This is a genomic window from Xanthomonas sp. WCS2018Noco2-27 (assembly GCF_031843525.1).
GTDB lineage: Bacteria > Pseudomonadota > Gammaproteobacteria > Xanthomonadales > Xanthomonadaceae > Xanthomonas.
In genome coordinates this window covers 1,095,760-1,152,606 of the sequence record NZ_JAVTIK010000001.1, presented here as the reverse complement: position 1 = coordinate 1,152,606, position 56,847 = coordinate 1,095,760, and the positions used below count along the sequence as shown (strand labels likewise).

50 protein-coding genes, 1 other RNA gene and 1 pseudogene (2 of these 52 cut by a window edge) are annotated in these 56,847 nt (G+C 63.5%); 6 read left to right on the top strand and 46 right to left on the bottom strand.

Annotation, left to right across the window (positions count from 1 at the left end; all coding sequences use genetic code 11):
• The 8 genes from RQH86_RS05035 to RQH86_RS05000 all read right to left on the bottom strand — a co-directional run.
• Window positions 1-1,025: the 5' portion of a flagellar hook-length control protein FliK gene (locus tag RQH86_RS05035; RefSeq protein WP_311240101.1), read on the bottom strand. 253 nt of this gene lie to the left of the window's left edge; the window shows 1,025 of its 1,278 coding nt (coding positions 1-1,025); the start codon lies at window positions 1,023-1,025; the stop codon falls past the left edge of the window.
• Window positions 1,022-1,477 carry a flagellar export protein FliJ gene (fliJ, locus tag RQH86_RS05030; RefSeq protein ID WP_115512919.1) on the bottom strand — a complete coding sequence of 152 codons (456 nt, stop codon included), beginning with the start codon at window positions 1,475-1,477 and terminating at the stop codon, window positions 1,022-1,024. The genes RQH86_RS05035 and fliJ overlap by 4 nt, the downstream gene beginning before the upstream one ends.
• 3 nt (window positions 1,478-1,480) lie before the next feature.
• Window positions 1,481-2,857 carry a flagellar protein export ATPase FliI gene (fliI, locus tag RQH86_RS05025; protein ID WP_005997126.1) on the bottom strand — a complete coding sequence of 459 codons (1,377 nt, stop codon included), beginning with the start codon at window positions 2,855-2,857 and terminating at the stop codon, window positions 1,481-1,483.
• On the bottom strand, window positions 2,854-3,474 hold the full coding sequence (locus RQH86_RS05020) for a FliH/SctL family protein (protein ID WP_055854509.1): 621 nt from the start codon (window positions 3,472-3,474) through the stop codon (window positions 2,854-2,856). Before RQH86_RS05020 ends, fliI begins: the two co-directional genes overlap by 4 nt.
• On the bottom strand, window positions 3,471-4,460 hold the full coding sequence (gene fliG / locus RQH86_RS05015; RefSeq protein ID WP_055854507.1) for a flagellar motor switch protein FliG: 990 nt from the start codon (window positions 4,458-4,460) through the stop codon (window positions 3,471-3,473). Before fliG ends, RQH86_RS05020 begins: the two co-directional genes overlap by 4 nt.
• A gap of 10 nt (window positions 4,461-4,470) precedes the next feature.
• Window positions 4,471-6,195, bottom strand: a complete 1,725-nt coding sequence (fliF, locus tag RQH86_RS05010; RefSeq protein ID WP_055854505.1) for a flagellar basal-body MS-ring/collar protein FliF — start codon at window positions 6,193-6,195, stop codon at window positions 4,471-4,473.
• Between the two features lie 13 nt (window positions 6,196-6,208).
• Window positions 6,209-6,580: a flagellar hook-basal body complex protein FliE gene (gene fliE, locus RQH86_RS05005; protein ID WP_055854604.1), complete on the bottom strand. Its 372-nt coding sequence runs from the start codon at window positions 6,578-6,580 to the stop codon at window positions 6,209-6,211.
• A gap of 644 nt (window positions 6,581-7,224) precedes the next feature.
• Window positions 7,225-10,722: a glycosyltransferase gene (locus RQH86_RS05000; RefSeq protein ID WP_311240116.1), complete on the bottom strand. Its 3,498-nt coding sequence runs from the start codon at window positions 10,720-10,722 to the stop codon at window positions 7,225-7,227.
• A 461-nt stretch (window positions 10,723-11,183) separates the two neighbouring features.
• Between RQH86_RS05000 and RQH86_RS04995 the strand changes: the two genes are divergently transcribed.
• Window positions 11,184-12,494 (top strand): FkbM family methyltransferase, encoded by a 1,311-nt coding sequence (locus RQH86_RS04995; RefSeq protein ID WP_311240102.1) that lies wholly within the window; start codon window positions 11,184-11,186, stop codon window positions 12,492-12,494.
• 182 nt (window positions 12,495-12,676) lie between these two features.
• On the opposite strand, the gene RQH86_RS04990 is transcribed toward RQH86_RS04995, so the two are convergent.
• The 32 genes and pseudogenes from RQH86_RS04990 to RQH86_RS04835 all read right to left on the bottom strand — a co-directional run bounded on the left by RQH86_RS04990 (window position 12,677) and on the right by RQH86_RS04835 (window position 43,681).
• Window positions 12,677-14,200 (bottom strand): FkbM family methyltransferase, encoded by a 1,524-nt coding sequence (locus tag RQH86_RS04990; protein ID WP_311240103.1) that lies wholly within the window; start codon window positions 14,198-14,200, stop codon window positions 12,677-12,679.
• Between the two features lie 81 nt (window positions 14,201-14,281).
• Window positions 14,282-14,347 (bottom strand): annotated as a pseudogene (locus RQH86_RS04985) (UDP-3-O-(3-hydroxymyristoyl)glucosamine N-acyltransferase); the annotation flags it as partial.
• A gap of 19 nt (window positions 14,348-14,366) precedes the next feature.
• Entirely contained in the window at window positions 14,367-15,308 is a 942-nt protein-coding gene (locus RQH86_RS04980) for a hypothetical protein (RefSeq protein ID WP_311240104.1), read from the bottom strand.
• 31 nt (window positions 15,309-15,339) lie between these two features.
• Window positions 15,340-15,963 (bottom strand): UDP-3-O-(3-hydroxymyristoyl)glucosamine N-acyltransferase, encoded by a 624-nt coding sequence (locus RQH86_RS04975; protein ID WP_311240105.1) that lies wholly within the window; start codon window positions 15,961-15,963, stop codon window positions 15,340-15,342.
• Window positions 15,953-17,098 carry a Rieske 2Fe-2S domain-containing protein gene (locus tag RQH86_RS04970; RefSeq protein ID WP_311240106.1) on the bottom strand — a complete coding sequence of 382 codons (1,146 nt, stop codon included), beginning with the start codon at window positions 17,096-17,098 and terminating at the stop codon, window positions 15,953-15,955. The genes RQH86_RS04975 and RQH86_RS04970 overlap by 11 nt, the downstream gene beginning before the upstream one ends.
• Window positions 17,099-17,101: 3 nt before the next feature.
• A complete protein-coding gene (locus tag RQH86_RS04965; RefSeq protein ID WP_311240107.1) occupies window positions 17,102-17,752 on the bottom strand; it encodes an acetyltransferase in 651 nt (216 codons plus the stop codon).
• Window positions 17,752-18,504 (bottom strand): SDR family oxidoreductase, encoded by a 753-nt coding sequence (locus tag RQH86_RS04960; protein ID WP_311240108.1) that lies wholly within the window; start codon window positions 18,502-18,504, stop codon window positions 17,752-17,754. Before RQH86_RS04960 ends, RQH86_RS04965 begins: the two co-directional genes overlap by 1 nt.
• Complete coding sequence (locus tag RQH86_RS04955) at window positions 18,501-19,274, bottom strand: SDR family oxidoreductase (protein WP_311240109.1); 774 nt, start codon at window positions 19,272-19,274, stop codon at window positions 18,501-18,503. Before RQH86_RS04955 ends, RQH86_RS04960 begins: the two co-directional genes overlap by 4 nt.
• On the bottom strand, window positions 19,271-20,311 hold the full coding sequence (locus RQH86_RS04950; RefSeq protein WP_311240110.1) for a ketoacyl-ACP synthase III: 1,041 nt from the start codon (window positions 20,309-20,311) through the stop codon (window positions 19,271-19,273). The genes RQH86_RS04955 and RQH86_RS04950 overlap by 4 nt, the downstream gene beginning before the upstream one ends.
• 5 nt (window positions 20,312-20,316) lie before the next feature.
• The gene (locus RQH86_RS04945) at window positions 20,317-20,541 is read right to left on the bottom strand and encodes an acyl carrier protein (protein ID WP_055854478.1); all 225 of its coding nucleotides are present in this window, start codon (window positions 20,539-20,541) and stop codon (window positions 20,317-20,319) included.
• 64 nt (window positions 20,542-20,605) lie between these two features.
• Window positions 20,606-21,715 carry a DegT/DnrJ/EryC1/StrS family aminotransferase gene (locus RQH86_RS04940; RefSeq protein WP_115561984.1) on the bottom strand — a complete coding sequence of 370 codons (1,110 nt, stop codon included), beginning with the start codon at window positions 21,713-21,715 and terminating at the stop codon, window positions 20,606-20,608.
• A 117-nt stretch (window positions 21,716-21,832) separates the two neighbouring features.
• The gene (locus tag RQH86_RS04935) at window positions 21,833-23,317 is read right to left on the bottom strand and encodes a sigma-54 dependent transcriptional regulator (protein ID WP_055854474.1); all 1,485 of its coding nucleotides are present in this window, start codon (window positions 23,315-23,317) and stop codon (window positions 21,833-21,835) included.
• A complete protein-coding gene (locus RQH86_RS04930; RefSeq protein ID WP_005997154.1) occupies window positions 23,310-23,693 on the bottom strand; it encodes a response regulator transcription factor in 384 nt (127 codons plus the stop codon). Before RQH86_RS04930 ends, RQH86_RS04935 begins: the two co-directional genes overlap by 8 nt.
• 8 nt (window positions 23,694-23,701) lie before the next feature.
• Window positions 23,702-25,105: an RNA polymerase factor sigma-54 gene (rpoN, locus tag RQH86_RS04925; RefSeq protein ID WP_311240111.1), complete on the bottom strand. Its 1,404-nt coding sequence runs from the start codon at window positions 25,103-25,105 to the stop codon at window positions 23,702-23,704.
• A 253-nt stretch (window positions 25,106-25,358) separates the two neighbouring features.
• Window positions 25,359-25,991: a response regulator transcription factor gene (locus tag RQH86_RS04920; protein WP_055854470.1), complete on the bottom strand. Its 633-nt coding sequence runs from the start codon at window positions 25,989-25,991 to the stop codon at window positions 25,359-25,361.
• A 70-nt stretch (window positions 25,992-26,061) separates the two neighbouring features.
• Window positions 26,062-26,628, bottom strand: a complete 567-nt coding sequence (locus tag RQH86_RS04915; protein WP_311240112.1) for a PilZ domain-containing protein — start codon at window positions 26,626-26,628, stop codon at window positions 26,062-26,064.
• The gene (locus tag RQH86_RS04910; protein ID WP_055854464.1) at window positions 26,628-26,921 is read right to left on the bottom strand and encodes a hypothetical protein; all 294 of its coding nucleotides are present in this window, start codon (window positions 26,919-26,921) and stop codon (window positions 26,628-26,630) included. Before RQH86_RS04910 ends, RQH86_RS04915 begins: the two co-directional genes overlap by 1 nt.
• 8 nt (window positions 26,922-26,929) lie before the next feature.
• The gene (fliS, locus tag RQH86_RS04905) at window positions 26,930-27,343 is read right to left on the bottom strand and encodes a flagellar export chaperone FliS (RefSeq protein ID WP_055854461.1); all 414 of its coding nucleotides are present in this window, start codon (window positions 27,341-27,343) and stop codon (window positions 26,930-26,932) included.
• 150 nt (window positions 27,344-27,493) lie between these two features.
• Window positions 27,494-28,819, bottom strand: a complete 1,326-nt coding sequence (fliD, locus tag RQH86_RS04900; protein ID WP_311240113.1) for a flagellar filament capping protein FliD — start codon at window positions 28,817-28,819, stop codon at window positions 27,494-27,496.
• Between the two features lie 236 nt (window positions 28,820-29,055).
• Window positions 29,056-30,255 carry a flagellin gene (locus RQH86_RS04895; RefSeq protein WP_311240114.1) on the bottom strand — a complete coding sequence of 400 codons (1,200 nt, stop codon included), beginning with the start codon at window positions 30,253-30,255 and terminating at the stop codon, window positions 29,056-29,058.
• A 318-nt stretch (window positions 30,256-30,573) separates the two neighbouring features.
• Window positions 30,574-31,779 carry a flagellar hook-associated protein FlgL gene (flgL, locus tag RQH86_RS04890; protein ID WP_055854455.1) on the bottom strand — a complete coding sequence of 402 codons (1,206 nt, stop codon included), beginning with the start codon at window positions 31,777-31,779 and terminating at the stop codon, window positions 30,574-30,576.
• Window positions 31,779-33,653 carry a flagellar hook-associated protein FlgK gene (flgK, locus tag RQH86_RS04885; protein ID WP_115512935.1) on the bottom strand — a complete coding sequence of 625 codons (1,875 nt, stop codon included), beginning with the start codon at window positions 33,651-33,653 and terminating at the stop codon, window positions 31,779-31,781. Before flgK ends, flgL begins: the two co-directional genes overlap by 1 nt.
• Window positions 33,654-33,664: 11 nt before the next feature.
• Window positions 33,665-34,855, bottom strand: a complete 1,191-nt coding sequence (gene flgJ / locus RQH86_RS04880; RefSeq protein ID WP_115527747.1) for a flagellar assembly peptidoglycan hydrolase FlgJ — start codon at window positions 34,853-34,855, stop codon at window positions 33,665-33,667.
• Window position 34,856: 1 nt separating this feature from the next.
• Window positions 34,857-35,975: a flagellar basal body P-ring protein FlgI gene (locus RQH86_RS04875; RefSeq protein WP_055854446.1), complete on the bottom strand. Its 1,119-nt coding sequence runs from the start codon at window positions 35,973-35,975 to the stop codon at window positions 34,857-34,859.
• Window positions 35,976-35,985: 10 nt separating this feature from the next.
• Window positions 35,986-36,678 (bottom strand): flagellar basal body L-ring protein FlgH, encoded by a 693-nt coding sequence (gene flgH / locus RQH86_RS04870; RefSeq protein WP_055854443.1) that lies wholly within the window; start codon window positions 36,676-36,678, stop codon window positions 35,986-35,988.
• Between the two features lie 38 nt (window positions 36,679-36,716).
• Window positions 36,717-37,502 carry a flagellar basal-body rod protein FlgG gene (gene flgG / locus RQH86_RS04865; protein ID WP_006452262.1) on the bottom strand — a complete coding sequence of 262 codons (786 nt, stop codon included), beginning with the start codon at window positions 37,500-37,502 and terminating at the stop codon, window positions 36,717-36,719.
• 979 nt (window positions 37,503-38,481) lie between these two features.
• Window positions 38,482-39,237, bottom strand: coding sequence for a flagellar basal-body rod protein FlgF (gene flgF, locus RQH86_RS04860; protein ID WP_055854442.1), 756 nt, complete (start codon window positions 39,235-39,237; stop codon window positions 38,482-38,484).
• A 144-nt stretch (window positions 39,238-39,381) separates the two neighbouring features.
• A complete protein-coding gene (gene flgE / locus RQH86_RS04855) occupies window positions 39,382-40,605 on the bottom strand; it encodes a flagellar hook protein FlgE (RefSeq protein WP_311238839.1) in 1,224 nt (407 codons plus the stop codon).
• A gap of 31 nt (window positions 40,606-40,636) precedes the next feature.
• Window positions 40,637-41,308 (bottom strand): flagellar hook capping FlgD N-terminal domain-containing protein, encoded by a 672-nt coding sequence (locus RQH86_RS04850; protein WP_311238840.1) that lies wholly within the window; start codon window positions 41,306-41,308, stop codon window positions 40,637-40,639.
• Between the two features lie 37 nt (window positions 41,309-41,345).
• On the bottom strand, window positions 41,346-41,753 hold the full coding sequence (gene flgC / locus RQH86_RS04845; protein WP_005914451.1) for a flagellar basal body rod protein FlgC: 408 nt from the start codon (window positions 41,751-41,753) through the stop codon (window positions 41,346-41,348).
• Window positions 41,754-41,756: 3 nt separating this feature from the next.
• Entirely contained in the window at window positions 41,757-42,158 is a 402-nt protein-coding gene (flgB, locus tag RQH86_RS04840) for a flagellar basal body rod protein FlgB (protein ID WP_055854433.1), read from the bottom strand.
• A 578-nt stretch (window positions 42,159-42,736) separates the two neighbouring features.
• The gene (locus RQH86_RS04835) at window positions 42,737-43,681 is read right to left on the bottom strand and encodes a chemotaxis protein CheV (RefSeq protein ID WP_016901727.1); all 945 of its coding nucleotides are present in this window, start codon (window positions 43,679-43,681) and stop codon (window positions 42,737-42,739) included.
• Between the two features lie 307 nt (window positions 43,682-43,988).
• Here RQH86_RS04835 and flgA point away from each other — a divergent pair, with 307 nt between their 5' ends.
• From flgA to RQH86_RS04820, 3 genes are all read left to right on the top strand, one after another.
• A complete protein-coding gene (gene flgA, locus RQH86_RS04830; protein WP_311238841.1) occupies window positions 43,989-44,633 on the top strand; it encodes a flagellar basal body P-ring formation chaperone FlgA in 645 nt (214 codons plus the stop codon).
• 66 nt (window positions 44,634-44,699) lie between these two features.
• Window positions 44,700-45,011: a flagellar biosynthesis anti-sigma factor FlgM gene (gene flgM / locus RQH86_RS04825; RefSeq protein WP_055854427.1), complete on the top strand. Its 312-nt coding sequence runs from the start codon at window positions 44,700-44,702 to the stop codon at window positions 45,009-45,011.
• A gap of 15 nt (window positions 45,012-45,026) precedes the next feature.
• Complete coding sequence (locus RQH86_RS04820) at window positions 45,027-45,359, top strand: flagella protein (RefSeq protein ID WP_055854424.1); 333 nt, start codon at window positions 45,027-45,029, stop codon at window positions 45,357-45,359.
• A 226-nt stretch (window positions 45,360-45,585) separates the two neighbouring features.
• On the opposite strand, the gene RQH86_RS04815 is transcribed toward RQH86_RS04820, so the two are convergent.
• Window positions 45,586-45,661, bottom strand: a non-coding RNA gene (locus RQH86_RS04815) — sX9 sRNA.
• 132 nt (window positions 45,662-45,793) lie between these two features.
• On the opposite strand from RQH86_RS04815, the gene RQH86_RS04810 reads away from it, so the two are divergent.
• On the top strand, window positions 45,794-47,020 hold the full coding sequence (locus RQH86_RS04810) for an ATP-binding protein (protein WP_311238842.1): 1,227 nt from the start codon (window positions 45,794-45,796) through the stop codon (window positions 47,018-47,020).
• Between the two features lie 142 nt (window positions 47,021-47,162).
• On the opposite strand, the gene RQH86_RS04805 is transcribed toward RQH86_RS04810, so the two are convergent.
• Window positions 47,163-48,884, bottom strand: a complete 1,722-nt coding sequence (locus RQH86_RS04805) for an EAL domain-containing protein (protein WP_046964054.1) — start codon at window positions 48,882-48,884, stop codon at window positions 47,163-47,165.
• 3 nt (window positions 48,885-48,887) lie between these two features.
• Window positions 48,888-51,020: a PAS domain S-box protein gene (locus RQH86_RS04800; protein ID WP_311238843.1), complete on the bottom strand. Its 2,133-nt coding sequence runs from the start codon at window positions 51,018-51,020 to the stop codon at window positions 48,888-48,890.
• Window positions 51,021-51,139: 119 nt separating this feature from the next.
• On the opposite strand from RQH86_RS04800, the gene RQH86_RS04795 reads away from it, so the two are divergent.
• A complete protein-coding gene (locus RQH86_RS04795; protein ID WP_193552856.1) occupies window positions 51,140-53,926 on the top strand; it encodes an EAL domain-containing protein in 2,787 nt (928 codons plus the stop codon).
• Between the two features lie 455 nt (window positions 53,927-54,381).
• Here the strand turns inward: RQH86_RS04795 and RQH86_RS04790 are convergent, their stop codons facing one another.
• The 3 genes from RQH86_RS04790 to RQH86_RS04780 all read right to left on the bottom strand — a co-directional run.
• On the bottom strand, window positions 54,382-55,062 hold the full coding sequence (locus tag RQH86_RS04790; RefSeq protein WP_311238844.1) for a hypothetical protein: 681 nt from the start codon (window positions 55,060-55,062) through the stop codon (window positions 54,382-54,384).
• A gap of 311 nt (window positions 55,063-55,373) precedes the next feature.
• The gene (locus RQH86_RS04785) at window positions 55,374-55,661 is read right to left on the bottom strand and encodes a hypothetical protein (protein ID WP_055854412.1); all 288 of its coding nucleotides are present in this window, start codon (window positions 55,659-55,661) and stop codon (window positions 55,374-55,376) included.
• 86 nt (window positions 55,662-55,747) lie between these two features.
• Window positions 55,748-56,847, bottom strand: the 3' portion of a protein-coding gene (locus RQH86_RS04780) for a methyl-accepting chemotaxis protein (protein WP_055854408.1). 91 nt of this gene lie beyond the right edge of the window; the window shows 1,100 of its 1,191 coding nt (coding positions 92-1,191); the start codon falls outside the window, past its right edge — the gene reads right to left on this strand; its stop codon occupies window positions 55,748-55,750.

Here is a 56,847-nt window from a genome sequence, read left to right as displayed (position 1 = left end):
TTGACCTTGTCGCCGTCCAGATGCAGACGCACCTCGACCGGGCCCATCTCGTTCGGGGTGACCTTGATGTGCGCGTGGCCGATCTTTTGGTCGGCCAGCCAGCTCAGGCGGGCGCCGATGGCATCGTCGAAGGTGTCGCTGCCCATCTCCGGGGTCGGGGTGGGCGAGGCGGCGAAGATCGGCGCCGGGTCCTGCAGGCGGGTAAGCGTAGGCGCGGCGGTCGGCAACACAAACGCCGGAGCATCCGGCGCGTCCGTTGCGGCGGTGTCGTCGGCCGGGTCCAGCGCCTTGACCGCCATGCTCATCAGCGCGGCGGCTTGCGCATCGCCGCTGACTGCCGTGGTCGAGGTGGGCTTGGCGCCTGCGGCGGCAGCCGGCGCGAGCGCACCCAGGGCGGGCAGGGCGCTCGCGGCGGTTGCGGCAGCAGTCGCTGTGGGTGCGGTGGCGTCGGTCGGCAGTGCGGTTGCGGTCGGCGTGGCGCCGGCCGCATTGGCAATACTGGCGGCCAGTGCGGCGGCAGCGGCGGCGAGCACATCGCCGCCCGGTACCGCCTGGGCCAGCAGGCTCATGCCAAAACCGCCGAGCCCCGCTGGCGGCCAGCCGGCCTCGGTCGGCGCAGCGGCATCGGTGGGGGCGTCCTTGCTGTCCTTGCTGGCGGTTGCGCTCTTGCCGGTTGCGGTGGCGGTAGTGCTGTCCTTGGCCGTCGGTTCCTTGGCGGGCTGCGCAGACTTGGTATCGCCGTCCTGGGCGCGCGGGCGCTTGGTCGCATCGCCGGGCGCGTCATCGTTTTGTTCGTCGTCGCCGCGGTTCTTGTCGGGCTGGCTGGATTTGGCCGCGGGCTGCTTGGCCGGCACGCGCTCGGGCGCCTGCTGCGGAGCGTGGTTGGGCGTATTGGCCGGATTGAGCATGCGCGCAAACTGGTCCTGCGCCGGGTCCTGTTCGGACGACGGGTCGCTGTAGCTGGACTTCTTGCCAGTGCTGGCAAGCGCGCCAAGGCCGGCGGCAAACGCGGACAGGGGGTTCATACGGATTCTCCGTGAGTATCTTCGGCCCGCGCCAGGCGCGAGCGGCGTGCGCCAAGATCGTCCATCTCGCGCTGGTCGCGACGTTCGATCACTTTGTTTTCCTGGGCGCGGTAGCTGGCGGCCAGTTGCTCCAGCACCTGTTTCTCGCGGCTGGCCAGCAGCAGGCGGGTGCGCTCGGATTCGACCTTGGCGATATTGCTTTCCACGGTCTGGGCCTGCTGCAGCACGGCGCTGTCGAGCCGATCCAGAAAGGCGCGGCGGTTACTCAGCGCCACCGCACTGGTGCCGGCCATCTGGCTGTTGGCGTATTCCTCGGCGTAGCGGCGCAGTTCTTCCAGGCGCGACTGATGGGTCTCCAGGGTGCGCTGGCGCTCGGCCAGATCGCGGGCGACCTTGTCTTCCTGTTCCTGTGCCCGCCGTAGCAGGGGATCGATTCGCTTGGACTGCATCATGGATTAATTCTCGGGTTCCACCAGCTGCTGCAGCGCGGACAGGCTATCGCTCAGCAGCGATGCCTTGTGGACGTCCTGGCCAAGGAATTCGACGATCTCCGGCCAGCGCGCCAATGCTTCGTCGGTGGCCGGGTCGCTGCCGCGCTGGTAGGCGCCGATGGCGATCAGGTCGCGGTTGGCGGTGTAGGCAGAGAGCAGGCGCTTGAGCTTGCGGATACGCAGGCGCCAGGGTTCGTCGGCGATGTCCTGCACCACGCGGCTGACCGACGATTCCAGGTCGATGGCCGGGTACAGGCCGCTGTCGGCAACCCGACGCGAGAGCAGGATATGGCCGTCCAGAATGGCGCGGGCGGCGTCGGCAATCGGGTCCTGCGGGTCGTCGCCTTCGGTCAGCACGGTATAGAACGCGGTAATCGAGCCGCGGCCCTTGGCGCCGTTGCCGGCACGTTCCACCAGCGCCGGCAATTTGGCGAACACCGACGGCGGGTAGCCGCGGGTGGTGGGCGGCTCACCGACCGACAGGCCGATCTCGCGCTGCGCCTGGGCGAAGCGGGTCAGCGAATCCATCAGCAACAATACGTTCAAGCCCTGATCGCGGAACCATTCGGCAATCGCCGTGGCGCGGTAGGCGCCATGCAGGCGCGCCAGCGGCGGGCGGTCGGCCGGGGCGGCCACGACCACGGCGCGGCGCAGGCCTTCTTCGCCCAGGGTGGTTTCGACGAAATCGCGTACTTCGCGGCCACGTTCGCCGATCAGGCCGACCACGATGACGTCGGCCGAGGTGAAGCGGGTCATCATGCCCAGCAGCGTCGATTTACCGACACCGGAGCCGGCGAACAGGCCCACGCGCTGACCACGGCCGATCGGCAGCATGGCGTTGATGGCGCGCACGCCCACATCCAGCGAGGTGGTGATTGGTTCGCGCGCCAGCGGGTTGATCGACATGCCGGCCATGCTGACGCTGCCTTCGCCGCGGATCGGGCCTTTGCCGTCCAGCGGGGTGCCATCGCTGTCGATGACGCGGCCGAGCAGGCCTTCGCCCACTTCCACGCCACCGCGGCGCCGCGAGGGCACCACGCGGGCGTTGGGCAGCAGGCCGTGCAGTTCGGCGCTGGGCATCAGATAGGTACGTTCGCCGGCAAAGCCGACCACTTCGGCATCCACCCAGCCGCCATCGACTTCGACCTTGCAGGTGGCGCCCATCGGCGCTTCGCAGCCGGTGGCTTCCAGGGTCAGGCCGACGGCGCGGCGCAGGATGCCTTCGCGGATCAACGTGCGGCCGGCGGTGGGTTCCAGACCAAGCGTGCCCAGCCGGGTGGCCAGGCGCAGATTGCGTGCATCCAGCCAATCGGCCGGGGTGGCGCCGAACAGGGCGCTCACAGGCCCGCTCCGGATTTGCGCATGACTGTCTCCAGCGCGGCCCGCAGGCGCGCTTCCAGGGTGCCGTCCACGCGTACGCTTTCGGCGTGCACGCGCAGGTCGCCGCGGCTCAGGCTCATGTCCGGGGCCACGCGGGTGGTGCTGCTGGGCGCCAGATGCGGCAGCAGCGCGGTGATGTCGTCCGGGTGCAGGCGCACTTCGACCTCGCGGCCGGCGCCGCCGACCGCATCCACGGCTTCGCCGACCAGGTCGGCCAGCAGTTGCGGTTCGACCTGGTAGGCACGCCCGACCAGCTGACCGGCGATGCGCACGGCCAGCTCGCCGAGCGCGCCGACCACTTCGTTTTCCAGTCGCGCCAGCGGGCGGGTGAAGTTGTCCAGGATGCCGTCGATCTGCGCGGTCAAACGGCGCACCTCGGACTGGCCCTGGGCAAAGCCTTCGGCATGGCCGCGGGCAAAGCCTTCCTGCTGGGCGGCGTCTTCGATGGCCTGGATTTCTTCCAGGGTCGGCGGGCGCAGCACCGGCTCGTACACGGCCGGTTCGTCGAACTCCGGTTCCGGCGCGGCCAGGGCCATGTGCAGGTCGGGGGCCAGCCAGCGGGTGACCACGTCGTTCATACCATGGCCTCCGCACCGGCGCCGCCGAGGCTGATGGCGCCTTCGTCAGCCAGACGGCGGACGATGGTGAGGATTTCCTTCTGCGCCGCTTCCACGTCGGCCAGGCGCACCGGGCCACGCGCTTCCATGTCTTCGATCAGGATCTCGGCAGCGCGCTGGGACATGTTGCGGGTGATCTTTTCGCGCACCTTGGTGTCGGCACCGCGCAGGGCCAGGCCCAGGCGCTCGCCGGAGACTTCGCGCAACAGCGTCTGCAGGCCGCGGTCGTCCAGGTCCACCAGGTTGTCGAACACGAACATCAGGTCCTGGATCTTGCTGGCCAGGTCGGCGTCGATCTTGCCGATCTCGCCCAGCACGCCTTGCTCCGGGCCGGTGTCCAGAAAGTTGAGGATGTTGGCCGCCACCTTGATGCCGCCCACGTTGGACGACTTCAGGTTCTGGTTGCCGGCAAATTGGCGCTCCATGATGTCGTTGAGCTCGCTCAGCGCATTCGGCGGAATGCCGTCCAGGGTGGCGATGCGCAGCAGCACGTCGGCGCGGGTGCGCTCGGGCAGCAGCTTCAGCGCCTCTGCGGCCTGGTCGCTATCCAGATGCGCCATCACGATGGCGATGATCTGCGGGTGTTCGTTGCGCACCAGGTCGGCGACCGCGCGCGGGTCCATCCATTTCAGGGTATCCAGGCCGGTGGTGTTGCGGCCCAGCAGGATGCGGTCGATCAGGCCGCCGGCCTTGTCGGCGCCCAGCGCCTGGATCAGCACGTTACGGATGTAGTCGTCGGCACCCACGCCCAGCGAGGTCTTGCCGGCCAGTTCGCCGTTGAAGTCGTCCATCACCTTCTCGACCTGATCGCGCGAAATGCCGGTCATGGTGGCCATGGCGATGCCGATCTTCTGCACTTCCTTGGGGTCCATGTGCTTGAGCACTTCGGCAGCATCGCTTTCACCCAGCGACAGCAACAGCACCGCGGCGCGCTGCACTCCAGTCATCGGTTGTGTTTCAGGCTTCACTGGCGACCCATCCCTTTACGACTTGTGCGACACGTTTTGAATCGGCTTTGACTGCTTCGCGCGCCACGCGCATGCGCTCTTCGTAGGCATCCGGCAGGGCGATCGGGGTCTTGCGTTCCTGACCGATCTGCGCGGTGTCTTCTTCCAGGCCGGGCATCAGGTCGTTGTCTTCGTTGACCATCCGCACGTCGGCGCTCTGTGGAGTGCCATCGTTGCCGCCCTTGCGGTGTTTTTCCTTGATCGCGGTCACGCCGGTGAGTTGACGCAGGGTGGGGCGTACCACGCCGAACAGCAGCGCCAGCACCACCACCGCACCGACCAGCAGGCGCAGACCGTTCTGCACGCGCGGGTCTTCCCACCACTTGGGGCCTTCCTCGCCCGCAACCGCTTCCCGCACAAACGGGGCATTCATCACCGACACCGTGTCGCCACGTGCCGCATCAAAGCCTACCGCCTGCTTGACCAGGCCCTCGATGCGGGTGAGCTCGGCGGCGGTGAGCGGCTGCTCGACCATCTTGCCCTTGGCACCGGGGCGCGGGACGTTGTCCAGCAGCACCGCCACCGACACCCGCTTGATGCGGCCGGCCGGCTGACGGGTGTGTTGCAAGGTTCGGTCCAATTCGTAATTGCGGGTGGCGCTCTTGGAACTTTCGGTCGGTGCGGCCGGCGCTGCGGCCTGGCCGTTGGCGGCGGCCGGGGTGCCCGGCGCACCGGCGACGGCCGGAGCCGGCGGCTGGCCGGGGCTGTTGCTGGTGGCGCCCGGAGGACCCTGCGGGCCGGTGGCGCTGGTGCTGCTGTCGCTGACCTGCTCGCTGCGCAGCTTGGCCGGCTCGCCGTTATAGAGCTCGCGCGCTTCTTCGACCACCGAGAAGTCCATATCCACGCTGACTTCCGGGTTGACCCGGCCCGGGCCGGTCATCGGTTCCAGCAACTCGCGGATGCGCTGGTTATAGGAGCTTTCCTGGCGACGCACCTGTTCGAACTGGGCGGCGTGCTGGGCGGCGTCGCTGTTGGGGTCGGCAATGGAGAGCATGCGGCCGCTCTGGTCGACCACGGTCACCCGCTCCGGGGTCATGTCCGGGATGCTGGACGCCACCAAATTGACGATGGCATCTACCTGGTTGCGCTCCAGGCCTTGGCCACCGCGCAACTCCAGCACCACCGAGGCGCTGGCGACGTCACGCTGACGGGTGAAGGCGCTGGGCTTGGGAATGGCCAGATGCACCCGCGCCTCGCGTACCGGACGCAGGGTGCTGATGGTGCGCGAGAGTTCGGTTTCCAGCGCGTGCTGGTAGCGGGCGTTTTCCACGAACTGGCTGACGCCGAAGCCCGGGTCCTTTTCCATCAGCTCGAAACCGCCGCCGGTCTCCTTACCGGTCAGGCCGGAGCCGGCCAGCTTCAGGCGCGCGTCGTACAGACGGTCCTGCGGTACCGAGATGGCGCCGGTGCCCTGGTCGATCTTGAACGGGATCTGCGCGGTGCGCAGCAGGTCGGCCGCCTCGGCATTGCCCTTTTCGTCCAGGCCGGTGTACAGCGACTGATAGCCCGGCTGCTGCGACCAGAAAAACACCGCCAGGCCGGCACCCACCGCCAGGGCGATCATCGCCATCATGGTCAGCTTGCGGGTGATCTGCAGGCTACGGACACGGTCGAACCACTGGCCCGCCTTTTCGGCGTTCTGGTTCATGTTTTCTCTGCTGATTGCGAGTGCCATGGGTGTTCGACCTTTACAGCGGCATGTTCATGACGTCCTGATAAGCCTGGACGAGACGGTTGCGGACTTCGACAGTGGCGCGGAAGGCCACCTGTGATTGCTGGGAGGCGACCATGACCCGTGCCAGATCGGCACTGGGGTCGCCCATTTCGAATGCTTTGGCCAGCGCGCCGGACTTCTGCTGGGCCTCGTTGACGCCGCCGATGGCGCCGCGCAAGGTCTCGCTGAAGCTGGGCGCCTGGGTTGCCGGCGTTCCCTGTGCGCCAGCCAATCCCTGGATCTGATTGCCGCGCGCCGCATCGCCCACCGCACCCATCGGGCCTTGGCCCATCTGAGTCTGGTAGCTGCGGATCTGCGAAAGAATCGAGGTAACGGAGTCGCTCATGGGTGCGGTCAGCCAGGGAGGCATCCACACCAATGCAAGCGGCGTGCCGAAATCGCGCCGGGATTCCGGCACGGGGCATTCCTGTCGCGCCTGTCGGCGGGAACGTTGCAGCGAGATCGCCCCCATCCGCCCTTCGGGCACCTTCCCCCGCAAGCGAGGGAAGGGAGCTGCTGGGCGATCAGTTGCAGTGCAACCGACCAGTTGCGCGCAGCCAACCAGTCGCGTGCAGCCAACTAGTCGCGTGCAATCGACCAGTCGCGTGCAGCCAGGCTTTCCCTTCTCCCGCTGGCGGGAGAAGGTGGCGCGCAGCGCCGGATGAGGGCACACGTCAACTGCCACGCGGCTGCAGGCAGAGCAACGCGCGGCGCCGGAGTGTGGACGCACGCCCCTTATCCGCCCTTTGGGCACCTTCCCCCGCAAGTGGGGGAGGAGCCGGTAGGCGACCAGTTGCAGTGCAACCGACCAGTCGCGCGCAGCCAACCAGTCGCGTGCAACCGACCAGTTGCGTGCAGCCAGGCTTTCCCTTCTCCCGCTGGCGGGAGAAGGTGGCGCGCAGCGCCGGATGAGGGCACCACCGTCAATTCACACACAGCCACGCATCCGTTTCAACGCAAGCGGGAGAACGCTGAAGCAGCGTCCCCGCGCTAGTTCGGCAACCAGGCGGCTCGCCAGGTGTCCAGATGGCTGCCGCTCAACATCCAGTCGCGGCACACTGCCTCGCGCAATGCTGCGCCTTTCGCTGCTGAAGCGGCCGGGTCGGCCAGGTGCTCGCGGATGGCACCGATCCAGTCGCGGTAGCGGTTTTTCACCAGCGTCACCGGCAGGTTGCCCTGGTAGCAACGCACGTCGCTGGCGATCACCGGATAACCGCAGGCGCCGTACTCCAAGAGTCGCAGATTACTTTTGCACTCGTTGAACAGGTTTTGCTCCACCGGTGCCAGCGCCAGATCCAGATCCAGCGCGGCCAGCGCGGCCGGGTAGTGATCGATCGGCACGCCGGGCTGGAACTGGTGCACATGCTGGCGCAGCGCGAACGGGTACATCCCCATGAACACCCATTCGACCTCGTCGGCCAGCTCGCGCACCACATCGGCGATCAGTTCCAGGTCGCCGGTATGGCTGGCGCCGCCGGCCCAACCGATCCGCGGCTTGCCGCCGTGGCGGACGTTGCGCTCCGGCAACGCCGCCCACCAATGCGGCGGCAGGCGGTTTTCGGCCACGCGGATATCGCTGTGCAGCCCGGCAAACGCTTCGGCCAGCGCAGGCGTTGACACCACAAAGCGGTCCACCAGGCCCAGCCCGCGCCGCACGGTCTTGAGAATGTCCTTGGGCATCTGCGCGCGATGGGTATTTTTCAGCGGCAGGTTGGGCAGGTAATCGTCCAGCTCGTAGACCTTGAACGCACGCGACAACGCCTTCATGCGCCGCATCGCCTCCAGCCGCGCTTCGCCCACCTGGCGTTGCAGGATCACCACGTCGGGATCCTGACGCGCCAGCTCGCTGATCTCCAGATAGCCGTTGAACAGCACGCCCTCGGCCAGCCCGGCCTCGCGCAGGGCGCGCAACGGCTGGATCACCCGGTAGTGTCCGCAGCCTTCGATATCGGCCGGCAGTGCGATCACGCTCGGTAGCGGCCGCCACGACTGCAACGGCCGCCAGCTGGCGCGCGGGTCGGCCAGCGCAAAGCCGGCGCCGGGGTCCAGCGAAAACCCCGGGTTGTAGGCCGGGTCGTTGGCCATCACCGGCAACCAACGCGCGTACATCGCCTCTTCGTCCAGCGCAGTGGCAGGCGTCTGCTCGGGTGGGTCGATCAACAGCTGCGCGCGCGCGGCAAACACATTCAGGTACCCGGCCTGGTGCAGGCGCAGGCACAGGTCGACATCGCTCCACTGCGCCAGTGCCGGCTCCAGCGCAAAGCCGCCTGCGTCGATAAATAGCTGGCGCGGCAGCATCAGGCACTCGCCGCTCAAGGCGGTGTAGTTCTGATCCAGCTGCAGGCGCTGCAGATAGCCGGATTCGTCGAAGGCACTGCCTTCGAACGCGCGCGCGGCCGGTGCCCCCAGGCCCAGCAGCAGACCGGCGTGATGCACGGTGCCGTCGCCGCGCAACAACTTGCCCGCCACCGCGCCCACCTCCGGGCGGAGTGCATGGTTGAGCAGTTGCTCCAGCCAATCGGCCTTCATCACCGCAGCGCCGGCCGACAGCCACAGCAGCACGTCCCCACGAGCATGCTCGGCGGCCGCGTTGCAGACCGCTTCACGCGCAGGCTCGGCGGCAAAGCGCAGCACGCGGATCTGCTGCATGCCCAGCGCTTCGATGCCGGCCAGCCAATCGCGCAGATCCGGTGCGCTGCTGGCGCGATCCAGCAGCAGCACTTCGTAATGCGGGTAGGTCGTGTTGGCCAGGATGCTTTCCAGGCAGCGCTGCACCTGCGGCAAACGGCCATCGACCAGCACCAGGATGCTGACCAGCGGCTGCTGGGCATGTTGGTAATCCACCGCATGCCGACCAGGGCCGGCACTGTGCACGCGCGCGTCCGCATACCCGCGCGCGGCCAGATGGCGGGCAATGGCATGTCGCGCGTCCGCATCGGTGTGCCGGGTCTGGGCCGCGGCCACCAACAAGGGCTCGGCGATGTGCTGCACGCAGGCCAGGCCGTAACGCTCGACCAAGCCAAGCTGATAGCCGAGTTCGAAGGCCTGCCCAAGGTCCGCCGGAAAACCGCCGTCGGCCACCAGGCTGCTGCGGCGGAACAGCCAGTGCCGCGACAGCGTGGACGGCGCACTCAACAGCCCATCCAGATACAGCGCCGGCCGCAACGCCAGCCCAAGCTGCGCTGTGTCCAGCGCGACCACTTCGTCCGCATAGACCGCCTGGCACTGCTCGGGCAGCTCGATCATGCCCAGCGCCAACATCGTCAGGCCGCTGGTCGTAAAGACACTGCCGGCATCCACCAGCACCACCCAATCGACATCCTGTTGCCTTGCAATGGCCTGGTTGAGTGAGGCCACCAGACCCGCCTCGCCAATCAATACCCCATGCTCGCCGTGCTCGGCCAGCTGGTGCGGTGCGCTGCTGACCACCCAGGTCTGCTGATGTCGATAGCAGGCCACCGCATCGATGCTGGCCTGGGTTGCGGCCACTGCGGCGGCATCGCCATCGCGGTCGATCAGCATCACTGCAATGCGTGGCCCGCCGGCCTGCGCCTGCAGGCGGGCATCGATCAACGCACGCTGCACATTGCTGGGGTGTCGCACGCCCAGCCAGGTGGCCGGCGACACCCGCTCGGCCATGCCGGCGCTTTGCATCAGCGCATTGACCAGATCCACCGACTTGAACACCCGCGCCTTGTGCGGGCTGAGCGGCGCAACCCGCACCTGCCGGTTGTCGCCGGTCTCGCGCCGCCAACCCAGCTGGCGGATGCCCTGGCGCAGATCCTCGTGGCCCTGGTCGCCGATGCCGGGCTGATTACGACCGGCCTGGCTGAACTGCGCGTTGGACACCCGAAAGTGCGTGAGCGGCCTGGACAGCAGCGCCAGGTTGCCGTGGCGCAGCAGCTTGACGTAGATCGCCAGGTCGCCGACCCAATGAATCGGCTTACCGTTCAACGACATCAAGTCGGCGCCCATGGCCAGCAGATCGGCGTGCCGACACAGCACGCAACTCGGCTCGCCGATGAAGTTGATGGTGTGGTCCGCCAGGAACGACACCAGCTCCGGCCCATCGATCAACGCATCGTCGGCAAACGGAAAGCAGGTGGCCAGGATGTCCGGCAACGGCGCACCGTCGTCGTCGATGCGCAACCGACGCGACGATGCCATCGCCGTGCCCGGATTGCGCTCGATCGCCGCCACCAACTGCTCAATGCAGTCCGGCTCAAGCACATCGTCGTCATGCAGGAACTTGACGTACTCGCCTTGTGCCAGGCCGATGCCCTTGAGGGTGCTGCCGAGTTCGCCTAGCCGCGACGGATTGCGGTGATAGCGGATCGGGAATGTGGCATCCGCTAGCCTGGGTTCCAGCAACGCCGCAATCGCGCCATCTCCGTTGTCGTCGCAGATCACCAGCTCCAGCGCCGTGTAGGTCTGCGCCAGTACGCTGTCCAGCGCCTGCTCAAAGTAGCGCGGCTTGTAGGTCGGCATGACGATGCTGACGAGGGTGGTGGAAGTCATGCAAAATTCACCATGTTCAAGGTTGGTGGGTGCCTGAGCAACAGACGAGACCGATTTGGCTTGAGATGCAAAATACATGCCTCGCGCGGCCTCCCGGCGGAGGTCATTCCCGCAGGAACAACCGCTTCGCGTGCGGATGCGTTTGGTGGGCTAAAAGTGTCGCGACGGCGCGATGTCGGTCGTGGAGTCTCCGGCCTATATCGATGCAACATTATGCGGCCGCTCCGGTCAGCAGTACTTGGCGAGTGAGCTTTGCCGGTGATACGGAGTGGTACTTCTATACACCCTGAGGCCTTAGTCTTAAGAACTCCTGGCTGCATGCGCCTAGTCGCACGTTGCGTCGCCTGCGAATTTATGGATGGATAAATTTTTGACGTTAAAGTGAGCTTCGTGTTAGGTTCATTTTTAACATTAGCTGAGTCTCAAATTCCATGTATCCATTCTTTTCTCACCAGCAACTCGTCAGAGAAATTTTTGAATTGCGGGATTCGCTTGCGAGACCGAACGGACTTTTTCCTGCCTGGTTCGATAAAACGCCGAAAGATTTTCTCGAGAATCAAAGATTTATTATATGCGGGTCGGGATGTAGGGCGGAAATTCGCGTCTTGGCTAGGTCTGCCAACGTCGTTGCGATTGTCGACGACTTCTTGCATGAACGTCAGGAACAAATATTTGGGATACCTGTCATCAGCTCGGATGCCTGGGTGGGGTTGGCTGCGGGTCGGTCGGATGTCGTTTCTTGTATACTGACACCAGGCGCAACGGGCTTTCAGCACTTCACTAAAATCGCTGATCAATGGGGCTTGCATACACTTCTTCCTCTGCAATTTCTGCAATTGCTCGAATCATGCAATGTTGATCGTAATGGTGAGGTTGGCAGATTCTTTTGGTATGGCTACGAATTCTTCAGCGCTGCCATCAAAGACCTTGATCGTCTTGTGGATGTTTCCAATAAACTGGTCGATGAATACTCGCGCTCTACATGGTTGTGTATACTTCTTTATCGTTTGACTTTGAATCCATTCTATCTCGAAGCGTGCGCGGTAGGTTTTGGTGGGAATGGCTCCAGCCTAAATGCCTACTCCACTAATCGTCAATTTTTGAGCTTCAGTGATCAAGAGGTATATGTGGATGGTGGCGCTTTTAACGGCGATACCATAGAGGGCTTCTTGCGCGCATGTAAAGGTCAGTTCAAGCGGATCCACTCTTTTGAACCATCCTCTAGTAATAACCAATTGATTCGGACGCGCCTTAATTTGCTGCAGGATCAATACCTCAAGCCTTTGGCCTCTTCTATCGTTCTGCATGAAAAAGGTTTATGGGATAGCAATGTAACCCTCAGGTTTAATCCAGGGCAAGTCGTTCCTGGCTTCGAAGCCTCTGGACCCATTCAGCCACAAACCGCTCACTTATTGGATTCCAACATTATTGGTCATATATATGAAAAATCACTTGAAGATAATGTATCGGTAACCGTGCCTGTTACGACCATTGACGATGCTACCGAAAGAACGGCAACATTTATCAAGTTGGAAATAGAGGGTTCCGAACTCAAGGCGCTGCATGGTGCGCGAGAAACAATTGAGAGAAATCGACCCAAAATGGCTATTTCTATCTATCACAAGCCTGAAGATCTGCTGACACTGACAGATTTTGTTAGCGAAACGGACAAGGGTTATATGCTTGGCTTTCGCCAGCACAATCGTCTATGCCCTGATGCAACGGTCTTATATTGTTTTTAGGGGGGCGCTGAGTAATCTGCGAGATTTCTCAATCCCAGTCTGCTGCGGGGGGCGTCGTGACGGCCCTATGCTTTTCAGAGAGTCCAATATTTTCGGGGATTCAGGAGAAGCTGAGTTGAATAGAGAGATTTGGCGGGCGTCAGTCATTGCTCTACCTCTCCAAGCCGCAAATTTTCCTGGCCTCACTCCGCCCAGGGCGGCGGTGCGGCACCGGCGACGGGCGATGCATACAAAACGAGGTCGTAGTAGTGGCCGGGAGAGTGTTGGCGTAGACGGAAGTGATAGTTATCCACCAATTTGTCCAGTTGTTCCACGATATCCAGTAAATCCTGGGCGTAGTGGTAGACACAAATAGCCATGCGGGGGCGCTGGGTACGGATAAGGTGAGATGCGCCTTCGAGTGCCCTGGCTTCAAACCCTTCGATGTCCAACTTCAGTAGCGTCAGCTTTTCCAACTCATCGTCCAGACGTGTACTAGTCACGGAGATTCCGCCATCCAGCGATACATGGCTGGCAACGGTGCCGGTCTCCTCGAAGCGCAGCGTCGTATGTTCGTTGGAGATGGCTTTTTTTATGGCCTTGAAATTGTATGGGGAAAGGGGGAGGGCGCTCGCGATACTCTCCAGTTTCTGGAAGTTGAGGCTATCGGGTTCAAAGGCGGTGATGCTTTCGTAGCGATAGCGGGATGCTTCTAGAAACTTATGGACGATGGGACCCTGGAAGGCACCGCCATCGCAAAAATGTTCATGCTGGCCTAGCTGGAATGTGCTGCTATCTGCGTATTTTGAAAAGTACTCGTTGATCGGCGTAGCCCAGCAGTCCAACAGGAGGCTGGAATCGTAGGTCAGGCGGAACAGTAGGTTGCTGTAGAGCGTTAAAACGCTGAAATCGTCGTCCAGTCTATCCGCAAAACGCAGAAATTCGTCCAGGCGCAAAAGCGTCCGCTGACGGTATACCTGGGCAGGTTCGTATACGGCGGCCAGCCCACAGTGCGCAACGGCCAGGCAGGCGTCTACCCTTTCAATGCCTGCTTGCTCGCAGAGCTTGCGGGCCAAGCCTGATTCTCCTGGAGCGCAAGAAAAATCGATGGCCAATGCCTGGGGATGCTGGGCCGCTTGTTCGATGAATTGGCGCAAACTCCAACGCGGCACCCCATGAACTGTGTCGCTGTCGCTTGATTGGTCATCAACGGCGGCAATGATATGGCTTGGGTGCTGGACGATCTGTGGGCCATAAATATTGCCAATGCCCGAGCGTGGTTGGAGCAGAAAGAGAGGACGCTGCTCGAAACGTGGGATCAGCGGATCCAAGGAAGGCGCAATGCTCAGTTGCTCAATGCCCGCGCTGGTGCAGAGGTCATCTGCAAACGCCCGTCCGCGCGCGCTGCAAGAGAAATCGATAGCGATCGCATCGGCATACTGCCCCGCCTTGGCAAGAAACTCCTGACTGCTCCAGCGCGGCGCGCCATGAATGCGGTCCAGGTGGATGCTTTGGTCATCAATTGCGGCAACAACATGGTGCAGGTCGGCAACGACCCTGGGACCATGCACTATGCCTGCATAGGACTCGGGGGCGATGAGGAATACGGGGCGGTTGGCAATTGCGGGTAGGCGCGCAATGACATCCTCGAGTGCAGGGTGCTCCTGCTCCGCAATACGTAGAATCCGTTGGCGAAGCTGCTCATTTCTCGAGTTCATGAACGTCATCTCTCGTATCTATAAAGGGGGTGTCGTGCCAGCGTCGAAGTAGGTCTTGGCAGGCACGTCCTCGCTGTAGACACGCGGTCAGCCAAGTTCGCAGCTTCGTTCCCCTTTGACGCCCCCGCGCACGATGGCGCCGGTCCGCAGGACGGTTGCCAAAGCGTGCTAGCTGCTAGCGCAGGTGCCGGCGTAGGTCGTCCCAGTCCAGCAGGTCGGTGGCCACACCGCGCGCGGCCAGTAGGTCTGAGTACTGATGTAAATCGTAGGACAACGCTGTCCGAAGCGAGTCGAACTTCGCTGCGTCGAAGTCGGGGTCCTGCTCATCGAAGGGCAGGTCGCGGCTGGAAAAGCCAAACGTTACGTCATCCGTCTCAGGTACCTCGCCGATCAGCCTTAACAGGAACTTCGCGCGGTTCGCCTCCTCTTTCAGCTTGTCGAGTGAGACCAGGATCAGGTCTTCCGGGCGGTACCGATCGAGAAAGCTCTTAATGCCGGTGTAGTAGAAGCTCGACACCAGGACAGACATGAAGGGAAAGCTCCGGCGAGTCATCACGAACGCTGCTTCGTAGTCCAGCCGGCTTGCGAAGTCTCCTAGTCGGAGTCTATCGATTTCGGCATCGAAATGATGCTCTACGTAACCAGAGGAAACTCGGGGGAACATGCGTATGTGAAGGTTCTTCTGTTCCTGGTAGATAGTGGACGCGGTGATCTTTGGCAGTCGCGTCCCATCCCGGGTCGTGGTGGTTCTAGAGGTCTTCAGGTAACTGTCGGAAAGCGCCAGCGACTCGTTCTCCTGGAGGGCGTTGATCTTCTTCATGCGGTAGGAGCTCCAGGTCCGCTCGAAGGGATTGCGCAGGCATAGCACGATCCGGGTGCCATGTTCGGGTAGCCGCGAGATCGCATAAGGGCTGTGGGAGTAGCCGACGCTTGCATCCAGCCAAGGCAGTTGCGCCGGTGCGGGCAGTTGCGGCTGTGTGCCCGGAATCAGGTAGCCATGCGGTTCCTTGATGTCCTCGACCAGATATTGTGCGATCCCGTTTCCGGTCAGCCAGCCGGCGAGGGGCGTGGTCCCGCATTTCTCCATGCCGGAGAGGAATATGTAGTTGGTTTTCATTTTGCGATAGCCGTGCAGCCCGGCTCCTCCGTTAATGTCCGTAGACCAGGATGGGTTCGTCATAACGGGTGTCGTACACCGTGCGGCTGGGCACGTCCCGGTCATACAGTCGTGGCCAGCCCAATTCGCAGTAGCGGCCGATCCGGACGCCAGGGCTGACCACTGCTCCCATACGCAGAATGGCGTGCGCGCCAATTTCCGTGCCCTGGCCAATGCTGACGCCGATGTCGCACCAACATGAGGGGCGCAGATGCACGCCAGCGCCGATCTTGACCCCGCTATGCAATACGGTGTTGTAGTCGATGCGGCTGCCTGCGCCGACCACCACGCCGTCGCCGATGAAGCAGTTGCGGCCGATCACTGCATCTGCGGCGACCACGGCCGACGTGCTGACGAAAGGCTCCAGGCTAAAGCCGCGCGTCATCGCCAGTTGCATCAGCTCCATGCGCTTGAAGTTGCCGAAGCGTTCGTCGAACGCCACGAACATGGCCCCGTCGGTCGGATTCAGTCCATCCAGCACGCCAGGATCGAATTCGTGTTCCGAGTCTTGTGGCACTTCGATCCGAATGACCGTCTCGTCCTGACGCGCCTGCTTCCAGGCGTGAAACGCCAGGTCGAGGTATGCGCTGCTGCCGATGATCCACCTAGATCTCATGTTCGGTTTCCATCAGCGCCGTGTACCAGCGTTCGACCAGGCGATTCATGGATTCATAGGCGCCCTGGGTGGGCAGAGGCGCATCTGTGTGCAACGCGGACTGCACCCGCTCCATGATGTCCACGTCTTCGCCCACCACTACCTTGCTGCCATGCATCTGTGTCAGCAGTACTTGGCTGGAAGAACCGTAAGGCTGTTTCCTGCGCGCGCTAAACCAATAGATTTCCAAATCGGTCGTGTCCGGCGCAACGGGGATATGGTGTTCCAGGGTGAAAGAATAGCCGCCGTTGGAACTGGCGATATGCATGTTCGGGAAGGCTAACCAGTTGAAGTAGGCATCCTGCTCGCCCCAGCGTTCCACTTTATCGTGCCAGCCGAAGTGCTTAAGGTCGGGTATGGGTGCGTCCGGGCCACCGAAACTGAAGCGGCGCATTTCGCGCCTCAAGGCAGCGGGCGAGCTGTCTTGCAAAGCGTCCATCGACTCTTTGGCTTGTTCTTCGTCTACCTCTGCAACGAAGCTGACACTCTTGGCTAGGGTCTTCGGGTGGACGAAGCGCGGATGATTGGCATCCCGAAGATTTTCGTAAGCGAGTTTCCAGTTGTACCGGCCACGCCATGTGGTGACCATGACCTCAGTGTCATAGGCGTTGGAACTACTTTCCAGCAAGGCGATGAAGTCTGCCGAAAACTGTTCCTCGATTGGCATTGGGTTGGGGCCGAGGTTGACGAACAGCAGGTTGCCGATGGCGCGCAGTGAGAATTCGCGCAGCTTCAAGTTGTCCTTTTCACTAGTGTCCAGGCGATAGATCGCGTCGCAGTCCGGGATGTTCTTTACCCGGCCTTGTTCGTCGTAACTCCAGGCGTGGTAGGGGCACACCAAAGGCCGGCAACCGATAGCACCGGTTTGAATCAGTGCACTGCGGTGGAGGCAGACGTTCTCGAACGCACGGATTTGGCCGTGGAAGTTCTGGATCACGACAGGAATCCCCGCGATCTTGCGGGTGATGAAGCAGTTGTTTTCCCGCAGCAGTGTCTTGAGCCCTGCAAACAACCAAACCCGACGGAAGATCTTGCGCTGCTCGCGCTCGAAGATTTCCTGCGACAAGTAATACTTGGGGTGCATCCGGGAGCGCATGGATCAGTCTGTTGGTATGTTTTTGTGGAAAATAATTTTGGCCGGATTGCCGAACACCGTGGCACCGGCCGGTACGTCCTTCAGTACCACCGCGCCGGCTCCGATGACCGCGCCGTCGCCGACCTTGACGCCTGGCATCAGGGTGGCGCGCGGGTGCACGGTGACGAAGTCTCCAATCTGTACGCCGCCGCCCATGAATGCCATTGCGCCTACGTGCACGTAGTCACCGATGCGGACGTCGTGCCCGAGCATGCTCTGGGCATGGATTGTGACAAAGTCTCCGATACGCACGTCTGGCCCGGAATGGACCATCAGGCCAAAGAAGCAGCCCTGGCCGAACTGCACCCGCCTGCCCAGGCGGACGTCGGTACAGATTGGAATGAACCGTCCGCCTTTTTCGAGGATCGGCAGAGCGTAGCGGTGGCGGTCGTAGGGATTGCCCATCGCACAGACGAATACATCGTCAGGCTGTGGCAGGTAGCTCATCGGATCGCCGATGATCGGTGTGTCGACACCGTAGCTGTCTAGGATATCGGTACGGCTGTCCAGGAACCCGCCGATCAGCCAGTCCTTGCCATGCCCGGCATCGTTACGCATTTGCTCCAGGACTTCGCGGCCCCAGCCGCTGGCGCCGATGATGAGGACGCGTTCCATCAGAGCACCGCCCCGCCGTCCATGACCAGGCTGGTGCCGGTGACCCAGCGGCTGGCGTCGGACAGCAGGTAGACCGCAGCGTTGGCGACATCTTGCGGTGTGCCCAGACCCAGTGGATGGCGCACGCGTTGTTGATTCAGCGGTTCGTTGAGCTCGTTGTCCTCACCCCAAAGGCGCGGAGTGGGCACGACCGATGGCGAAATCCCGTTGACTCTCACGCGGTGCCTCGCTTGTTCCAGAGCTAAGCACCGGATAATGCCCAGCAGGCCGGACTTCATTGCCGAATACGGCCCCACGCCGCGTGTACCAATATGCGCGGAGGTGGACAGCATGAACACGAGTGAGCCTTGCGCATTAATGGCATTGGCTTGCAGCAGACGCTGCGTCAGCATGACCGGTGCAAGGAAATGCACCTGGTACATACGCGTCATCAGTTCTTCCTTCAGCTGGCGGATCGGCGACAGCATCTGCCCGCCGAAGCAGTGCACTACGCCGTCGATGCGCTGGCTGGCTTGCACCAGGCGCTCCCGATCCTCCGCAACAGTCAGGTCGGCCTGCACCTGCACATGCCCGTCGCCTGCCAGTTGCGCATGGGTTTGCTGCAGACGCTCGGGATCGCGACCGCTGATCACCAAGCGCGCGCCGCGCCGTGCGCAGGTCAGTGCGATTTCCTGGCCAAGGCCGGATGATGCGCCGGTGACCAGGATGGTCTTGCCCGTCAGGGAAAAGGCGTTGCGAGTCGGATTGCTCATGCGTAGATATCCATCGGCACGGTCAGGCCACCATCTACGACGAAGTAGTTGCGGGTAACCCAGCGACTTGCGTCGGACAGATAAAACACCGCCGCGTAAGCCACGTCTTCCGGTTCGCCCAGTCCCAGCGGTGTCTGTTTGGCGTGCTCGTCGATGTTGCCACCGCTCTGGTTGAGGCCGTCGAGCATTGGCGTGCGTACGTAGCCGGGGGCGATGCAGTTGGCGCGGATACCGTGCTTGGCCACTTCCAGTGCCAGAGTGCGCATTGCGCCGAGCAGGGCCGCCTTGCTGGCGGAGTAGGCGGCAGTGGCCACCGGGCCGACGTGCGAACCCACCGCCGAGATAAATAGGATCGAGCCTTTGGCGTTGATGCGCTTTTTCGCCAGCAGGCCGCGCGTCAATAGCAGCGGTGCATAGACATTACTGGCGAAGGTTTCGTCCAGTTGCGCGCGGTTGATCATCCGGAATGGTGCTAGCCGGGCGATACCGGCCGCGTGTGCGACGCCATCTAGGACACCGACCGACGCCACGAGATGGTCGATGTCCTCCTGCTTGTCCAGGTTGGCGATCACCTGCTCATGCCCTGTGCCTTCAAGTGTGGCGAAGGTCTCGGCCAGGCGGCTTTCGTCGCGGCCGCTGATGACCAGTTGTGCGCCGATCTGCGCGCAGCTCAGCGCGATCTGTCGTCCGATGCCTGACGATGCACCGGTGACCAGGATGCGTTTGCCCTGCAACGAGAACGGGTCGTTCGGATCGACGGCGGTATTCACGACTCGATCAACTCTGGAAACATCGCGCCTTCGATATCAATCAGGCAGGTACCCCAAGACAAGCCGATCCCGAAGCCTGAAAGAAGGACACGCTTGGGGCCAGATTCGAGTTCCTTATTGATGCGCGCGGTCATCGTCACCGGCAGCGAGGCACCGCTGGTGTTGCCGAAGTCGCGCAGGGTGGAGGGGACTTTTTCCACCGGCAGGCCGAGCTTCTTGCGAATGGTCTCGTTGATCATCCGGTTGGCTTGATGGAACACGAAGTAATCGATGTCATCCTTGCTTACAGCGGCATAGGCGATTAATTTTTCGACTGCGGGAGGAATGCGCTGGGTCGAGAAGCTGAGCACGGCGGTGCCATCGAGTTGTAAATCGGTGGCCCGGTGCCAGCGATCCTTCTCGTTTTCCCGATAAGGCATCAGGTGCTGCATGGCAACCGGTTCGCGTTGACCGCCCACCGGCAGGATGATCGCCTTATAGCCGCTGCCATCGCTGTTGAGGTCGAAATACATTGGCGGCGCATCGGCACTGAACTCCAGCGCGGTGGCGGTGCCAGAGTCCGAGAAGATCGGGTCTTCCAGGTTCGCGCTACGGTCGCCCACCAGCAGCAGTCCCTTTTTGACGCCGCCGGCAGCGATCATCGAGCCGAGCAGGTTGATGCCGAATGGGTAGGCCGAGCAGCCCAGATTGACGTCGAACGCGACCGTGGCATGCGATAGGCCCAGCCGGTCCTGCAGGATGATGGCGGTGGCCGGAATCGGATAGTCCGGCGATTGCGTCACCACGATCAGTGCGTCGATCTCTTCGCGCTTCCACTGCAGCTTGTCCAGCAGCACTTCCGTCGCATCGAAGGCCAGGTCCGAAAAGCACTGCCACTCCGAGGCCATACGGCGCGTCTCGATGCCGATGTTGCGCACCAGCCGCTCGCGTTCGGAGCGGATCTGCGGCCGGCAGTCGGTGAGATTGGACACGACCCGCTTGGGCACGCAGGTCGCCATGCCGGCAAAGCGGACGTTGTGCAGCGTGGAGGTCGGCATGGTGCTTACGCCTCGGTGAGTTTGTAGAGATCGCCCACGGTGACGGCGGTGGTGAGATGTTCGCCGGTGATGGTCTTGCCGTATTCCATGTCGAACATGACGATCACGCCCAGCGCGGCCAGCGAATCCCACTCCGGCAATTCCAGCAGCACGGTCTCCAGCGTGACCTCCACCGGTTCCTGGAAGTCGGTGGCGGAGAGGAAGTTCTCGATAAATGTTGCCTGGGTCATGCGATCTCGCCTGGTTGCCTGTTGAAGAGATGGGAGTCTGAAATGCAGGTGCAGCGTCTTGCGATCATGTTGCCTGTGCGCCGGCGATCAGGTCGGCGATGGTGTCGACCTGGTCGCTGTGCAAGCCGGGAAAGATCGGCAGGCACAACACCTGCGCGGCCACCGAGCGCGCCACCGGCAACCACGCCGGCGCCGACGAGGGCAGGGCGCGATACATCGGGAAGTCGCTGATCAACGGATAGAAGTAACGCCGTACCAGGATGCCGTGTTCGCGCATCAACTGATACAACGCATCGCGCGACAGCGGGTAGTCGTCCTGCACCAGGATCGGAAAATACGCGTGATTGGCGCTGGAATGCTGTGGCGATGCCACGCAGCGGATGCCGCGCACTGCGCTCAGCCGCTGCCGGTACTGCGCGTCGATGGCGCCGCGTTGCGCAATGGCCTCGTCGATGTGCTTGAGTTGCAGCAGGCCGAACGCGGCGCTGATCTCATTCATCTTGCCGTTGATGCCCGGTGCGACCACCGTGGTTTCGTCGACGAAGCCGAAATTTTTCAGATGCCCGATGCGTTGATAGGTTCTCTCATCAGGGCACACGATGGCGCCGCCTTCGAAAGTATTGAACACCTTGGTGGCATGAAAGCTCAACACGCTCAGGTCGCCGTGACGCAGGATCGAGCCGCCGTCATCGCGCACGCCGAACGCATGCGCCGCGTCGTAGATCACCTTGAGGTTGTAGATGTCGGCGATGCGCGTGATCGCAGTGGTGTCGCACGCGGTGCCATAGCAGTGCACCGGCATGATCGCGGTGGTCTGCGGGGTGATGGCCGCCTCGATCTTGGACGGGTCCATGTTGAGCGTCACCGGGTCGATATCCACGAACACCGGGGTGATGCTCTTCCACAGCAACGAGTGCGCCGTGGCCACGAAGGAGTAGGGCGTGGTGATGACTTCGCCGGTGATGCGCAGCGCCTGCAAGGCGGTGATCAACGCGGTTGTGCCGTTGGTCAACAGGGCCAGATGCGGCACGCCCAGGTAGTCGCACAGCGCCTGCTCGAGCGCACGGTGCATCTCGCCGCCGTTGCTGAGGATGCGACTGGTCCAGATCCGTTCCAGATACGGCAGAAAGTCTTCCAGCGGCGGCAGCAGCGGACTGGTGACGGGGATGGGCATCAATGCCTCGCTGGGACGGGTGAATGTCGGGATTCCGCCGCAACCGGTGGCTGCGGACGGAGTGATCCTGTTGAAGCAAGCGCTATGCCAGCGGGCGCTGGCGGAGCGGTGGCCCGCTCAGTTCGCCAGCTCGGTCTGCTCGCGGTCGATGCCGTACTTGCGCAGCTTCTCCACCAACGTGGTGCGGCGCAGGCCGAGCAGCTGGGCCGCATGCGCAACCACGCCCTGAGTGCGTTCCAGTGCCTCGTTGATCAAGGCCAGCTCGATGGTGGCCATGTGGCCACGCAGGTCGATGCCGTCGTCGGGCAGGCTGGCGGCAGCGGCCGGTTCGGCATCGGCCGTCTTGGGCTGCAGCGTCACCACGTTGCTCGGCAGTGCGCCAGCGTCGGTGGGCGCCGCCACAAAGGCTGGTTCCGGCGGCAGCTCGACCGGAATGGACGATGCAAAATCGCCGCGATAGCGCGCCGGCAGGTCCTGCACGCGCACCAGCCCACCGGGATGCAGCACCGCCAGGCGCTCCACCAGGTTGGTCAGTTCGCGCACATTGCCCGGCCAGTCGTAGCTGCGCAGCGCCTGCAAGGCTTCATCGGCAAAGCGCACTTCGCCGCGCCCGGTACGCGCCAGCTGGCCGGCAATCGTCTGCACCAGGATGGCCAGATCGTCGACGCGCTCGCGCAACGCCGGCATTTCGATCGGGAACACGTTGAGGCGATAAAACAGATCCTCACGGAACTGCCCGTCGCTGATGCGCGTTTCCAGGTTGCGGTGGGTGGCGGCGATGACGCGCACGTTGCAGCGGATGGTCTGACCACCGCCAACGCGCTCGAAACTGCGCTCCTGCAGCACGCGCAACAACTTCACCTGCATCGGCAAGCTCATGTCGCCGATTTCGTCCAGCAGCAACGTGCCGCCTTCGGCCATTTCAAAGCGGCCCTTGCGTGTGGTCAGCGCGCCGGTGAAGGCGCCTTTTTCGTGACCGAAGAGTTCGCTTTCAAGCAGATCCGGCGGGATCGCGCCGCAATTGATTGCGACAAACGGCCCGTCGCGGCGCGGCGAATGTTGATGGATGGCGCGCGCGACCACTTCCTTGCCGGTACCGGATTCGCCCAGCACCAGCACGGTGGTGTCGAACGCGGCCACCTGGTCGATCAACCGACGCAGGCGGGTGACTGCCTCGCTGTTGCCGGTCGGACCGGTGTCCTGCTGCACGCCGGCCTGATGCTCGGCATCCAGACGCTTGAGGCTTGCGCGGCGCAGCAGGGCTTCCAGCTGTGCGTGGCGCAGGGGGGTGTCCAATGCCCAGACATTGGCTTCGTGCAGGCCGTGCGTCTGCGCAAACGTGATCGGGCTGCCTTCCATCAACAGCACCGGCGGCGGCAGCTTGGCATCGGCCAGCCAGTCGAAGAATTTGTCGGCCTGCGCGGCGTCCTGCGCCGAGCCCACCATCACCGCCATCCACTCATCGTGGCGGTGACGGCCAGGATTGATGTCGGCGCCGTCGGTGACCCAGCGGGGATTGAAGTCCATGAACTCGAGCAGCGACACGGTGCGCTCGGCGCGCACGGCGTCACTGTCGATCAACAGAATGCGGGACTCACTCATTCCTGGCTCCTTCCGTCAGGCCCTCCAGGATTGGCATGACTTCCTGGATATAGGACAGCTTGCTGACAAAATTGTCAGCACCCGCGCGAAGAGCGTGTTCACGATGCTCGGCATCGTCGAAGTGGCTCGCGATGACAATATACGGCGGATCGTCCTGCGTCTTGATCAGACGCGTTGCCTGCAGTCCGCCCATCTCGGGCATGGCCAGATCCATCAGCACGACATTGGGGCGCAGCGACTCAGAGCGCTCGATCGCTTCCAGTCCATTGGCGGCACTGCCCACGATGTTGAGCCACTCCACTTTGCGAAAATGACGCATCGCAGCGTTGATGAAGCCCTCGTGGTCGTCGACCAGCAGCACGGTGAGTTTGCTCATAGTAGTCCTTATCCCGCTCGCGCAAGCAGCGGTTTGTTATTACGGCGGCGCTCGCGGGCCGGGGCGATCTCGAGTTGTTCGCGGTATTTGGCCACGGTCCTTCGCGCAATATTAACGCCCTGGCGCGACAACAGGCCGGCGATGGCTTCGTCGGCCAGCGGGCGACCTACCGGCTCGCTTTCGATCAAACGACGCACCATGGCTTTGACCGCCTGGCCGGAGACACTGGCGCCTTCCAGTCGCACGGCGAAGAAATGTTTGAGTTCGAAGGTGCCGCGCGGGGTTTGCAGGTATTTGCCGGTGGTAATGCGCGAAATCGTCGATTCGTGCATGCCGATCTCGTCGGCGATTTCCTTCAACGTCAGCGGTGCCATCGCTTCTTCGCCGCGCGCCAGGAAGGCGGCCTGGCGTTCGACGATCGCACGCGTGGCGCGCAGCAGGGTTTCGTAGCGCATCGACAGCCCGCGGGTCAGCCAGCGCGCTTCCTGCAGCATGTCGCGCAGCGGCTGCGCGGCATCGCCGGCCTCGGCCAATGCGCGTTCGTGTACCGGGTTGATGCTGACGCGGTGCGTGGTGGCCGGATTCAACGCCACGCGCCAGCTGCCATCGGCATGCCAGGCGAGCACATCCGGAATCACGCTGGCGTTGCTTTCCTGCAGCAGGTCGTCGCCCGGGCGCGGCTGCAGCGACAGGATCAGCCGCACCGCTTCGCGCGCATCGTCCACCTCGGCATCGTGCGCACGCGCCAGCAGCGCGTAGTCGTGGCTGGCCAGCAGATCCAGATCGCCGGACAGGATGCGCGCAGCCAGATGACGAGCCGGGACGCGGCCGGGCAGGGCGTTCAACTGGGCTTGCAGGCACTCGCGCAGGTCGCAGGCGGCCAGCCCGGCCGGGTCGCCGTGCAGCAGGCGCTGACGGATCCCTTCCGCTGCCTCTACGGTCATACCCAGGCGGGTGGCGCCAAGCTGCTGCAGCGTCGACAGCGCCTCGGTCAGATACCCCGCGTCATCGGTCTGCTCCAACCAGAACGCGGCGGCCCCCAAAGCGGCCTCGTCCAGGTCCAGCGCCAGTTCGCGCAGGATGCGCACATGCGGGTCGGTGGACTCGCCGGCGGCCACGCGCTGCATGCGGTCGTCGTCGCCATCGTTCCAACTGCTGCTCTGCACGTCCCACATCGTGCTTTCCGGCAGCTCATCGAACGCAGCGATATCGCCGGCGCCATCGTCGTTGGTGGTGGCCTCATCCCCGTTATCGGCCAGCTCTTCCAACTCCAGCAACGGATTGGTTTCCAGGGCACGACGGATTTCCAGTTCCAACTGCATGCCGTCCAATTGCAACAGACGGATCGACTGCAGCAACTGCGGGGTGAGGTGCAGTTGCTGGCCAAGCTGGGCGGAAATGGTCGTCTTCATGGAAGCGCTTCCGAAGGGCGCTGCATGCAGCAGCGATGGAACGCATCTTGCAGGACAAAGCGACGGGTTTCTAATCAGGGAGTCAGGTGAGGTGGCTCATGATTTTCCTGACAGTCTGTCAGGAACTCCCTGACATGAAGGGCGAGCTCAAGCGTGCCCGCCGGAATTCCGTCACTGTTTTCGTCGCGGCGGCCCTGTGCGGGCCGCGCCGTGTATTTCGAATGACCGATACGGCGACTGCGGTTGCAATCGCTCAGACCAGTTCGTTGTGATGCTTGGCGGCCAGCAGGACCAGGTCGTTGGCGCGACGACAGCCCAGCGATTCCATCATGCGTGCGCGATGGGTTTCGACCGTCTTGACGCTGATGCCCAGGTCGGCGGCAATTTCCTTGTTGCTCTGTCCGCGGCCGATCTCACGCAGGATTTCGCGCTGACGGGGGGACAGGGCGGCGATGCCGACCGGTTTTTCGCGGCCCAGCATCGGCGCGATCATCTTGGACGAGATCTGCGGGCTCAAGAACACCTGGCCGGCAGCGGCGGCACGCAGCGCCAGTTCCAGCTCCAGCGGCGCGGCGTCCTTGACCACGAAACCGACCGCGCCGCGATCGAGCGCATCGCGCACGTGCACCGGGTCGTCGTGCATCGACATCATCACCACATGCGTGCGCGGCGCGGCGCGCAGCACGTCGGTCATGGCATCAAGACCGCTACGGCCGGGCAGGGACAGGTCCATCAGCACCAGATCCGGGCGATGCAGGGATGTCATATCCAGGGCTTGTTGCGCGTTGCTGGCCTCAGCGACGACATCGATGCCGGCGAAGGTTTGCAGCAGCCTGGACAGGCCTGCACGGACAAGGGTGTGATCGTCGACGATGATGACTCGCACGGCGCAGATGAGACCTTTTTTCGGTATGGGGCACCTTAGCCGACCCGGCGTCTGGCGCCAACTAGCGGGATCAACGCTGGCGGCGGGCGTCGGCGATCTGACGGCGATGTAAACGAAACAAATGACGTTCCAGGGCGTCCTGCAAACCCGGCGACAGGGGCGCGAACCGCAGCCACAGCCACTGATCGTGACCATCGCTGGCGCTTGCCAGCACCTCGGCAGGAAGCTGTACCAATTCAGGAAGCCAGTCGGATGGCTGCAGGCAGACACTGCCCGTGGTGCCCGGTACGTGGCTGGTTGCGCAATTCAAGCGGATGCCGCGGACCGACCAATGCACCACATCCTGGATCAGGCCACTGTCGCCCTGGCGGACCAGGCGGCCGATCAGTGCCAGCATCAGATCGAGCTTGGCATCCATGCGTTGCACCAGCAGCGGCAGTTCGCCACGGTCTTCGCTGGTTTCTTCACTACGCAGGTCTTCGACCTGGCCGAGGCTGCGTAGCAGGGTTTCTGCGGCGCTGTGCGAGCCGGCGTCGGCACCGGCGTGGAAACCGGCCGGCAGACGCAATTCGCAACTAAGCGTGTCGGCAAACAGCTCGGCATCGGCGGATGGCGCGCGTGTGCCGAGCGCGGTCATCAGATCCGGCCGACCCGTGCGTAGGCGAGGCTGGCCGACGACGAGGTGCGCTGCGCGCGGATCAGGTCCAGCAGCTTGCGGCGACGGTCGAGCATCATCCGCATCAAGTCCTGCTGCATCGTCTGCAAGGTCTGCAGCGCGTCGCGGTCCTGGCTTAGATCCACGTGCTGCGCATACTCGCGCAGGTGCAGGTCATGGCTGTCGAGCAGGAACGGCATCGCCTCGAAGTCCTCTTGCGCCATGGCGAGGCGGAGATCGGCGATTTCGGCTTGAAGGCTTTGCGCGTTATGCATGGCTGGACTCAGGAAACCGCAGCGAGGCCGCGTTGTTCGAGGGGGATGGAGTTCCACGCCGAGTCGATTTCGCTGAGCAACTCCAGCGCTTCGGTCAACGCAGTCTCGTCGTTGTGCAGGTTGGCTGCGGTCAGACGCTGCATAACGTAGTCGTACAGGGCCGACAGGTTACCAGCGATCTCGCCGCCGGCTTCGTGATCGAGCGAGCCGTTCAAATGACCGACGATGGCGCAGGCTTCGCCAATGGCCTTGCCCTTGCGCGCCTGGTCGCCCTGCGCCAGGCAGGCCTGGGCCAGACGGATGCGCTGGCAGGCGCCAGCGAACAGCAGCGACACCAGCTTGTGCGGGTCGGCTTCGGTCACGCTGGTGGACACGCCGACCTTGCGGTATTGCTCGGCATATTGACGATTGGAACCGTACATGGATGACTCCTCAATGGGCTGACCTTCGCTGGTCCCGGAGCGCTGTGCTCCTGCGACGACGCTCCTGCCAGAAGGCAAGGCCGAAATCACGATAGGCCCTTCTTGTATCGGCAAGACCCTTGCGGGACTTGAGGATCGGCATCACGGAAATCAGCTGTTCAACAGACTGCTGAGCGAACTGGCGCTGCTCTGCAGCTTGCTGATCATGGTTTCCATCGCGGTGAACTGCGCTGTGTAACGATCGGTCAGCTTGGTCATGCGTGCGTCCAGGTCGTCCAGGTCGGCCTCATAGCCCTTGATGGTCTTGTTCAAGCTGTCCGAGCGCAGGGTCAAGGTGCCGTTGTTGGCGTTGACGTTGCTGTCCAGCAGCTTGGTCATGCCGGAGCCGAACTTGCTGTCCTTGCCGAGCACCTCGGCGGCAGCGCCGCCGTCGGAGGCGATGGCGGTGTCGAACTTGGCACCGTCGAAGCTCATCACCCCATCCTTGTCGATGGTCAAGCCCAGCGCCTTGAGCTCGTTGACGTTGCCGCTGACCTGGCCGCGCAACTGCTGCTGCAGGCCACGCACCAGCGAGTCGCCGGTCAGTGCCGAGGCGGTCTTGGTGGTGGCGTCGTAGGCGCTGCTCTTGGCCAGCAAGGTGTTGGCGGTGTTGTAGGCGGCGGCGTACGCAGTCAGATTGGCCTTGAGGCCGCTGGTGTCGGCGGCGACGCCCAGGTTGAACTTGGTGCCTTCGGCGGCCTTGGTCAGGTTGAGCACTACGCCTGGCACGATGTCGCTGATGGTGTTGGAGCTGGAGGTGCGCTCGAAGCCGTCCACGCGCACCAGCGCATCGGCGGCAGCCACCTGCTGTGTCAGGCCGCCGGTGACACCGGCGCCGAAGGTGAGGCTATTCAAGCTCGGGTCGCTGGCACTGACGGTCAGCGCCCCCTTGGTGCCGGAGTCGACCGCGTTGAAGACCAGATGCTGGCCATCGTTGGCGGTCACCACACTGGCGGTGACGCCCTTGCCGCCGGCGGCCTTGTTGATGGCTGCAGCGATGTCGGTGAGCTTGTCGGTGCCGCTGATGTCGACGGTAACGCTCTGGTCGCCGTAGCCGATCGTCAGCGTGCCGCTGCCGACCGTGGCATCGGCGGTGAATGCGCCGGAGGCCAGTTTCTGCGACGCGGCCAGCGAGACCACTTCCACCGAATAGTTACCGGGCGCGGCCGAGCTGGTGGTGGTGGCGGTGAAGCCGGCATCGGTCGGGACCGTCGCCTTGTAGGCGTTGGTATCGGCACTGCTGACAACCTTGTCCAGCGCAGACTTGAGCGTGGTCATGCTGCTCTTGATCTGACTGATGGCCGACAGCTGCGTGGTCGCTGCGGTGCCGGCCTTGTTGATGCGCGCCTGCTCCGGATCCTTCTGACGGGATACCAGGGTGGACACCACGGTGGGGATATCCAGCCCGGAGCCGGACGTACTGATCACCGATGCCATGTTGCATTCCTCGTCTGGGCATCCGGACAGCGGATGCATGGGATTACGAGACGGGTATCGGCCGCATCCGGGAGGACTTTAGCGGCGCCGACGCGTCTTGTTGACCACCAAGCCGATGCAACTTCCGTGCCGGCCGCGCCAAGCGACCGGCGTCAAAAAACCCGCACCCACAAAAAAGCCCCTCCGAAGAGGGGCTTTTGATTTGCTGCGAAGCGCTTCTGAACGACTGCGGCAAGTTACTGCAGCAGGCTCAGCACGTTCTGCGGAACTGACTTGGCCTGGGCCAGCATCGCGGTACCGGCCTGCTGCAGGATCTGCGTGCGGGTCAGCTCGGCGGTTTCCTTGGCGTAGTCGGTGTCGCGGATACGGCTACGCGAGGCCGACAGGTTTTCCGAGGTTGCGCTCAGGTTGGCGATGGTGGAGGTGAAGCGGTTCTGCACCGCACCCATGTCGGCGCGCGAGGAGTTGACCGCAGTCAGCGCCTTGTCGACGATTTCCAGAGCCTTCTGCGAGCCGGAGAACGTGGAGATATCCAGGCTGCTCAGGGTCGAAGCGGTGGCGCCGGAAGCGGCCGAAGCGGTTTGGATGCCGGCACCGGCGGTGATGCCGGTGGCGCTGGAGGTGCCACCGGACAGCGAGGTGAAGTCCTGGCCAGCCTTCAGCGATTCGATCTGCACCGTGCCGTCGCTCTTGATCGAAGCGTACATGCCGGTCTGGTCCAGCTTGTCGTTGATGGCCGCAGCGACCTTCTTGTTGACATCGGCAGCGGTGTCGCCCGAGCCAACCTTGACGTCGGCGATGGCAATGGTCTTGGCCGAACCGCTGGCATCCTTGAAGGCCAGGCTGATGCCGGTGACCGAACCAGACGCGGTGGCGGTGCCGGTCACGCCAGCGCCGGAGACGGCGGCAGCGAAGTTGGCCTTGCCCAGCGAATCGACGTTGGCATCGACGATGCTGTTGATGCCGATGGTCTGGCCGGCGTCGGCGCCGACCTGGAACAGCGCGCCGGAGAAGTCGCCGTTCAACAGCTTGGTGCCGTTGAAGTTGGTCTGGTTGGCAACGCGGTCGATTTCGGCGGTGAGCTGCTTGACTTCCGAGTTCAGCGCGTCACGGTCGCTGGACGAGTTGGTGGCGTTGGACGACTGCACCGACAGCTCGCGGATGCGCTGCAGGTTGCTGCCGATTTCGACCATCGCGCCTTCGGCGGTCTGGGCCAGCGAGATACCGTCGTTGGCGTTGCGCGAGGCAACGTCCAGGCCGCGGATCTGCGTGGTGAAACGCTCGGAGATCGCCAGACCTGCGGCGTCGTCCTTGGCGCTGTTGATGCGCAGGCCCGACGACAGACGCTGGATGCTCGTCTGCATGCTGGCGCTGCTGGTGTTGAGGTTACGCTGAGCGTTCAGCGACATTACATTGGTGTTGATTACCTGTGCCATTTTGATTTCTCCTAAGCGATTTTTCCGGCAAGGGGGACTTGCCCGGAGCCTCCGCAGGGGGGCCATCAAGTTGGCCGTTGCCGCTGCTGAGATGAATAACGGCGTTGCGTCGGGAACCTTTAGCGAAATTCAGTATTTTTTTACTGCTTTTCAGCTGCGGGACGAAATACGTAAGCGTTGTGTATCAAGGGGTTTGGTTTATTCGGCAGCACCCCTTAAATCTTTAGCGTTGGTATAACTCTTCGAAAAATAAACTCCGTCCGCCTGCGCAAGTGCTCACGCGCAGGAGCGAAGAAAACGCGGGTTTTCTGCTGCAAATCAGCGGATCATGTTGAACAAGGACGACGACTGCATCTGCTGAAAAATGGTCTGAGCGGCCTGCAATGAGGCCTTCTCGAGTTCGTACTGCCCGATCGCCGAGGCGTAGTCCAGATCGCGGATCGACGACAGGGTGGTCTTGAGCGTGACTTCGTTGGATTCGAGCAAGGAGTTGGCATTGTCGATGGCCGACAACTGCGCGCCGCCAGAGGCGCGCGCGTCGATCATCTTCGACGAGGCCTGCGCGATGTCGCGCATGGACGTCTGCAGCGTATTGATCATCGCTGCCTTCTGCGGCTTGGTCAGCGTGTCGGAATTGAGCGCGCCAACCAGATCGTCAATGGTGGAGAACACGTCCTTGGTGGTGGAGGCGCCGATCTGGAAACTGTCGCCGACCGCCGGTGCGCCGCTGATGCGCATGCGCACGCCGGCCGCGGTGATGTCGTCGCCATCCTTATAAGTACCAGTGCTGACCACTGCATTGGTGCTGTCGCGCACCTCATAGGTGTCGGCGGCGGTGAACTGCACGCTGTAGCTGCCGCCGTTCCAGCTGCCGGTACTGGCATCGCGGCTGAAATCCAGCAGTAGGCCGGTGCCGGTATTGGCGTTGGAAGGGTGCGCGTCCACGGTGCCGTCGCCGGTGCGGATGCGCATGAAAATTTCGCTGCCGGGCAGGGTGTCGCTGACAAAGGTGTCCGGCGCCACTTCGACCTGCTTCTGGGTCTGGTCGCCGTTATAGACGACGCCGCCATTGCTCTTGATAAACGGTGCGCTGCCATCGGCGCTGCCGCCGAACAGATAGCGCCCGGTGCCGTCGGTGCTGTTGGCCAGGCTCACCATGCTGTCGCGCAACGCGGTCAGTTCCGATGCGATCGCCTTGCGGTCGTCGGGGCTGAGCGAGGAGTTGTTGGCCTGCACCGCCAATTCGGTGACGCGCGCCATTTTATCGCCGGCTTGCGAGAGCGCGTTTTCCTGCAGGCCCAGGCGGTTCTGCACGTTGTTGGCGTTTTCGCCGAAGCGGGTAATCGCGGCCAGCGCGCGATCCAGACCCACGGCAGTGCCGGCAGCGACCGGATCGTCCTTGGCGGTCACCAGGCGCTGCCCGCTGGACAGCTGCGATTCGAGCTGGTTCAGCCGCGTCTGCTTGGCGCCCATCGAGGCGATTGACTGGCTGTACATCATGCTGGTGGAGATACGGTCGGTCATCAGCGTACGGCGCCCAGGATGGCTTGGAAGATGGTGTCAGCGGTGGAGATCATCTGTGCGGCCGCCTGATAGGCCTGCTGCAGCTTGAGCATGTTGGCGGCTTCCTCATCGAGGTTGACGCCGGAAATCGAATCGCGACTGGCCTGCGCCTGGTCGTTGATGACCTTCTGCGCGTCGGCGGCGTAATCGGCCGCACGCGCGGCCGAGCCGACTGAGGTGGTCAGGCCCGACAGCGCGCCGTTGAGCGTGACCGTGCCGCCGCTAAGCGCTTTGGCATCGTCGATCTTGGCGAGCAACTTGGCATTGCCGTTGTCGCTGGAGCCGGCGCCCGTCGGACCGACGCCAAACGTGTCGCCAGCCTTGGGCGCGCCATCCAGCGCGAAGCTCCAGCCGTTGGCGCTGATGGTCTGGCCGGGGGTGTAGGCGAACGGGCCGGCGCCGTCGATGGTGTATTGGTTGGCATCGATGAACTCCACCGACGACGGGGTCAGCAGCGCCGGGTTCTGCGCATTGGTGATCTTGACGTCGCTGATCTTGCCGGAGCCCAGGTTGGCGACGGTGGCGGTGGCCTTGACCGGCGTTGCTGCGGCAATGCGCGACGGGTCGGTGATGGCCACCGACACGGTGCCGGCCAGTCCGGAAGTGGGCTGCAGCAGGAATTTGTCGCCGCTGGCCGGCGTGCCGCCGACCACCATGCTGACGCCATTGAGCACTAGCGGGTTGGCAGCGGTACCGGTGCCGGTCATCGGCACGGCCGCGCCGGTGCTGGCGCTGGTGGCTTTCCACGCGGTGCCATCGAAGCTGAGCGTGACGTTCTGCCCGTCCACGGCCGACATATTGCTGAAACTGGCGGTCAGCGAAGCGGTGCCGGTATTGCTCGGGTTGGCCGCAGTGGTGGGCGAGCCGATGTTGAAGAAGTTGCCGCCCATCGCGCCGTACAGGTCCATACCCTGGGCGTGACCGGCGTTGAAGGTGCTGGCCATGCCTACCGCAAGGCGGCCCAGTTCGGCCTGGGTCGGCTCCAGCACGCTGCTGCGGAATTCCAACAGGCCGCCGATCTGCCCGCCTAGCGAATTGGCGCTGAGGCTGACGTTCTGCCCCTGGGTCTGCATCGCCACCTGCAGCTTGGTCGGCTGGTACGGGTCGGCGACGGTGGTGAGCTTGGACGAGGTCGTTCCCACCACCAGCGCTTGGCCGCCGGCGGTGAAGACATTCATGAAACCGCCATCCTGGATCACCGCGGTGCCGCCGGTGTAGCCCACCAGTTTGCTCACCAGCGCATCGCGCTGATCGAGCATGTCCGGCGCAGCGTTGGCCGCGCTATTGCCGATGGTGCCGTTGAGTTTGGCGATCTGCTGCGTCAAACGGTTGACTTCGTCCACCGAGGACGTCAATCCGCTGTTGACTTCATTGCTCAGGCTGTCCATCTGCCCGTTGAGCTGCTTGAAACGCGTCGCCAGCGAGTTGCCGCTGTCGAGCATGCTCTGGCGCTCGGCGGTGGAGGAGGCATTGGACGACACCGCGCTGGTGGAATCGAAGAAGTTCGACCACAGCCCAGCCACGTTGGTGGCGGTGTTGGAATACAGCGCGTCCACGCGGTTGGACAGCGACGACAGCTGCTGCAGGCGCGAGAGTTCGCCGCCGCTGTCGAGCAGGCGCGAGATGGCCAGCTGGTCCGCCACCCGGCCCACGTCGGTGATCTTGGCGCCATTGCCCACGAACGCGTAGCCCATGTCGGTGGGCGTGCGCGTTGCAAATTCCACGCGTTGGCGGCTGTAGCCTTCGGTATTGATGTTGGCGACGTTATGGCTAACGGTCGACAACGCCCGTTGGAAGGCGATCAGCGCGCTGGTCCCGGTGGACATGATGGACATGGGCGTTTACCTCAACGACGGATGGTGCCAAGCCCGGCAGGCTCGGCGGTGCTGGCGTAACGGTTGGACAGATCTGCCGCTGCGTTGCCGATGGCGGCGACCGCACGGTCGATGGTCGGGCCGTTGGCGATCGCCGCGATCTTGGCTGCGTAGCCCGGATCGGTGGCGTAACCAGCCTGTTGCAAGCCGCGTGCAAAACCCTTGATATCGGTGCCGGCCTGCAACGCGGATTGGTAACGGCTGTTGTTTTTCAGCAGGCGCACGTAGTCGGCAAAGCTCTCTTCGGCCGAGCCATAGGCGCGGAAATCGGCGGTTTCGGTGGTTTTGACGCCGTTGACGTATTCGTGGGTGCCGGTGGTGACCTTGTTGCCACTCCAGCCGGTCGCCTTGATGCCGAACAGGTTGTTGGAATCGCCACCGTTGCCGATGCCGCGCCGCCCCCAGCCGGTTTCCAGCGCGGCCTGTGCGACCAGCGCACGCGGGTCCACACCGAGTTCGCGCGCGGCTTTCTGTGCGTGCGTCCAGATCTTGGCGACAAAGCCTTCCGGTGTGCGCTCGCCGAGGCTGGCAGCAGCAGTGCTGGCCGCGCTCGCGTTGACGGCGGTATTGGCATCGGCGGCGTCGCTGGCGGCCACATCGGACCAGCGATCGTTGGCCGACGGCCAGCTCAGCGCGGCCGCGTCGTCGCTGCCGGCATCGCTGCCGCCGCTGCGCCCGGCGATCAGATCCAGCACCTGGCTCATGCCGATACCGGTCAGGCCGCCTGCGCCGATGCCTGCAGCGGCGCCGACAGCTGCGCCGAGGCTCGCACCGACGCTGGTTGCCGCGCCGTCGCGGGCAGGCAATGGCAGCGATGCATCGCGCTTGCCGGCGACCAGGGCATAGGCCTTGGCCGCTTCGGCGGTGCTCAGCGAGGTGTTCAACGCCGGGCCGCCAGTGTCGCCACTCAACTGCTTGGAGATCATCGCCGACAGGCCCAGTCCCTTGCCTTCGGTCAGCGCCTTGGCCATCTGCTGGTCGTACATCTCGCGGAACATCTGGTTTTCGCCAGGAAACATCGGGTCGCCGGAGCTGGCATCGCGCATGCTCTTGACCAGCATCTGCGCGAACTGGCCTTCGAGCTGACGTGAGACCTTGTCGATCTTTGCGGGATCGGCCTTGGTGCTCGGGTTGAGATCAATGGGCGAGGCTGCGATACGCATGTCAGATGACCTCTAGCTCCGCCGTCAGCGCGCCAGCCTGCTTCAGGGCTTCGAGAATGGCGACCAGGTCGCCGGGAGCCGCGCCCACTTCGTTGACCGCGCGAACGATCTGATCGAGCGTGGTGCCGCCTTCGAACTTGAACATGCGGCTGCCTTCGGAGGTCGCCGTGATCGTGGACTGCGGCGTCACCGCCGTGCGGCCGCCACTAAAGGCGCCCGGCTGACTGACGTTGGTGTTTTCGCTGATGGTCACGGTGAGCGAGCCATGCGCGATGGCGGCCGGCATCACCCGCACCAGCTGGCCGATGACCACGGTGCCGGTGCGTGCATTGACCACCACCTTGGCCGGTGCATCGCCCGGAGAGAGTTCGACATTTTCCAGCCGCGCCAGCAGGCCGATACGCGCACCCGGGTCGGTAGGCGAGCGCACCGCCACGGTCACGCCATCCACCGCACGCGCGGTGCCGGCGCCGAAGCTGCTGTCGATCGCCGCGACCATCCGCGAGACGGTGGTGAAGTCGTTCTGGTGCAGGTTGAGGGTGATCTCGCCGCTGCCGGCAAACACATCCGGTAATGCGCGCTCAACGGTGGCGCCGTTGGGGATACGGCCGACGCTGGGAATATTGACCGACACCCGCGAGCCATCCTTGCCCTGCGCGCCGAAACCGCCAACCACCAGGTTGCCCTGGGCCATCGCATAGACCTGGCCATCGGCGCCTTTCAGCGGTGCCATCAGCAACGAACCGCCACGCAGCGACACCGCGTTGGCGATTGAGGACACGGTGATGTCGATCGGCTGGCCCGGCTTGGCGAACGGCGGCAACTCGGCGTGGATCGCCACGGCCGCGACGTTTTTCAGCTGCGGGTTGACGTTCGCCGGAACATTGACGCCCAACTCGCCGAGCAGGTTTTTCAGGCTCTGTACGGTGAAGGGCGCCTGGCTGGTGCGGTCGCCGCTGCCGTCCAGGCCGACCACCAGGCCATAGCCGACCAGCGCGTTGCCGCGCACGCCGCCGACCTGGGCGAGATCCTTGATGCGTTCGGCCGATGCCGGTGCGGCAATCGCGCACAGCGCGACGGCGGCGGCGAGCAAACGGAAGGGCAGGGATGACAGATTCATGGTCGCAGGCTCAGTAGGGCGACAGACGGGAATTGAAGAAGCGGCTCAACCAGCCCATCGCGTTGGACTGCGCGATCGCGCCGCGGCCGCCGTAGGCGATGCGGGCATCGGCCACCTTGCTCGACGGCACGGTGTTGTCCGGGGAGATGTCGGCGGCGCGCACGATGCCTTGCACCTGCACCAGCTCGTCGCCCTGGGTCAGGCGCAGATTCTTCTGCCCCTGGATCACCAGATTGCCGTTGGGCAGGCGCTGCATCACGGTGACGGTCACGCTGCCCTGCATGCGGTTGCTCTGCGCCGTGTTGCCCTTGCCGGCAAAGCTGCGGTCGCCGTTGGTGGAGTTGCGCAGCACGTCGGTGCCGTTGACGGTGAGCGGCACGCCAAGCAGCGTGGGCGTGCTCATGTCGACGGTGTCGGCCTTGCTGATGCTGGTGTTGGCGGTGGACGAGGCGGTGGTGCTTTCCACCAGGTTCACCGTCAGCAGATCGCCGACGTCGCGGGCGCGGCGGTCGCCATACAGGTTCAGCCCCGGGCCGGCGGCATAGATCGCACCGGCGCTGGGCTGCGCCACCGGCGCGACCACCGGCACGATCGGCGCCAGTTCGGCGAACGGCCGCACATCGCCGGCTGCCACGCAGCCACCCAGCAGCGCGCTGCAGGCAATGGCAAGAGACAGCGAAGAGAGAGAGGGCAGGCGTGACATGGCGTGGATTCCTGAGAGGGCAGCGACCGGCGAGCCGATCAGACGTTGTTGTTCAAGTAACCGAGCATCGAGTCGGTGGTGGAGATCGCCTTGGCATTCATTTCGTAGGCGCGCTGCGTCTCGATCATGCTCACCAGCTCTTCCACCGTATTGACGTTGCTGCCTTCCAACGCGCCCTGCACGGTGGTGCCCAGGCCATTGAGGCCGGGGGTGCCGTTCTGCGCGGGACCGGAGGCGGTGGTTTCGACGAACAGGTTCTCGCCCTTGGACTGCAGGCCCGAGGGGTTGATGAAGTCGGTCAGCGTCAACGCACCGATTTCCTGCGCCGCGGCCTGGCCGGCCAGCGTCACGCTGATGGTGCCGTCGTTGCCGATGGTCAGCGACTGCGCGCCTTCGGGCACCTGGATGCCGGGCTGCAGCGGGTAGCCGCTGTTGGTGACGACCTCGCCCTGCGCATTGATCTGGAAGGTGCCGTCGCGGGTGTAGGCGGAGGTACCGTCGGGCATCTGCACTTCGAAGAAGCCGCGGCCGTTGACCATCACGTCGAGCGCGCGGCCGGTCTGCTGCTGGCTGCCCTGGTCGAAACCCTTGAAGGTAGAAACCACCCGCACACCGGTACCCAACTGAAGGCCGGTGGGCAGCTGCGTCTGCGCGGAGGTGGAACCACCCGGCGCACGCACCTGTTGATACAGCAGGTCTTCGAACGCGGCACGGTCGCGCTTGAAGCCGGTGGTATTGGTATTGGCCAGGTTGTTGGAAATGACCGACATGCGCGTCTGCTGCGCATCCAGTCCGGTTTTGGCGACCCACAAAGCCTGATTCATGACCCGATTCCTCGTTAGACCCGGGGATGTGTTCCGGGTACGGCTGGGTATATGCACGTGCTGTGCCAAACCCGCGTCGGAATCTTGCCGGCTGTGCGGTGGATCACGCGGCGCAAGGCCGAGACGCGGCGACCAGGAGACGATGCATGGTTGCGCTGGACAGGCCGGACAACCGCAGGGATGTAGCGGGGTGCAGACAGCAAGCCAGTGAACGTTGATGCCTTCCGCTACTGCTTGCCGATCAGCAGTGGCCAACCGTGGAAGCGCGGCGTCGTCTCCGGGGGCGGGACCGTGTAGCGGCATGGATGCCGCTACCGAGCCTCCACGGACGGATTCACGGCGTGTCCCGCTCCCGGAGACGGCGCCGCGCATCGACCAACCCGCGCATTACACCTGTCCGGTCACGAGGGCCTCACCGCCTCCAATTTACGGCGGGCGGTGGTCTGCTGGGGGCGCTTGCACGCGTGTAGGCGTGGGACACGCCGTGAATCCATCCATGGAGGCTCTTATGCGGCATCCATGCCGCCTAAGGTCCCACGCCTACACGCGCGCAAGCACCGCCGGTTTTGGTCGGTGACCGAGATAAACGCGGGGTTTGAATCAGGTGCCGTGCGTTGACTGATTTGTTCGCTGGCGAATGGGTGCAACGGCTTGGAGCGACTCCATGCGCACTGAGCGTTTTGACCGCTTGCAGGCCGGCCGCTTTCAGGCCTGACGCCGAAGACGGCAGGTACGATAAACGCGCCGCGATAACGCGGTCGTCGTGCTTCAAGCAGCCGAAACACCACCATAGGCACCCGCCTGACGGCGCAATCGTTTCGGCGATCACGTTTAGAACATCTGACGGTTTTAGAACATCTGACGGCTGCTGGATGGTCAGCAGACAAGCGCATCCGGTGCCCGGAATCGGCAGGAATCGCGGCGTACGCGGGTCCTCCGCGGCGGCCGCACCCGCCTGGCCACCGCTCGCCAGGCGTTGTTAGCCGCTGACCCGCAGCAACGAATTGGCTGACTGCGCGTTGTCGTCGCCGTTCTTGATGATCTTGACCTGCATTTCGAACTGGCGCTGCAGCTGGATCATCTCCACCAGCGCGCCGGCGGCATCCACATTGCTGCCTTCCAGCATGCCGCTGTTGACGGTCTTGCCGGTGGCCACCGCAAACGCTTGCGCCGGGTCGGTGCTGGTATTGCGCATCAACCCGTCCGGGCGCCGCGTCAAACGGTCGGCGGGCGCATCGACCACCTTCATCTTGCCGACGATATCCATCGCCTGCGGGCCTTCGCCCTGCGGGATGATGGAAATGCTGCCGTCGCTACCGATTTCCATCGCCTGGTGCGGCGGGATGGTCATCGGGTTGCCGCCTTCATCCAGCACCGCATGTCCGTTGGCGGTGACCAACTGGCCATTGGCGGTGAGCGCCAATTCGCCGTTGCGGGTGTAGGCCTCGCTGCCGTCGGGCGACTGCACGGCCAGCCAGCGGTCCTGTTGCAGCGACACGTCCAGCGGGTTGCCGGTGACTTTCTGATGGCCCTGGCTGCGATCGAAGCCCTGATCCACGTGCAGCGCATCGATCCGCGACGGATACCCCTTGCCCTGGATCTTGAAGGCCTCGGTATTGGCCAATGCGGCCTTGAACCCCACCGTATCGACGTTGGCAAGGTTGTGCGACACGGTGCTCTGCGCCTGCAGGGAGGCGCGGGCACCGGTCATTGCGACGTAGAGGGCTTTGTCCATTTGACACCGGGAATCGAGAGTGGGGAATCGGGAATCGTATAAGCGGGATTGCTGGAGACTGGGAGAGGGGAGGTAAGGCCGTTGTCCGCTAGACGTGACGCCGGCTCTTACGATTCCCTATTCCCGATTCCCTATTCCCAGCCCTTAACGAATATTGATGATCGTCTGGGTGACCTGATCCTGGGTCGAGATCATCTGCGAGTTGGCCTGGAAGTTGCGCTGGGCCACGATCATGTTCACCAGCTGCTCGGTCAGGTCCACCGTGGAAGCTTCCAGCGAGCCGGATTCGATCTGGCCCAGGTCCGAGGTGTCCGGTGCGCCAATGCGGGCGGCGCCGGAGGTGTAGCTTTCGGCCCACATGTTGTTGCCCTGCGACTGCAGACCCTGCGGATTGACGAAGCTGCCCAGCGCGACCTGGCCCAGCGGCTTGTCGGCGCCGTTGGAATAGCGCGCGAACACCACACCGCTGGTGTCGAAGCTGATCTCGTTGAGCTTGCCGCTGGCGTAGCCGTCCTGGCGGGTGTCGCGCAGCGCGAAGGCTTCGCCGTACTGGGTCGAGCCGCTGACATTGAGCTGCATGTTCAGCACGCCGGCACCGGTGCTGGGGGTGAACGGGTCCATCGCGATGATGCCGTTAGACGGGGTGGTCAGCGAGCCGGTGTCGGAGAACTGCAATGTGGTCGGCGCACCGACTGCCGTGCCGTCCACATAGTTGTGCACCTGCCATTCGTTCGGATTGGCGGTCTTGACGAAGTAGGAGGTCTGCACGTGGCTGACACCCAGCGAGTCATAGACATTGATGCCGCCGGTGGAGTGGCTGTAGGTCTTGTCGTCGGCCGGGCTGAACGGGGTCACCGTCGGTGCGGTGGCGTTGCCGGGCAGGGTGAAGGCCAGGTTGACCGTGGAGGTCGACTTGGGCGGGCTGTCGGTGGTCAGCAACTGCAGGTCCGACAGGCGGCCCACGTCGAAGCCATTGCCACTGGGATTCGGCGCAAACACCTGCAGGCGCGCGCCCTGCGGATTGACCACATACCCGTTGGCATCGGTCTGGAAGTTGCCGGCGCGGGTGTACATCTTGGCGCCGTTGGAGGACACGGCGAAGAAGCCTTCGCCGGAGATCGCCAGATCCAGGCTGCGCCCGGTCGGGTCGATATTGCCCTGCGAGAACTGCTGCGCCACGTTGCTGACCCGCACGCCCGAACCGACCGCATTGCGCGACAGGCCGTAGCTGGTGCTCTGGAACATGTCGGCAAACTCGGCGCGCGATTCTTTGAACCCGGTCGTGTTGACGTTGGCGATGTTGTTGGAAGTAACGTTCAGATCGGCATTGGCTGCGTTGATGCCGGACAACGAGGTATTGAAAGCCATGGATGAGTTCCTTTAAGTGTCGGTTGCCGGCTCAGCTGACGCGGAGCACGTTGGCGAGCGGGGAAGTGCCTAGCCCGGTCAGGTTGAGATACAGGCCGTCCGAGCCGATCGTGACGCTGTCCACCGGTGCATCGACATAGGTGGATAACTTGCTCTTGGCACCGACGGTGTCGGTTTGGGTTGCGGTAATGCCGTATTTGCCGGCGGCCATGCGGTTGCCGTTGGCGTCGGTGCCATCCCAGGCAAACGACACCTCACCGGCGGCGCTGGCCGGCACGCTGATTTGTTTGACGAAGGCGCCGTTGGCATCGGTGATTTCAAAATTGACGAAGCCAGCCGAGGTTGCGGCGACCACGCCCTTGGCCGAGCCGGTGGCATCGATGGCGACCTGTGCCGACGGCACCAACACGTTGTGGCCCACCAGCGCGGCGCCCTTGAGCACCTGGTCGGCGTTCATCGAATCGGAGAAATTGCCGACCTTGGTATTGAGGTCGCCAATGCCCTGGACGGTGGAGAACTGCGCCAACTGGCCTAGAAACGCGCTGTTTTCCATCGGTTTGAGCGGGTCCTGGTGCTGCAGCTGTTCGGTCATCAACTTGAGGAAGTCGGCCTGGCCGAGTGCTTCCTCTTTCTTCTTCGTCGATGTGGCGCTGCTGGAGGTCAGCCCGAGGCTGGTGTAGAGGTCGCTACCGATCGTGCTCATTGGAAAGGGTCCGTAGGAAAAAGGTCAGCAAGGAGGGTCAGCGACCCATGGTCAGGGTCGCGAGCGCCAGTTCCTTGGCGGTATTGAGCATTTCCACGCCTGCCTGGTAATTGCGCGAGGCGGAAATCATGTTGACCATCTGCGAGACCGGGTCCACGTCGGGCGAGAACACGTAGCCGTCGGCATCGGCCAGCGGGTGGCCGGGCTCGTAGCGACGGATCGGCGGCGCGTTGGTGGTGGTGATCTCCTTGACGTTCACCGAGGTCAGGCTGGGGTCCTGACGGCTCTGCTGGGCCTGGAAGATCGGCTCGATCGGCTTGTAGGTGGCTTCTGCAGAACCGGCCACCGAATCGGCGTTGGCCAGGTTGGAGGCGATGGTGCTCAGGCGGACCGACTGCGCATGCAGCGCCGAGCCGGCCACATCGAAAATGGGAAGGTTGCTCATGACTTATTGGCCCGTGATCGCGGTGAGCATCGAGCGCACCTTGGATTCGAGGAAGCTCAGCGACGCGCGGTATTCCAGCGCGGCGCGGCCGTAGGCGGCGCGTTCTGCATCGGGATCGACGGTGTTGCCGTCCAGGCTAGGCTGATCGGATTCGCGGGTGATCTGGAACGGGTTGAGCCCGGCGCCGCCGCCCACTTCGTAATGCTTGGCGTCGGTGGCCTGCATCAGGCCGCCATCCTGCACGCCCTGGGCCGACTTCAAGGCCGCTTCGAAGTTGAGATCCTTGGCCTTGTACCCAGGGGTGTCCACATTGCTCAGATTGCTGGCAATGAGCTTCATGCGCTGCTCGCGCAGCGACAATGCGTCGCCGTGGACGCCGAGGAAGGACGAGAAGGGATTGGACACGGTGCTCTCCCGCGAAGTGTTGCCAGAGAAGAAGCAATGTTTGTGCCAAATCAAGGGTGCTGCTGAACCCGTCGATCGGGTAGGGCGGCTGGAGCGCCCTGGCGGGGCCTTGAACGGCCAAGGCCGCGGTTTCAGCCAGGAAGGCGAACCTGGACGACCGGTTCGGGGCCCTTAAGCGCTACCGGACTAGTTGATGCAAGTCTTGTGCGAGGCGCTGCTTGGCTAGCGGCTGCGGCCGGCAACGGTCGGGATCATCGTGAAGGGTCAGGTGACACAGGCAACAGCTCGCAGCCCTAGAAAGGCGCTGCGCCCAAGGTGGGCGTCTTGCCTGACGAGATTAGGTGGGGAGTGTTGCGAACTCCTATTGACGGTAATTCACGCCAACAGGCTGCCAATCCATTCCATTCAATGCGCGTCGCCAATCTACTCAAGGCGCGTCGCCAAGGCAGCTTGGGTGTCGCCGGAGTTCTACGCCGGGAATGCCTGCAAGGCATTCCTTACTCATCGCTATCGGCACCTGCACCCGGCCGGCGCTGCGAACGACCCGCCGCCGGCGAACCGGTCAGTCGATCTCTTGCTCAGGCCGCTTCGGCAACCACTTTCAAGCGTGCCAACACGTAGTCGGCCAGCTCGTGCGCGCTGTACTTGGCCACGAAAGCATTGGCACCCACCTGCTCGACCATGGCGTTGTTGAACACGCCCGACAAAGAGGTGTGCAGCAGCACGTACAGGCCTTGCAGGCCCGGCGTGCGCCGGATTTCCGTCGTCAGCGTGTAGCCGTCCATTGCCGGCATTTCGATATCGGAGATCACCATCGCATAGCGGTCGGCCGGGTTTTCGCCCGACGCCGCCACCTGCAGCAGATGGTCCAGCGCCTGGCGGCCGTCGGACAACAAGGTTGCCGACACCCCCAGCTGGTCGAGCACGCTGCGGATCTGCTGACGCGCCACCCGCGAGTCGTCCACCACCAACACCTGGAACTGACGGTCGTAGGCCACCAACTGCAGCGATGGGTCCAGCTGCACGTCCTTGCTGACCTTGGCGATGTCGGCCAACACGCTTTCTACGTCGATCACCTGGATCAGCTCGCCCTGGAACCGCGTCACTGCCGTCAAATAAGTGGCTTCGGCGCCTAGTTCCGGCGGCGGGTGGATATCTTCCACCGCAATATTGACGATGCGCTCCACGCCGCTGACCAGAAATCCCTGGACCGAGCGGTTGAACTCGGCCACCACCAGGTAGCCGGGCCCATTTTCGGAGTGCGCGTCGCGTTCCGGGTGGCCGATGGCCAGGCCCAGATCCAGTACCGGGACCGAGCGCCCGCGCACGTCGGCAACGCCGGCGAATTCGGTCGGCAGGCCAGGCACCTGGAACAATTCCGGGCGGCGCAGCACTTCCTGCACCTTGAAGACGTTGACGCCAAAAAGCTGGCGCCCGCCTAGCCTAAACAGCAGCAGCGCCAGTCGATTGTGGCCAGCCAGTCGGGTGCGCTGGTCGATGCGGTTGAGCAGATCGTGGGTCATGGGGCAGATATCGACAGCGCCGCCTGGAAACTTGAGGGCTTTGTGGTTGGTGGGGGGGCTGTCGGGAATGGGGAGTCGGGAATGGGGAATGGGGAATCGTAAAAGTGAGGGATGAAGCTTTCCGCAGCAAGCCCGAGGCGAAGGGCAGTGACTTTGCCTGCTGATAGCTTTCACCTAGTAAATCGCACGGCAGCAACGAAGGCCGACCATCTTTCAGCCACCAACCGATTCCCCATTCCCGATTCCCTATTCGAAAACAGGCACGCCGCTTGCATGAGCTTCCGCGTCTTCCTACGGATCTGGTCCCATGCGCCTGCTCCTGCTTGTCATTTTGTTGGTCGCCGCCCCAGCCTGGGCCGATGGGTACCAGTCGGTCGATTCCATTCGCGCAGCGGCGCTGGCCACGGTTGGCCCCGATGCCGAAGCCGAGGCAACGCTCGATCCGGGTCTGCGCATGCCGGCCTGTCCCATCGCCCTGCAAGCCCAGCCCACCGGCACCAACACCGTCGAAGTGGCCTGCCCGCAGCCGGCCGGCTGGCGTTTGTTCGTGCCATTGAAGGTGCGTCGCAACCAGGATGTCCTGGTGCTGCGTCGGGGCATCAGCGCTGGAGAAATCATCTCGCTAGCCGATATCAGTATCGAGAAGCGTGACGCCGCCCGCATCGTCGGTGCGGTACTGGCCGACCCGGTGGCCGCAGTGGGCAAGTCCGCCCGCCGTGTTCTGCCGGCCGGCTCGCTGCTCTCGGCCAATGATCTGGTGACGCAGCGGCTGGTCCGGCGCGGCGATACCGTCCCGCTGGTGTCGCGCAACGGCGGTCTGGAGGTGCGCATGAGCGGTCGCGCGCTCTCCGATGCCGGCGAAAACGAGCGGGTTTCGGTCGAGAACTCCTCGTCCCGCCGTGTGGTGCAGGGGATTGTTGAAGCGAGCGGAACCGTTGTGGTCTCCAGGTAAAAATTTTCTATAAAGTTTTTTTTCTGGGTGCCGTTATCCCCTACGACCTGTAGAGGAGTTCCTGACATGACCCAGAAAATTGAAGGCAATCTACCGACCGCTGCCACCCTTCGCACCGCGGCCACGAGCAGCAAGATCGTTCCGGCCGGTGAAGATCGCGCGTCCCCGATTGCAGCCTTACCGCCCACCGACAGCGTCAAGCTGACCGGCGAAGCCACCAATCTGCAGAACCTGCAGCGCGAGCTGTCGCAGTCCTCGGCGATCGACACCGGTCGCGTCCAGGCCGTGAAAGACGCCTTGCAGAACGGCAGCTACTCCATCAACCCGGATGCCATCGCCAGCCGCATGATGGATCTGAATCAGCAACTGGCGGGTTGATCCCCGACTAAAAGGATGAACGTGAACGAGTTCCTGCAACGTCTCAGCGATGCGCTGGCCGGCGAACGCCAGGCATTACTCGAGAACGACATCGACGGGTTGATGCGGCACACGCAGGACAAGCTGTCGGCGCTGCGCGCGCTTGAAGCGCGAATGCCCGAAGGCGAAGAAGAGCGTCTGCGTGAGCTGGCCGAAGCCAACCGCGCCAATGGTGCGCTGCTGGCACGCCGCCGCCGCGAAGTGAACTGGGCATTGCGTCACCTGGGGCGAACCGAAAGCGCGCCCTCGTACGACGCCAAGGGCCAATCTAACGTACTGCGCGGCGGACGTTCGCTGGCAGTCGCCTGAGGTAGCCGTCACTGCCGCGGGCGCACGCACCCAGGTGCTGCGCGCACGCAGGCCACGCAGGTTTGCTACGGTCGACACTGCCGGCTGGCAGACACCGTGCGCAATCGACCCACGGGAAGGGACGGCGTGGAATCACCGCCGTGCCAATGCACGCGCACACGCCATGCCGATCAGCGGTCGCGCCTGGCAACTGCCGATAGAGCAGTTTTAAGACGGTTCCAAGAGCAGCTAACAAAACGTAGCGAGCAGTCGTTTGGTGTGGGTCGATGGCGCGGAGGAACCGGAGTGTACGAACGGTACATGCCGCACCGAGCACCGGCCGCGCCCGCCTGGTGGCTGCACTGTGCTGTTGCTAGCTGCTCTAAGACCAAGTGGCGATATGGCCGCCCTATGGTTCGGCGTATATTGAAGCGTCCCTGCTGCCGCCGTGTCCCGTGACCGCCAAGTTTTTTCTCAATCAAACATTGTTGCCGTCTTCGACCATCCTGCGCGCATTCGGCGACCAGATGCTTGAAGGTGTGTTGCTGTTCCGTGCCGATGGACAGCTGATTCTGGCCAACGCGGTTGCGCGTCAGAGCCTGTGCAAGGAAGACCCCGCCGACGATCGCAATCTGGGCGAGCGGATTTCGCAGGTGCTGCCGTCGGATGCGCTGAACCAGGCGCGCAGCAAGGGCAGCTGGACCGGCAGCCTGCCGGTAGCCGACCGCGTGGTCATCGCGCACCTGTATTACAACGAAGAGCAGGGCGTCGGCCATTTTCTGGCGTTGTTCCACAACATCGAAGGCCAGCAGGATTACGAGCGCGAGCTGCAACAGCGCCACGCCGAACTGCGCCAGGCCTACATGCGCTTGAACGGCGCACAGGACAAACTGCTGCAGTCGGAAAAAATGGCCTCCATCGGCCAGTTGGCGGCCGGCGTGGCGCACGAGATCAATAATCCGATCGGCTACGTGCACTCCAATCTCGGCAGCCTGCAGGAGTACCTGCGCAGCCTGTTCACCCTGATCGAAGCCTACGAGCGCGCGCTGCAGGCGCCGGACCCGAAGGCCTTGATTCCCGAGATCGACGAAATCCGCAACCGTGCCGATATCGACTTCATCAGCCGCGATCTGCCGCAGTTGATGGCCGAGTCGCGCGAAGGCATCGAGCGGGTCACCCGCATCGTGCGCGACCTCAAGGACTTCTCTTACTCGGACCGTTCCGAGTCGTGGAAGATGGTGGACCTGCATGCCGGCCTCGAATCCACGATCAACATCATCTGGAACGAGCTCAAGTACAAGGTGACGCTGGAGCGCAATTATGCCGAGCTGCCGTTGGTGGAATGCCTGCCATCGGAGCTCAACCAGGTCTACATGAACATGCTGCTCAACGCCGGCCAGGCGATTGTCGAGCGCGGCACCATCACCGTCACCAGCGGACGCGATGAAGCCGAAAACGTCTGGATCCAGTTCCAGGACAGCGGCGCCGGCATCGCCCCGGACCTGCTACAGCGCATTTTCGACCCGTTTTTCACCACCAAACCGGTCGGCAGCGGCACCGGCCTGGGGCTATCGATCTCCTACGGCATCATCAACAAGCACCATGGCCGTATCGACGTCGAAAGCGTGCCAGGGCAGGGCGCCAGCTTCCGCATCGTGTTGCCGATCCGGCAGCCGAAGTAGCGCTGACGCGCTGGGAATGGTGAATCGGGAGTAGGGAATCGGGAGAGCGGCATGCGCTGGTGCTTTGATTTTGAGGCACGATTTGGCACGCGGAGAATCAAGCGGTAGATATCTGCTCTACCAATTCTCCATTCCCGATTCCCTATTCCCGGCCGTTGCGTAGCTCGTCATGGGTGCGGAAGGCCTGGCGAATATGCTCGCGCAGTTCGTCGTCGTTCCACGGCTTGGTCAGGAACCGGTAGATCGCGCCACGGTTGATCGCCTCGGTCACCGTGGCCAGGTCGGTGTAGCCGGACAGCACCAGGCGCACGGTATCGGGGTAGAGCATTTTGACGCGGCCCAGGAACTCGGTGCCGCTCATATCCGACATGCGCTGGTCCGACAGAATCACCTGCACATCGTTGGTGGCCAGCAGGTCGAACGCATCGCGCACGTTGCCGGCCGCCAGGATGCGGTAGCCGTCGCGGCGGAACAGACGTACCAGCGAGCGCAGCACGTTTTCTTCGTCGTCCAGCAGCAACAAGGTGCGGTCCGGGCGGCTTTCGGCGAACGATTCCGGACGCAGATAGCGCCGACGCAGTGCCATGCCGGCGGACTCGGCCGACATCGGCTCTCCGAACAGATAGCCCTGGAAGATGTCGCAATCGTTGCGTCGCAGAAAGCCCAGTTGCGCTTGCGATTCCACGCCATTGGCGATCACCGTCATGCCCAGCTGGTGGCCCATCGCGATGATGGCGCGCGCAATCGCTGCCTCGCGGCTGCCGGCCGGCGCGCTCTTGATGAAGCTGCGGTCGATCTTGAGCCGGTCGACCGGGTAGCGCACCAATGCGCTCAGACTGGAATCGCCGGTACCGAAGTTGTCCAGACTCAGGCTGATGCCTTCGTTGCGCAGGTTGGCCATCGTCTCGTGGACGAAGTTGACGTTGTTGGTCAACGCGCTTTCGTTGATTTCCAGGGTCACGAACTGCGCCGGCACGCCCGCCGTTTGCAGCATGGCCATCACTTCGTTGAAGAAGCCCGGCCGCAGCAACTGCAGCGTGGAGACATTGACCGCAATGCTGAAATCGTCGAAGCCCTGGTCGCGCCACAGCCGCGCCTGACGCACTGCGTTCTGCAGCACCCATTCGCCGATCTGCACGATCACGCCCAGCCGCTCTGCGGTGCGCATGAAGCGCTCCGGCACCAGCATGCCCAGCGTGGGCGATTGCCAACGCAGCAGCGCTTCCATGCCGACGATGCGGCCGTCGCGTGCGCTGACCAGCGGTTGGTAGCGCAGGCGCAGTTCGCCATGCGGGATCGCATCGACGATCTGCCGCGCAATGATGCTCTCGCTATGCGCGTTGGTCGCCGAGTTGCGCGTGTACAGGCGCACCGTGTTGCCGCCTTCGCGCGCGGCCTGATAGCTGGCTTCTTCGGCGTAGTCGAGCAGGATGGAGAGCGAGGTCGAGTGTTCTGGGCACAGGCTGATACCGACCTTGCCGGTCATGAACAACGTATACGGCAGCACCGATAACGGCAGTTCCAGCTGCTGGCGAATCTCTTCGGCAAAGTCTTCCGGCAGCGGCGTGTCGTCGCGGCGCACCGCCACGATGATCATTTCGTCGCTGCCGTGGCGCCACAACTTGCCGCGCGTGCCTAAAAATTCCTGCAGACGGCGTGCGGCCAGCGTCAGTGCCTGATCGCCGACCTCACCACTCATGTTCTCGTTGATCGAGGCAAAGTGATCGATGTCGACATGGAAGATCATCAACGGCTGGCCGCCGGACGCGGCCGCGTCGACCAGATGCAGTAGTTCGGGGTTGCCTGCGCCCAGGCGTGTCGGTTTGACGATTTCCAATCCGGGCGGGATTACGGGGCTCCACATGACTCAACGTCCACCATCTTCGTGGACGGACTCGCCGGCCGGGTGATAGGGCAGGCGCAACGTCACGCGCGTGCCTGCTCCGGGTGCTGAGTCTATCGCGAGCACGCCACCGACGGTTTGCGCACGCTCACGCATCACGATCAGCCCAAGTCCGCGCGGGCCTTCCGGCTCGAACCCGTCGCCGTCATCGCTGACTTCCAGACGGAACGTCTCGCTGTCGATCGATTGCAGACTCATGCGCACTTCGCCGGCGCATGCGTGTCGCAAGGCATTGGTCAGGCTTTCTTGCGCAATCCGGAAGCAGGCCTGTTCGATTTCGTTGCCGGGGCGCACATCGAGCGCCTGGATGTCCAGCTCCAACCGGACCTGCGAAGCGCGGAACAGCATCGATGCCTGCCAACGCAACGCTGCTTCCAGACCCAGCGCATCGAGTTGCGGCGGACGCAACAGCATCGACAGATTGCGCAGCTTGTTGACGGTGGAATCGGCCAGCGACACTACTTCCAGCAGATCTTCGCGGCGCGCGACCGGGTCGAGTTCGTCCAGCGCCGCATGCGCGGACAACTTCATCGCAGTGATCGCCTGGCCGATGTCGTCGTGCAGATCGCGCGAGATCGCACGACGTTCGTCTTCCTGCAACGAGAACAGCCGCTTGGCCATCGCCTGCAACTCGGCATTGCTCTCGGCCAGCGCATCGCGCATGCGCTCGGGCTCGCTCAGGTCGCGTACCACCAGCAGCTTGCAGCTGCGCCCGCCGTAACGGATATCGCCCGCCGACAGGCCTGCATAGAACGTGCTGCCATCGCGACGGCGCATCGCCCGTGCACTGGACACCGGCTCATTGCGATCGCTGCCGGCACGCAGATACTCGCGCACCACCGATAGGTCGGAATCGCCGACCAGCGTCTGCAGCGGCTCGCCCAGAATGGTTTCGCCCTGAAAACCGAACTGGGCGGAGCCTGCCGCATTGGCGTACATCACGTGCTCGTCGGCGAGGATCAGCACGCCGTCCGGCAGCACCCGCACCAGCTCGCGGAACTGTTCTTCGCGCTCGCGCAGCAGACGCCGCGACTGTTCGCGTTCGCTGACATCCTGCAAGGTACCGTGCACATGGCTTGCGCCGCTGGGCAGGGTCACGCTCTCTGCCCGCAGATGCACGGTGCGCGGTTGCGAATCGCCGCCGGTGAGCGGCAGCAGCACATCGATCTGTACCTCGCCGCCGGTGCACATGTCTTCGATCATGCGTTCGATACGTGCCTGGGTGGCGGTGTCGGATGCGGTCAGCAGCTCTTCCAGACGATGTTCGCGCCGATGCATCGGCACGCTGCGCCCCAGGATGCGATACACCGCCGCCGAGTAGCGGCCGAGGCCGCTGGCACGATCCAGTTGCCACGAACCCAGTCGCGCGATGCCCTGCGCTTCTTCCAGGCGTTCCAGCGCTTCGTCGCGCAGATGCTGCGCCTGGCGTTCTTCGCTGCGGTCTACCGTCACCACCAGACGGGCAGGGCCGCTGGCCAGATGCAGCTGATTGCTACGCACCTCGACGTGCCGCAGTCCACTGCGGGTCAGCAGATCTTCGTTCAACACGCAGGTGGTGTCGCCCTTGCCGCGGATCTCCGTGATGATGTCTTCCAGCCGCGCGCCATCGGCGTTGGGCCAGACCGCCTGCAGCGTCTGCTGCAGGAATTCGTCGCGTTCCCAACCGAAGAATTCCAGCGCCGCCGGATTGGCGTCGAGGATGCGCATGGTCGCCAGGTCGTAGATGAAGGCCGGGCTGGGCAGGGCCAGGAACTTGGCCTGCAGCAAGGCTTCGGACTGCGCCAGTTGCGCATGTTCTTCCACGATCAGCGTCATGAAGCGCCGCAGCACCAGATGGATCACGATGCTCGACACCAGCAGAAAGCTGGCATCGGACCAGCGTTCCGGCACTGCCGCGCCAGCCAGATTGAGCAATCGGTTGCCCAGCAGCAGCCACACCACACCGATCAGCAGGTACAGACCGGTCAGCGTCCACAGGCCTTGCTGCAGGCGTTCGGCCAGGCGAAGTCGGGACACGGGAGGGGACGAGAACGCGGGCGCGGCGACAGGTTGGTGCATGGGTCCGCGGACGACCTTTGGAGCGGGCGATGCGGCCATCTTAGCCGTAAGTCGGCCCGGTTCGGTTGCGCTCGAAACACTCGCCTCAACTAATCCGCTGGACGGCCGTTATCCATTGCGACCCCGAGGCAGGGGTCGATCCTTCGGAGTGTTCCAGAGTGGACTCAGGCGTCATTGCAAGCATGCTGCAGCACCCGCTGACCTCAGCGGTGGTGTTGTTGGATGCGCATGGCCAGCCCCTGGCGGCCAATAGCGTTGCGCAGTCCCTCGGGCTGCCGGCAACCCTTGGTGCGTATGCCGAAGTGCTGGAGAGCAGTCGCGCCCAGGTGGCCGACAGCGGCGGCATGGCGGCCTGCGTGTTGCCGGGAACGGGCGGCGGACGGCTGGAAGGCTGGCTGCGCGCGGTCTGCGACGAGCACGGCAAGGTCATGGCCTTCACCCTGAGCATTCCCGAGCCGATGGGCGCCGATGGCACCAGCCGCTGGGAAATGGGCCTGGACAGCGCCGATCACGGGTTGTGGGATTGGGATATCCCCGCCGACGTGGTGTACCGCTCCGAGCGCTGGACTCGCATGCTCGGCTATTCCGAGCAACCGCTGCCGAACAATCTCACCGCGTTGTCCGGATTGATTCATCCCGACGACCACGCGCAGGTCAGCGCAGCCGTCCAGGCGCATCTGGATGGGCGCACCGATACCTATGTAGCCGAATTCCGGCTGCGCCAGCACGACGGCCAATGGCGCTGGATCCTCGATCGCGGTCGCGTGGTCTCGCGCACCGCCGATGGCCGCCCGCTGCGCATGGTCGGCACCCATACCGACGTGCATCACCACAAATTGCTCGAGCAGCAGCTGCGCGAGCAGCAGGCCCAGCTCGAAGAAGCCCAGCGCATTGCCAGCATGGGCAGCTGGAGCTGGGATTCGCTGAAGGACCAACTGTGGATATCGCAGGACTTCCTGCAGCAGCTCGGCATGACCCAGCTGCGCCTGCACGGCGTTCGCGACCTGCTGCGTCTGCTCGCACGGCCTTCGGTGGCGCAACTGCGCGGGGCCTGGCGCAAGATCAAGCACGAAGGCCTGCCGGTGCATTTCGAGCTGGAGGTCAACGGCCTGCTCGGCGTCAATCCGCATCATCTGCGGGTCTGGGCGCAACCGGTGTTCGATGGCGATGGCAGCATGGTGCGTGTGCTCGGCCAGTTGCAGAACGTCACCGAGCAGCGGCAGACCGATGCCCTGATCCGCTGGCGTACCGAACTGCTCAATCGCGTGTCCGCGTTGGGCAAGATCGGCGGTTGCGAAATCGAAGTCGACACCCGTCGCATGCAGTGGACCGAGGAGTGCTACCGCATCCACGGCTTGCGCAAGGAAAACATCACCCTGGAGCAGGCGCTTGCGCTGTACACCCAGGATTCGCGCGACGCTTTCGAAGCGGCGCTGCTGCGCATTTCCGATGGCGGTCTGCCTGAGCAGCTGGAGCTGTGCTTCTATCGCAACTCCGGTCAACGCATCTGGGTGCAGGTGCTGATCGAGCTGGATCGTCGCGAAGGGCTGCCGCCGCGGTTTGTCGCCCTGTTCCGCGATGTCACCCGCGAGCGCGAAGCCAACGAACGCATCGAGCTGCTCGCGCATTACGACCGTTTGACCGGCCTGCCGAACCGTTTTCTGCTGCGCGAGCAGGCAGAAAACGCGATCCGCGAAGCGCACGAGCGCGGCCAGGTGCTAGCCATGCTGCTGATCGATCTGGATGGCTTCAAGAGCATCAACGATTCGTTCGGGCATGCCACCGGCGACAACCTGCTCAAGCTTGCGTCTGCGCGGCTGCATCAGCATCTGCGCAACAGCGATCTGTTCGGCCGCTTCAGCGACGACGAATTCATCGTGCTGCTGCGCGATCTTTCCGAGCCGGAAGATGCCGGCCACGTGGCGCGCAAGTTGATCAGCGCGCTGGGCGAGCCGCTGCGCAAGGACCATGTCACCCTCAAGCTCGGTGCCAGCATCGGCATTGCGCTGCAGGGAGAGGGTCTTTCGGACTTCGACAGCCTGCTGCGCGCCGCCGATGCGGCGATGTACGCGGCCAAGGAATCCGGTCGCAACACCTTCCATTACTACAGCCAGGATGTGCTGCTGCGTGCGCAGCGCCGGCTGGAGCTAGAGCATGCACTGCAAGGTGCGCTCGAGCGCGAAGAGTTCACGCTGGTCTACCAGCCGCTGGTCAACACCGTGGGCGACGCATCGCCGGCGATTGAAGCGCTGATGCGCTGGAATCGCCCTGGCCATGGCCCGTGCAGCCCGGTCGAATTCATTCCGATCGCAGAAGAATGCGGCGAAATCGTGCGTCTGGGCGAATGGGTGATCGGTGAAGCCTGCCGCCAGGCGGTGGTCTGGGATCGCGCCGGGCTGCATTTCAGCCGCATCGCGGTCAATGTCTCGGCCGTGCAGTTGCGCGAACGCGGCTTTGCCGAGCGCGTGCTGGAAATCTGCCGCGACAACGGCTGGCCGCCATCGCGGCTGGAACTGGAATTGACCGAGTCGGCGCTGATTCGCGATTCGGATTCGCTGCGCCGTTGCTTCGAGTTGTTCGAGCAAAACGGTGTGCTGCTGGCGGTGGACGACTTCGGCACCGGCTTCTCAAACCTGCATTACCTCAACCGATTCCCGGTGCAGCGCCTCAAGATCGACCGCAGCTTCGTCCAGGGCATGCTCGACGACGCCAACACCGCCGAGGTCACCCAGGCCATCGTGCATCTGGGCCACGCGCTGGGCATGCAGGTCGTCGCCGAAGGCGTGGAGACCGTGCAGGAAGATGCCTTGCTGCGCCAGCAAGGCTGCGACGAGATCCAGGGCTATTTCTACTCGCGCCCGTTGTCGCCGCGCGACATGGCGCAGTGGCTGCGCGAAGCCGAAGCCGGCATGCGGCTGGGTGCGCGCTTGGTGATCGCCAGCTGAGGCGCTGGTCTGGCTGGCACCGTCAGCCTTGATGCTGCGCTACGGCTCGCAGGGGCGTGTAGCGGTTTGATACGCCGATGCGGCGTGCCGTCATACGGCAGGTTTCCAGCTTGCGCAGTGCAGGCGATTACATGGAACCACAAGAATCTTCCATCCCATTTTCCCCAATGCAGCGGCGGACGCGCGTTCCGCTCAACGTCGCATAACGCCCGGATGCGCGCCTCGCGATGTATGACGCTGCTATCCGGCGACGCGTCACGGATTCCCGTGCGGAGCGTCATGGACATCTGCGACATCTTCCCAATACATCATCAGTCCGGATCTGGCTGCGACGCCGCGCCAACCGCCAGGGCTGATGTCCGGCACGTTCAGTGATCGCATCTGCATGCAGCCCTGTCGTCAGTGGTGCACGTGAGGTCCGCAAGCCAGCATGCTTAACCGCTCTGGTGCAGTTTTCATTCCGGCGCCAATGAAAGCTCGCGCCTCCAGACCAGCGGCGTGTTTTCTCTTGGTTTGTCAGGGAAGAAAAGCGATAAATAGCCTGCCGCGATGGCGCGGTCGCGGAGTTTCAGACCGACGCCTTCCGCGGTCACTACGGATACGTCGGTCACCGTGCCTTGCGCATCGACCGTCATGTCCCACACAAGGCGGCCGCGCCACTGGTCCGGGGGAATCGATGCGTCATAGTTCGGTCGGCCAACGACATAAGGCGTTCCAGGGTCGGTGGACAGTGGCGAATCTTCAAGTTTGGCATTGACCTGGATGGTGCTTTTGCCAGTGCGCCCATCGCCTGTTCTGGCTTGAAAGGTCCATAAGCCAGGCGCTCCGCTTTGGCCCAGGTCGGCGCCGTAACACTGCTTTGCACCACGATACTCAGGGTATTGGTGGCTCGATACTTCCCGCCCGGATGCGTCGAAGGCCTTCAACATCAACCCGCCCACATCGGTATCGGCAAGATCGGTTGCGACACAGATCTGGTGATGGTGTTGACCATCGGTCAGGAATTGGATGGTTTGCTGGCGCGTAATCGAATGCGGCGGCCGCGCCTCCCAGAGGAATTCGAGATACACACTCTCGTTCGCCGATGCTGCGGCAGCTGCCGCGGGCTGGAGCGCTGCTGCAGCCAATAAAACCAAGCGACTTCCGTTTATGGATATGCAACACGTTCAACCTGAGGACGAACGCAATCTTCCCATGCAGATAGGCAATGGGGCTGGCACTCCGAAAGTGATGAAAACGGTGTCGTCCCTGTGGCTAACAACCCCTGGGGCGTGTTGGCGTATTGGCCAGGGCGGGGGAGTTGTGCGCGCGCGGTCCGCGCAGTGCCGTGTGGCGCGGGGCAACTGACAGCCGGCGAGCCTGAGGCGGTTGGCTGGAAAGCCTGAGATCGGGCAGTTCAAAACAACCGGCGGGGCGCCTGCCGAGGTACGCCCCGCCGTTGCAGGGATCAGCGTGTGGACGCGCCGACGGCGGCGCCGTCCAGGCCTAGGTCCCACGCCACAGTCGCGAACAGCAGGTCGGTTTCGCTGCAATCGCGGCGCGGGTTGATCAACGCCTTGATTTCCGCGCGGGCGGCAAGCTCCAGCCGTTCCAGTGCGGCCGGCAACCGTACCCGCCGCAGCACCGGCCTGGCCGCTTCGCTTTGCGCGATGCGCTCGGCATGGGCGGTGGCCAAGGCTGCTGCCTGCAATGCGGCAGTGGGGTCGGTATCGATGGTGGGGGCAAGGAGCGTCATGAGCGGAACACCGGGTCGTTACGGAACGACAAATCCCCGGAAAGCCGGGGAATGTCGGGATCAGAAGCTGCGGGCAGACATCGGTCTTAGAACAACTCGACCGTGCCGGCACCCATACCCTGCTGTGCGACCGGCTTGTGCGGCGGGCGTTCCCACTCCACACGCATGTCGCGCAGACGGCTGGACACCTTGGCCAGCGACGCAACCAGGTCGCTGTCGTACACGCCGCCATTGCGATGCAGCAGTTCCTGCAGCGCCACCGCCTCACGGTTGATCGCGGTGAGGCGATCGAGGTGGGTGTGGATGCCGCTCAACGTCTGCGTGGCGATGTCCTCGAACTGCAGGGCGCGGACGGCTTCGGCCACGCTGCCATCGATGGAACGAGCGCACTCGGAGATTTCGCGCATGCCATCGCCCAACGAGGCGTTGATCTGAGCGACGTTCTCCAGCATGGCGGCCGATTCATGGCGCGCCTCGCGGGAGCGGTCCATGTGACGCGATGCCAGCTGCGAGACCGTTTCACGCACCTTGGCGATCGATTCCTTGGAGCTGTGTGCCAGCTTGCGGATCTGTTCGTTGAAGGTGGTGGAACGTTCGGACAGGTTACGCACCTCGTCGGCGACCACCGCGAAGCCACGACCGGCTTCACCGGCACGTGCTGCTTCGATGGCGGCGTTCAACGCCAGCAGGTTGGTCTGGTCGGCGATCGACTTGACGTCTTCCAGCAACGCGAAGATGCCATCCAGATGCTGTGCCATCTCATCGATGTGATGGACGGTGTTGGTGCTCTGGCCGCTCACCTGTTCCAGCGCTTCCACCAATTGCTCCATACGGGAGCTGGCGTGCTGGGCGAAGCGGGCGACGTCGACGCCGGCACTGCCATCGTCGCCTGCGCGGTCGACGATGCGGGCCAGTGCCTGGCTTTGCTGGCGCGACTTGCGGTTCATCGATTCGAAGCTGCCACCAAGACCGGACACGGCCTGGCGGATCAGTTCGCGGGCACGCTCGACTTCCGAGCGCGAACCATCGACTTCGTTGCTGACGAACGTACGCAGTTCGTTGAGCAGTTGGTCCTGCTCGCGCAGGATGCGGGTCTGGTCCGGGTTGCGCCGGAACTGGGAATACGTCACCCAGGCAGCGAAAACCAACCAACTAAGGGTCATGGTCGCCAGGATCGCCCAGCGCA

What these genes read in the sequence shown, in the direction of transcription:
- fliJ (WP_115512919.1), bottom strand. Translation starts at nt 1,477, where the DNA reads ATGATGCAGTCCAAGCGAATCGATCCCCTGCTACGGCGGGCACAGGAA.
- RQH86_RS05020 (WP_055854509.1), bottom strand. Translation starts at nt 3,474, where the DNA reads ATGAACGACGTGGTCACCCGCTGGCTGGCCCCCGACCTGCACATGGCC.
- fliG (WP_055854507.1), bottom strand. Translation starts at nt 4,460, where the DNA reads ATGACTGGAGTGCAGCGCGCCGCGGTGCTGTTGCTGTCGCTGGGTGAA.
- fliF (WP_055854505.1), bottom strand. Translation starts at nt 6,195, where the DNA reads ATGGCACTCGCAATCAGCAGAGAAAACATGAACCAGAACGCCGAAAAG.
- fliE (WP_055854604.1), bottom strand. Translation starts at nt 6,580, where the DNA reads ATGAGCGACTCCGTTACCTCGATTCTTTCGCAGATCCGCAGCTACCAG.
- RQH86_RS05000 (WP_311240116.1), bottom strand. Translation starts at nt 10,722, where the DNA reads ATGCCGACCTACAAGCCGCGCTACTTTGAGCAGGCGCTGGACAGCGTA.
- RQH86_RS04995 (WP_311240102.1), top strand. Translation starts at nt 11,184, where the DNA reads ATGTATCCATTCTTTTCTCACCAGCAACTCGTCAGAGAAATTTTTGAA.
- RQH86_RS04990 (WP_311240103.1), bottom strand. Translation starts at nt 14,200, where the DNA reads ATGACGTTCATGAACTCGAGAAATGAGCAGCTTCGCCAACGGATTCTA.
- RQH86_RS04980 (WP_311240104.1), bottom strand. Translation starts at nt 15,308, where the DNA reads ATGAAAACCAACTACATATTCCTCTCCGGCATGGAGAAATGCGGGACC.
- RQH86_RS04975 (WP_311240105.1), bottom strand. Translation starts at nt 15,963, where the DNA reads ATGAGATCTAGGTGGATCATCGGCAGCAGCGCATACCTCGACCTGGCG.
- RQH86_RS04970 (WP_311240106.1), bottom strand. Translation starts at nt 17,098, where the DNA reads ATGCGCTCCCGGATGCACCCCAAGTATTACTTGTCGCAGGAAATCTTC.
- RQH86_RS04965 (WP_311240107.1), bottom strand. Translation starts at nt 17,752, where the DNA reads ATGGAACGCGTCCTCATCATCGGCGCCAGCGGCTGGGGCCGCGAAGTC.
- RQH86_RS04960 (WP_311240108.1), bottom strand. Translation starts at nt 18,504, where the DNA reads ATGAGCAATCCGACTCGCAACGCCTTTTCCCTGACGGGCAAGACCATC.
- RQH86_RS04950 (WP_311240110.1), bottom strand. Translation starts at nt 20,311, where the DNA reads ATGCCGACCTCCACGCTGCACAACGTCCGCTTTGCCGGCATGGCGACC.
- RQH86_RS04945 (WP_055854478.1), bottom strand. Translation starts at nt 20,541, where the DNA reads ATGACCCAGGCAACATTTATCGAGAACTTCCTCTCCGCCACCGACTTC.
- RQH86_RS04940 (WP_115561984.1), bottom strand. Translation starts at nt 21,715, where the DNA reads ATGCCCATCCCCGTCACCAGTCCGCTGCTGCCGCCGCTGGAAGACTTT.
- RQH86_RS04935 (WP_055854474.1), bottom strand. Translation starts at nt 23,317, where the DNA reads ATGAGTGAGTCCCGCATTCTGTTGATCGACAGTGACGCCGTGCGCGCC.
- RQH86_RS04930 (WP_005997154.1), bottom strand. Translation starts at nt 23,693, where the DNA reads ATGAGCAAACTCACCGTGCTGCTGGTCGACGACCACGAGGGCTTCATC.
- rpoN (WP_311240111.1), bottom strand. Translation starts at nt 25,105, where the DNA reads ATGAAGACGACCATTTCCGCCCAGCTTGGCCAGCAACTGCACCTCACC.
- RQH86_RS04915 (WP_311240112.1), bottom strand. Translation starts at nt 26,628, where the DNA reads ATGACCGCGCTCGGCACACGCGCGCCATCCGCCGATGCCGAGCTGTTT.
- RQH86_RS04910 (WP_055854464.1), bottom strand. Translation starts at nt 26,921, where the DNA reads ATGCATAACGCGCAAAGCCTTCAAGCCGAAATCGCCGATCTCCGCCTC.
- fliS (WP_055854461.1), bottom strand. Translation starts at nt 27,343, where the DNA reads ATGTACGGTTCCAATCGTCAATATGCCGAGCAATACCGCAAGGTCGGC.
- fliD (WP_311240113.1), bottom strand. Translation starts at nt 28,819, where the DNA reads ATGGCATCGGTGATCAGTACGTCCGGCTCCGGGCTGGATATCCCCACC.
- RQH86_RS04895 (WP_311240114.1), bottom strand. Translation starts at nt 30,255, where the DNA reads ATGGCACAGGTAATCAACACCAATGTAATGTCGCTGAACGCTCAGCGT.
- flgL (WP_055854455.1), bottom strand. Translation starts at nt 31,779, where the DNA reads ATGACCGACCGTATCTCCACCAGCATGATGTACAGCCAGTCAATCGCC.
- flgK (WP_115512935.1), bottom strand. Translation starts at nt 33,653, where the DNA reads ATGTCCATCATGTCCACCGGGACCAGCGCGCTGATCGCCTTCCAACGG.
- flgJ (WP_115527747.1), bottom strand. Translation starts at nt 34,855, where the DNA reads ATGCGTATCGCAGCCTCGCCCATTGATCTCAACCCGAGCACCAAGGCC.
- RQH86_RS04875 (WP_055854446.1), bottom strand. Translation starts at nt 35,975, where the DNA reads ATGAATCTGTCATCCCTGCCCTTCCGTTTGCTCGCCGCCGCCGTCGCG.
- flgH (WP_055854443.1), bottom strand. Translation starts at nt 36,678, where the DNA reads ATGTCACGCCTGCCCTCTCTCTCTTCGCTGTCTCTTGCCATTGCCTGC.
- flgG (WP_006452262.1), bottom strand. Translation starts at nt 37,502, where the DNA reads ATGAATCAGGCTTTGTGGGTCGCCAAAACCGGACTGGATGCGCAGCAG.
- flgF (WP_055854442.1), bottom strand. Translation starts at nt 39,237, where the DNA reads ATGGACAAAGCCCTCTACGTCGCAATGACCGGTGCCCGCGCCTCCCTG.
- flgE (WP_311238839.1), bottom strand. Translation starts at nt 40,605, where the DNA reads ATGGCTTTCAATACCTCGTTGTCCGGCATCAACGCAGCCAATGCCGAT.
- RQH86_RS04850 (WP_311238840.1), bottom strand. Translation starts at nt 41,308, where the DNA reads ATGAGCACGATCGGTAGCGACCTCTACACCAGCCTCGGGCTGACCTCC.
- flgC (WP_005914451.1), bottom strand. Translation starts at nt 41,753, where the DNA reads ATGAGCAACCTTCCCATTTTCGATGTGGCCGGCTCGGCGCTGCATGCG.
- RQH86_RS04835 (WP_016901727.1), bottom strand. Translation starts at nt 43,681, where the DNA reads ATGACCCACGATCTGCTCAACCGCATCGACCAGCGCACCCGACTGGCT.
- flgA (WP_311238841.1), top strand. Translation starts at nt 43,989, where the DNA reads ATGCGCCTGCTCCTGCTTGTCATTTTGTTGGTCGCCGCCCCAGCCTGG.
- flgM (WP_055854427.1), top strand. Translation starts at nt 44,700, where the DNA reads ATGACCCAGAAAATTGAAGGCAATCTACCGACCGCTGCCACCCTTCGC.
- RQH86_RS04820 (WP_055854424.1), top strand. Translation starts at nt 45,027, where the DNA reads ATGAACGTGAACGAGTTCCTGCAACGTCTCAGCGATGCGCTGGCCGGC.
- RQH86_RS04805 (WP_046964054.1), bottom strand. Translation starts at nt 48,884, where the DNA reads ATGTGGAGCCCCGTAATCCCGCCCGGATTGGAAATCGTCAAACCGACA.
- RQH86_RS04800 (WP_311238843.1), bottom strand. Translation starts at nt 51,020, where the DNA reads ATGGCCGCATCGCCCGCTCCAAAGGTCGTCCGCGGACCCATGCACCAA.
- RQH86_RS04785 (WP_055854412.1), bottom strand. Translation starts at nt 55,661, where the DNA reads ATGACGCTCCTTGCCCCCACCATCGATACCGACCCCACTGCCGCATTG.